The organism is Nocardia speluncae NBRC 108251, assembly GCF_001613245.1.
GTDB classification, from domain to species: Bacteria; Actinomycetota; Actinomycetes; order Mycobacteriales; family Mycobacteriaceae; genus Nocardia; species Nocardia speluncae.
Genome location: NZ_BDBZ01000006.1, coordinates 57,092 through 114,254, shown reverse-complemented (window position 1 = coordinate 114,254; position 57,163 = coordinate 57,092). Strand labels below are relative to the sequence as shown.

Sequence of the window (57,163 nt, the reverse complement as noted above, 5' to 3'; positions counted from 1 at the left end):
CGCGGTACTGGGCGATCCGAAGCTGAACTACCTGGGTTATTCCTACGGCACACGGCTCGGTACGGCGTATGCCGAGAAGTTCCCGGGCAATGTGCGGGCGATGGTCCTCGACGGCGCCATCGATCCCACGCAGGATCCGGTAGCGGAATCGCTGCGCCAGGCGGCCGGGTTCCAGCAGGCGTTCGACGCCTTTGCCGCGGATTGTGTGAAATCGGCGGACTGCCCGCTGGGCACCGACCCCGCACAGGTGATCCCGCGTTTCCGGGAGCTGGTGGATCCCCTGTGGGATACCCCTGCGGCCACCACCGATCCCCGCGGGCTCAGCTACGACGATGCGATCACCGGCGTCCAGCAGACCCTGTACAGCGCCGATTTCTGGCCGGTGCTCACCGTCGCACTCACCGAACTGAGCGAGGGGCGCGGCGATACCCTGCTGCAACTCGCCGATATGTACAACGGCCGCCGCGACGACGGCAGCTACAGCAACCTGACCGATGCCTTCAATGCGATCCGCTGCGTCGACGATCCCCGGGTCACCGATCCCGCCGTGGCCGGGCGCCAGGACACCGAATATCGTGCCGCGGCTCCCTTCCTGGACGACGGCCGCGGTACCGGCGCAGCGCCGCTGGAACTGTGCGCGGGCTGGCCGGTCCCGAACACCAGCCGACCGCACGAGATTTCCGTGGCGGGTCTGCCGCAGCTGGTGGTGGTTTCCACCACAGGCGATCCGGCGACGCCCTACCAGGCCGGCGTGGATCTGGCCGGGCAACTCGGGGCGGCGTTGATCACCCATGAGGGCGATAGTCACACTGTGGTGTTCAACGGCGGTGCGACCTGCGTCGACGATGCCGTGATCGACTATCTGGTCGACCTGAAATCGCCGCCCGAGGGGTTGCGCTGCTGAGTGATGCCCGTCCGCACCGGTGAACCGACACACAGCGCAGCGGCCATGTAACACGGATTTAACGCCAGGTGCTTACGCTCGCGGGCATGGATCGCCAGAAGGAATTCGTGCTGCGGACGCTCGAAGAGCGGGACATCCGATTCGTACGTCTCTGGTTCACCGACGTGCTGGGCTACCTGAAGTCCGTCGCCATCGCGCCCGCCGAACTCGAGGGGGCGTTCGAAGAGGGCATCGGATTCGACGGGTCGGCCATCGAGGGATTCGCCCGGATCTCCGAGGCCGATATGGTGGCCCGGCCCGACCCGTCCACCTTCCAGGTGCTGCCGTGGTCCTCCAGCAAGGGGCATCAGCACTCTGCCCGGATGTTCTGCGATATCACCATGCCCGACGGTTCGCCGTCGTGGGCCGATCCGCGCCATGTCCTGCGGCGTCAGCTGAACAAGGCCGGTGATGTCGGCTTCAACTGCTATGTGCACCCGGAGATCGAATTCTTCCTGCTGAAGAATCAGGCCGACGGACTGCCGCCCGTCCCCGCCGATACCGGCGGGTTCTTCGACCAGGCCGTGCACGATTCCGCACCGAATTTCCGGCGCCACGCCATCGACGCCCTCGAATCCATGGGGATCTCGGTGGAGTTCAGCCACCACGAAGGTGCTCCCGGCCAGCAGGAGATCGATCTGCGCTACGCCGACGCGCTGTCGATGGCCGACAATGTGATGACCTTCCGTTACCTGATCAAGGAAGTCGCCATCGATGAGGGTGTGCGCGCGACGTTCATGCCCAAACCGTTCTCCCAGCATCCCGGGTCGGCCATGCATACGCATATGAGCCTGTTCGAGGGCGAGGCGAACGCCTTCGCCGACCCCGACGATCCGGATAATCTCTCGGGGACCGCGCGGGCCTTCATCGCCGGCATTCTCGAACACGCGCACGAGATCAGCGCCGTCACCAACCAGTGGGTGAACTCCTACAAACGGCTCATCCACGGCGGCGAGGCGCCGACAGCGGCCTCGTGGGGCCGGTCCAACCGGTCGGCGCTGGTCCGGGTGCCCATGTACACCCCGAACAAGGCCTCGTCGCGGCGGGTCGAGATCCGCAGCCCCGATTCGGCCTGCAACCCCTACCTGACCTTCGCCGTTCTGCTGGCCGCCGGCCTGCGGGGGATCGAGAAGGGGTACGAACTGCCGCCCGAAGCCGAGGACGACGTCTGGTCGCTCACCGCGGCCGAGCGACGCGCGATGGGGTTCAAGGAGCTGCCCGGCACCCTGGACGAGGCGCTGAAGGCGATGGAGCGGTCGGAACTGGTGGCCGAAACGCTGGGGGAGCACGTCTTCGATTTCTTCCTGCGCAACAAGCGCCGCGAGTGGGCGGATTACCGGACCCAGGTGACGCCGTTCGAACTGCAGGAGTATCTCGGTCTGTAACGACGCGGCGGCGGGCGGGGGTCCGGCACACTTGCGGGCCGGTTCTGGGTAACTTGGGCTCATGGTCCGCCCCCCGTCCGCCCGGTCCGCCGTCCCCCGCGCCGGCCGGCTCGGATTGCTCGAGCCGACGGCCGCAGAATCGCTGACAACCCTCGGCTGGGACAATGTCGAGAGCATCGCGGTGCTGTGGTCGCTGTCGCGTGCACCGGACGCGGATCTCGCGCTCACCACCCTGATCCGGATCCGCGAATCCCTCGGAAGTGATTGGGACGCCCTGGATTCCGCGATCCGCGCCGAGACGACACTGCGTGGCAGGTTGTTCGCGCTCATCGGTTCCTCCACCGCGTTCGGTGATCACCTGGTGGCCGATCCGCGTTCCTGGACAATGTTGCGCCGCGAGGAACTGCCCGACCGGGACGAATTGGTCGCCGATCTACTTGCGGTGGTCGGCGCCGAACCGGAAACCGGGCCCAACGCCGCACCGATGTTGTTCCGCGCCACCGAATCCGGACCCGAAGTGGTGGCCGCGCTGCGCAAACGCTACCGCGATCAGCTCATGCTGCTGGCCGCCGTCGATCTGGCCGCGACCGTGGAGAACGAGCCGGTTGTCCCGTACGAGGTGGTGGGTCGCCAGCTCACCGCGCTGGCCGACGCGGCGCTCACCACCGCGCTCGCCGTGGCGGTGGCGCGGGTATGCCGCGACGAACCGTGTCCGGTGCGGCTGGCCGTGATCGCCATGGGCAAGAGCGGGGCCTGCGAACTCAACTACGTCAGCGATGTGGATATCGTGTTCGTCGCCGAACCCGCCGACGCCATCGCCACTCGCCTGGCCGCGGAGATGATGACCGTCGGTAGTTCTGCTTTCTTCGAGGTGGACGCGGGGCTGCGGCCCGAAGGTAAGGCCGGTGCCCTGGTGCGCACCCTCGAATCGCATCTGGCCTACTACCAGCGCTGGGCGCGGACCTGGGAGTTCCAGGCGCTGCTCAAGGCGCGTCCGATGACCGGTGATCCGGAATTGGGGGAGCAGTACCGCGCGGCCACGGACGCGATGGTGTGGACCGCCTCCGAACGCCCGGACTTCGTCCCCGATGTACAGGCCATGCGCCGCCGCGTGGAGAAGCTGGTGCCCGAGGACCTGCGGGATCGGGAACTGAAACTGGGCAGCGGCAGCTTGCGGGATGTGGAGTTCGCGGTGCAGCTCCTGCAGCTCGTGCACGGCCGGGTCGATCCGAAATTGCATGTGCAGGGCACTGTGGAAGCCCTGGCGGCGTTGACCGCGCGCGGTTATGTGGGTCGCGAGGACGCCGCCAACTTGACCGCCTCCTACGAGTTTCTGCGGCTGCTGGAGCACCGGCTGCAATTGCAACGGCTCAAACGCACACATACCCTGCCCGCCGCCGACGACGAGGAAGGTATGCGGTGGCTGGCCCGGGCCGCGCATATCCGGCCCGACGGCAAACGGGACGCCGCCGGAGTGTTGCAGGTGGAGCTGCGCCGCAACACCAGCCGGATCCGGCGCCTGCACACCAAACTCTTCTACCGGCCGCTACTGGAATCGGTGGCCAGTATCGAATCGGCCGCATTGCGGCTCGGCCCCGACGCTGCCGTCCGCCAGCTCGCCGCGCTCGGATATGCCGACCCGGAGCATGCCCTCGGCCACCTGCGTGCCCTCACCAGCGGTATCTCCCGGAAGGGCCGGATCCAGGCACTGCTGTTGCCGACACTGCTGGCCTGGCTCGGCGACACCCCCGACCCCGACGCGGGCCTGCTCGCCTACCGGCGGGTATCGGAAGGCCTCAACGATCAGGACTGGTATCTGCGAGTGCTGCGCGACGAAGGCGCGGTGGGGCAGCGGTTGATGATGGTCCTGGGTTCCTCGGCATACCTGCCCGACCTGCTCATCAACGCCCCCGAAACCATCCGTATGTTCGCCGACGGCCCCGAAGGGCCGCTGCTGCTGCGCCCCCAGCCGGCGGATGTGGCGGGCGGGATCCTCACCGCCGCCGATCGCTACGACGACCCGAAACGTGCTGTCGCGACCGCCCGTTCGCTGCGCCGGCACGAGCTGGCCCGGGTGGCCTCGGCGGATCTGCTCGGGTTGCTCGATGTACCGCAGGTCTGCACCGCGCTGTCGTCGGTGTGGGTGGCGGTGCTCGAGGCCTCGCTGCGGGCGGTGATCCGGGCGAGCGTCGCCGAACGCGGCGCCCCGGCACCCGCGGATTTCGCGGTGATCGGGATGGGCCGGCTCGGCGGGATGGAACTCGGTTACGGCTCGGACGCCGATGTGCTGTTCGTCTGCGATCCCCGGCCGGGCGAGGACGAGCACGTCGCGGTGAAATGGGCCAACGGTATCGCCGAGCAGGTGCAGAAACTGCTCGGCGCACCCAGCACCGACCCGCCGCTACAGGTAGACGCCGGCTTACGTCCCGAGGGGCGTAGCGGGCCGCTGGTGCGCACGCTCGCCGCCTACGCCGCCTACTACCGCCAGTGGGCGCAGCCCTGGGAAGTGCAGGCACTGCTGCGGGCCCATCAGGTGTCCGGTGACCAAGACCTCGGGCTGCGGTTCCTGCACACGATCGATCCGGTGCGGTATCCGGCCGGCGGTGTCTCCGCCGACGCCGTGCGCGAGATCCGGCGGATCAAGGCCCGGGTGGATTCCGAACGGCTGCCCCGCGGCGCCGACCCCGCCACCCACACCAAACTGGGTCGCGGTGGACTCGCCGATATCGAATGGACCGTGCAACTGCTGCAGTTGCGGCATGCGCACGAGGTGCCGGAACTGCACAACACCTCGACCCTGGAAGCGCTGGACGTCATCGCGCGACACGAATTACTCGGCGCCGAGGACACCGATCTGCTCCGGCAGTCCTGGCTCACCGCCACCGCGGCCCGCAACGCGCTGGTGCTGGTGCGCGGGAAACCCAGCGACCAGCTGCCGGCGCCGGGCCGCACCCTGTCGGCGGTGGCGCGGGTTGCCGGCTGGCCGAGCGACGACGGCGGGGAATTCCTGGACAACTACCTGCGGATCACTCGCCGGGCGCGTGCGGTGGTGGAACGAGTGTTCGGCGTCTGAGCTGTGTGCGGTGCCAGGCGCCGACCCGGCTCGGCTCATACCCCCAGTGCGCGTACTCGCTTACCGCAGAGCTGCACCATATCGTCGACATCCGAGGTGAGGATGGCGACGGGTTTCACCGCGCGTAGTGCAGTAGCGGCGACTACCGCGTCGATCGCGTAATTGTGACCGTGTAAGCCTGCCGTACGCAGCAGTTCCATGGCGTGGAACGAGATCTCGTCGGTCACCGGCTCGATCCGCAGGCGGGATAGATGCCAGTGCAGTCGATTGCTGTTCGATCGCACGTCGAACGCTTCGATGGGGGTGAGGGCGCTGACGACGACTCGCAGATCGTTGTCTTGCGCCTCGCGGACGTAGGCCGTTACACGTGGGTCGGCGCTTACCCATTTGGACAGTCCTTCGCAGTCCAGCACCAGCGTTCCGGCGCTCAGGCGGCTCGACCGGCGTGTCACGTGTCCTCCAGGCGCAGGTCCGGATCTGTCTTGAGCTCACGAAAAAAGGTGGCGGCCTCATCGCGGAAGTCTGCTGTTGCGGATCCGGCGTGTTCCTCGTTGGCCAGCAGCGCCTCTTCGAGGAGATCCCGTTCGATCTGGCGTTCGACTGCGGCATCGACATACGCGGAAAAGCCGCGTGTCCCGACCCGCTCCCGAATCGCCCGAACATTCCCGGCGCGTAGCGACACGCTGACCTTCGATGCCGGCCCGTCGCCGGGAGAGTGCTCCGCATGTGCCGCTGTCATGCCACTACTTTACTACTCGAAGTAGGAATTCGCGGGCTCGGCAACTCGAACGGCGACGCTTCGCGTGTAAAAGCTCACTCGAGCGCTTCAACAACTCATTCGAGTGGTTAAGGTGGTCGACGTGACTGACTTGGAAACCCCGCTTCGTGCCGGTCGCCGGGAATGGGCGGCACTGGGTGTGCTGGTGCTGGTCGTAACGCTGCTCGCCGTCGACGCCACCGTGCTCTACCTGGCAGTTCCGGCGTTGACCGCCGATATCGGACCGAGTGCCACGCAACTGTTGTGGATCGGGGATATCTACTCGTTCGTGCTGGCGGGCCTGCTGATCACGATGGGGAACCTGGCCGACCGGATCGGCCGGAAACGGCTGTTGCTCATCGGCTCCGCGGCTTTCGGAATCGCATCGGTGATCTCCGCGTTCGCGCCGAACCCCGAAACTCTCATCGCCGCCCGCGTGCTGCTGGGTGTGGCCGGCGCGACGCTGATGCCCTCGACATTGTCGATCGTCCGGGCGATGTTCGCCGATCCGAAACAACGCACCACCGCGATCGCGTTCTGGTCGATGGGTGCGACCGCCGGTGCGGCACTGGGCCCACTGGTCGGCGGCGTGCTGCTCGAAAACTTCTGGTGGGGCTCGGTGTTCTTGATCAACCTGCCCATCATGGCGTTGGTCCTGATCGCCGGACCGATCCTGATCCCCGAGTCCCGCGGCGGCGCCACCACTCCCATCGATCTGCTGTCCTCGCTGCTGTCGATCGTGGCGATCGTCCCGCTGGTGTATTCCGTGAAGCATTGGGTCGGCAGTGGATGGGACTGGACGATCCCGGTCTGCGCGCTGCTCGGCCTGGCCGCCGGATGGGCCTTCCTGCGCCGGCAGCGGCGGCTCACCGATCCACTGCTCGATATCACCCTGTTCCGGCTGCCTGCGTTCTCGGGCGCGGTGGCTGCCAACGGGTTGGCGATCTTCGCGTTCGTGGGCCTGCTGTTCTTCTTCTCCCAGTACCTGCAACTCGTTCGTGAGTACGGACCGTTGCAGGCCGGGCTCGCCGAACTACCGACGACCCTGGCGGCGATGGTGGTCATCGCCTTCGTCGGTTGGCTGGCGGCGCGGCTGGGCGCCGGGCGGGCGATCGGGCTGGGTCTGGCTGTCGGTGCGGTCGGTCTGGTCGGGATCGGCCTGACCACCTCCCAGACCACCTACTGGGGACTCGGCATCGCGCTGGTCGTGATCGGGCTGGGCACCAGTGTGGCGATGACACTGTCGACGGACGCAGTGGTCTCGGCAGTACCGAAAGAGCGCGCCGGTGCCGCGTCCGCCATCGCGGAAACCGCCTACGAGCTCGGAGTGGCCCTGGGGATCGCGGTCCTCGGTTCGGTTCACCTGGCAATGTACCGCTCGCATCTCGACCTGCCGGCCGGCACGAACGGTGCCGACGCGGCGGCGGCCGAGCAGTCCCTCGCAGTAACGGTCGATACCGTCACCGATGCGACGGTCGTCGAGCACGCCCGATCAGCGTTCGCCGATGCGGTGCAGACGACCTCGTTCCTCGCTGCCGGGCTCCTCGTCGTCTCGGCGGTGGTGGCCTGGCGGGTGATCCCCTCGCCGCGAGGTGCTCTGGAGAAGGCTCATGACGCGCACTGAACCGGTCCCCACGCGAGACAAGGAACGCACTCGCCGCGCGATCCTCGACGCGGCCGAACAGATGTTCGCCGAGAACGGATCCAAGGCGAGCCTCGCTGCTATCGCGAAGGCGGCGAGCGTGACCCAAGGCGGTCTCCGGCATCATTTCCCCAGTCGCGCGACGCTGTTGTCCGGGGTGGTCGAGCACAGCATCGGGCGCTGCTGGGACGAGATCCGCGCTCATATCGACCTCTCCGAGAACCGGCCGGGAAAGTTCACCCGCGGCTATATCCGCGCGATGACCGGTGACAGCAACCTCTACGGGTGCATTCTCGATCCGATCGGACTGAGTACCGCGCTCGGCAACCTGTCGGAGGTCGAATCGCTGTATGCGCGTGACGCCGAAGAACTGAACGCTGCCTTTGCCGCAGACGGGCTGTCCCATGCGCGTGTGCTGATCATCCGCTACACCGCGGACGGGCTTGCCGTCGCACGGTCGACGCCCTACTTGAGCAGTGCCGATCTCGCTGTGGCGCGAGCCGAACTACTGGCAATGACAGAGGAGCCCTGACACCTGCCCGCGCCCGGACGGACAACGCGTAGAAGTGCAGGCCGACCGGCGGGGCGTACCCGATACCTTCTCCTTCCCGCCAGCACGATCGGCTCATCGGCCGGCAGGTTCGCGGATCACACTCCTGCGGCGTCCGATTCGCCGGGCTCCGGCAGCCGGGCGGTCAACCAGGTGACAACATCGGCGAGGACCTGATCGCGTTCGGGCTCGTTGAAGATCTCGTGGTACAGGCCGTCGTATCGGCGGACCGTGAGATCCGTGGTGCCCGCATGCTGTTCGATCCGATCGGTACTCGCCGGTGCGGCGATGGCATCGGCGGTTCCGTGCATCGCCAGAGTCGGTACGCGCAACTGCGGCAGCCGGTCGAGCACCTGCCCGGCGGAGGTCAGGATTTCGGTGGCCGTACGGGCGGGGAGTTTGCCGCGGAAGACGAGCGGATCGTTGTCGTAGGCGGTGACTACGGCCGGGTCGCGGCTGATCTGCGACGAATCCAATTTCAGCACAGGCAGGTTCGGGGCGAGCCGGGTGAGCACCGGCGCCAGCAACCGCTGGACCGGGTTCCCGGCATCGATGAGCAGCGGTGGCGCCGAGACCACCACGCCCGCAACGTCCAGCGGCGCCCGGGTCGCCAGGTACAGCGTGATCAGCGCACCCATCGAATGCCCGATCACGAAAACCGGCACGCCGGGATACTCCACTCGCACCACTTCGAGCAGGGCCGCCACCTTGTCCGCGGCATCGTCGATCGAACCGAGGTTGGCCGGCGCGCCGATACGTGCGGATTCGCCGTGCCCCACATGGTCCAGCGCGGCGACCGCGAACCCGTTCGTGGCGAGCGTGCGGCCGATATGGTCGTATCGGCCGGAATGCTCCGCCACGCCGTGGACGAGCACGATCACCCCGCGCACCGGTGCTTCGGGCACCCAGCCGCGGCGGCGGAGCCGGTGACCCGCATGCTCGAATTCTCCGCGCTCCACGCGGATGTTCTGGTCGCCGGTCACTGGTCCTCCTTCGAAGCCGGTATCTGCGGGCCGGCCGCGACCCCGCCACCTCGGTGTGGTGAACCCCGGCGCGTCAGCGGCCCCTACCTGCGGCTCGGCGAGCGCGGTGAGCGGGCGTCGATAGCCTTCGGTCAGCCGAGCCTAGTTCACGCGAGACCGGTCGTTCGCCGTTTCGTGGCAGCGTTGCGGCAGGTCCGTTCGTCGTGACCTGCCGCAACGCCGACCGGACTAGATGATGTCGCGGCCCTGCGCCTTGGCCTCACGCCACTCTCTGACGAACGCTCGCACGATGACGAACAGCACGCCGGTGACGATCAGCGGCCAGATCACTACATAGAGGGTGAGCAGGGCAGTCATACGGTTTCCTTTCCGGCCGGGTCCAGGGGATCCGGTTGCGTTTCCTGCACCGGTGGGGCGTCGAAATCACCCGTGCGTTCCTTGATGAGCGCGAAGTCGAACTCCCGCTTGGCCAGCAACGTCAGCACGACGCAGGTCACGGTGCTCACGGAATAGGCCACCAGGGATCCGGACAGTACGGGGTAGGTGTGCAGGAACCCGATCGCGAACGGCGCGGAAGCGAGGGTCGTGACCGTGCCGACGATCAGGGCGACACGTGTGCCGAAGAACCCGAACGCCATCATTCCGAGCACCACACCGATACCGAGCGTGGCCCACACATCGGAGACGATGCCGAAACCACCCGAGAGGTCCACCCAGGAGAACCGGACGGGGATGAACGCGGCCAAACCCAGCACCACCGCCGCGCTGAAGGCGAGGTTGGTGACCCGGTTCCAGTAGAAGCTCGCGATCACCGGGAATACCAGCGCGCCCCACATCGCACCCACGAAGACCAGGAGGTCCAGGATGTTCAGCTGGGATCCGGCGAAGTAGAGCGCCGCCGCGATGGCGACGATCATGGTGATCCGGCCGATGAGGATCATCGTGCGGGGGTCCGCATGTTTCTTGCCCGCCACGTTGTGTCCATAGATATCGGCCATCGTGATGGAGGCGAGCGCGGTGAGATCGGCGTCGGCGGTCGAGGACAGCGAGCCGATGATCATCACGAAGAACAGGCACAACAGCACCGGGCCCAGATACGTCGCCGCCATCTGCGGAATGAGGTTGTTGACGTCGCCGTCCATCGGCTCGACACCTGCGTACAGCGCAATGACACCGAGCATGCCGATCCCGATGATGGTGGCCCCGTACCCGACGGTCGCGGTGACGAACGTCTTCTTGATCAGATCCTCCCGCACCGCGAACAACCGCTGCGCGATCGTCTGGTTGCCGATGGCGTAGGCCAGCACCGCCGCGATATAGGGGGCGCCCTGGTTGAAGAACGCATCGGAGGAGAAGAAGTCGCCCTGCTGCGGGGTCAGGTTGGCTGCCCCGGTCTCGAACAGGGCGGGACCGCCCGCGGCGAAGAAGACCACCGGAATAATGATCACGACCGCGCCGAGCATGGCGAGCACTTGCACGAAATCGGTCAGCACCGAGGCCCGGAACCCTGACCAGAGCGTGTACAGCAGAATCCCGGCCGCGATCGCCACGATGCCCTGACTGAAGGTGAACGGCGTGAGCATGCCGATGAGCGCACCACCCGCGATCAGGTTCGAGGTCAAGCTGATCACACTGCCGATCACATTCGATCCGGCGAGCATGAGCTGGCTGGATCGGCCGTGCCGGGCGTACATGACCTCCGCGATGGTGTGCGCACGTGGTGCGACCTTGCGGATACGTCGCCCGAACGGGTAGATCAGCAGGATCATCAACGCGCCCCACAACCCGTAGTGAATGGGGCCGGAGATCCCGTAGGTGTATCCGGACGTGGCCGATGCGTACATCGACGACGCCCAGATCCACGTGGCTGTCATCGAGGCCGCGGAGATCCCGAAACCGATGCGGCCGCCCCCTGTCATGTACCCGTCGGCGTTTTCCTTCTTCCTGCTGATCCGGATGGATATGTACAAGCTGCCACCGAAGAACAGGAGCATGAGCAGGATTACGACAGGTCCCGATAGGCGTTGTAGCTCGCCCACAGCGTTCTCACTTTCTCGTCATGAACTCGGCCCACCGCGAAAGGGTGCCGAGCGAACGGCCGGATCCGAACGCCGCGTCAACCGGGCGCAGCGATGCGCCCGGCGCAGTCGGTAATGCGCTGTGCAAAATCCACAGTTCTCCTTTCCTGCGGTGTGCCACCGCAGAATGAGCGCTGCCCGTGCGGTGCTCATCCTCGATCAGTGGAAGCGGTCGTGTCCCGGACGCAGAACGGCTACCTTCCTGGCGGTAGGCGCAGTGAAGCCCTGCTCACCCGCGGATGTTCGAATGCGTGGCATGCGGATATCCCGATGGGAACTGCTGAGGCAGGGCCTGCCGCGAAACGCCTGGCACAGTCACCAAGCGATGTGAAGTCCACAGATTTCTGTGCGCGGTTGCGCCGCTCGGCTGTGTGTCAGGCAGCGGCAGACTCTCCGGGGTCGGCCCCGGAGGTGAATCCATCCGACATGGAGGCGGTAGACGGTAGCGCTACCTGGCTACCGCGTACCGAGACGCCGACCGTCGACGGGATGGATGTCGCGGTGGCGATTTCGCTGACAGGGCGCCCCGAACCACAGAATTTCGACTCGAAACAACCCATACTCATGCGGGTGACCCTATCTGATGGTCTGGTCCGCTGATCAGGAGAGCGCGCTGAACAGCCGCCGGTTGAACTCGATCAGCCGGGCGTAGTTCACCCGCGACAGCCGCTCATCGTTTCCGTGTATCCGCTCCAGATCGGTGGCAGTGAGCTGGATCGGCGCGAAGTTGCAGCGGGTCGCGGCAAGGTCGTCGTAGTGGCGGGAATCGGTGGCACCTGGTACCAATCCGGTGGTTACGGCTGCCTCCGGCGCCACCTGCCTGGTGAGTTCGGCGATCAGGTCGAACTGCGGTCCCGGCGTGGGCGCAGGGGAGGGTTCGGCCGACATCCCCACCAGTTCGATCGACACCCGGGGATCGCGCACCGTCCGGCGGCAGTGCGCGAGCACCGACTCGACCGTATCGCCGGGCAGGATCCGGAAATTGATCAGCGCCTCCGCCTGCTGCGGCAGTACGTTCGCCTTCACCCCGCCCCGGATCACTGTCGGAGCCGTGGTGGAGCGTACGAGCGATTCGGTCTGCGGGGTCGCGGCCAGGATCCGGGCGACCATCGGCGCCGCCGCCCCGGCGAACCCCAGCAGGCGGCGTTTGGCCGCGGGCAGATGCGGCCGCAGGCGGGCGAGCATATCGGTGACCACGGGCGTTATCCGCAGTGGCATCGGATTGTCCTGTATCCGGCTCACCGCCCGAGCCAGTCGCCCGATAGCCGTTTGCCGTCCCGGCATGGAGGAATGCCCGCCCGAATCGGTGACCGACAGCCGGACCGTGGCATACCCCTTCTCGCCGACCATGATCGTGGCCACCGGCACCCGCACATCCTGCACGATCCCGTCGGTGATCACCCCGCCCTCGTCCAGCAGCAGATCCGCCCGCACCCCGCGTGCACGCAACCGGTCCGCCATCTGCACCGCACCCGTATCGCCGAACACTTCCTCGTCGTGGCCGAAGGCAAGGTAGACGGTGTGCCGCGGCCGCAGCCCGGCGGCCAGCGTGGCTTCAGCAGCCTCCAGGATCGCCAGCACCCGGCTCTTGTCGTCGATCGCGCCGCGACCCCAGATGAACTCCTCGTCCACCACACCCGCGAACGGCGGGTGGGTCCAGCTGCCGAGGTCGTCGGCCGGGACCACATCCTGATGTGCCAGCAGCAGGGCGGCGGTCCGGGTGTCGTCTGTCCCGCGCCAGGTATAGAGGCGGCTGTGGCCGAACGACTCGAGTTCGAGTTCGGCGTGCACCCGCGGGAAGGACTGTTCCAGGTGGGCACCGAGCCGGCGGAACTCCGTGTCGAGGGAAGCCGGTGCCGCGGCCGAGTCCGGCTCCGCACCGGATACGGCGCCCTCCTCACGGGATACGGTGACACAGCGCAGCGCCACCGCGAGCCGCTCAGCGGTGGCGTCGTCGACCGGGTCGCCGGAAAACGGAAGGGCCTCGAGGTTGGTGGACATCCCTGTATTGTCCTCGCGAAGGCGGGCACCGTCCCCTGACCGGCGGCCGGAGTGTGGGCATTATTGTGGGAGCCATGGCAGCAGGCAAGCCCGACAAAGAGGCGAAGGCCGCGGCGAAAGCAGCGCGCAAACAGCAGTCGAAGGAACGTCGTCAGCAGATCTGGCAGGCGTTCCAGATGCAGCGCAAAGAGGACAAGCTGCTGTTGCCGCTGCTGATCGGCGCCGTGCTGATCACCACGCTCGTACTGTTCGGAATCGGTTTCCTCTTCGATGTGCAGTGGTTCCTGCTGCCTCTGGGCCTGCTGCTGGGTGTGCTGTTCGCCTTCATCATCTTCGGCCGGCGCGTGCAGAAAACCGTCTACGGCAAGGCCGAGGGCCAGGCCGGAGCCGCGGCCTGGGTACTGGACAACCTGCAAGGCAAATGGCGGGTCAGCAACGGTATCGCCGCCACCACCCAGCTCGACGCCGTGCACCGGGTGATCGGGCTCCCCGGCGTGATCTTCGTGGCCGAGGGCTCACCTCAGCGGCTGCGGTCGCTGCTCGCGCAGGAAAAGAAGCGCACCGCCCGCCTCGTCGGCGACACCCCCATCTACGACGTCGTGGTCGGTAACGAGGAAGGCCAGGTCCCGCTCAAGGAACTGCAGCGTTACCTCACCAAGCTGCCCCGCAATATCGACACCAAGCGGATGGATCAGATCGAAGGCCGGCTCAGTGCCCTGAGCGCCCGCGGCGGTCCGGCGATGCCGAAGGGCCCGATGCCGACGAACGCCAAGATGCGCGGTATGCAGCGCACAATTCGCCGCAGGTAGCGCAGGAATCCGCCCGCCGGCCCATGGTTCGCCGGAGTCCCGACCCGGCACACCGCCACCGGTACGCCTCTGCTATCACTGGCCCGACAGTTCACCTCTATGGTTCGGGGCCCGTCTCGTTCTGGAGCGACAGAGCGGGGGAGCGAAGCGGAGGAGCGTCGGAGTGAAGAACGAGACCCATAGGGCCCCGAACCCTGCGACGCCGAAGGCGGCGCCATAGATACAGCTCAGCGTGTGCGTACCACCGCGGTGCCCGTGGCCCGGTCGTGCATTCCGCGTCCGTCGCCGTCGGTGAACAGCGCCGGCACCACGAAGGTCAGCAGGATCTGCCGGGCCAGCGCACGCACGAAACCGACCCGCACGGGTGCGTCGATCCGGATCACTCGCAACCGCAGGAAGTACTGCCCCGGTGTGAACCCGAAGAGCGCCACCGCGACCAGGCCGATCACCATCCACACGATCCACGTCGGCGTGCTCAACGCCCCCGATACGGCCTCGAATGCCGTCGGCTGGGCGACGCCCGGCGGCAGCTCGGTCTCGGCGATGATCCGATCCGGGTTCGGTCGCACGATCAGCGCGGCGATACCCATGGCGATCACCCAGTCGACGGCCATCGCCGTGATCCGCCGGGCCATCCCGACCAGCGATCCCGCGCCGCTGCGGGGGAGCCCGATATGTTCGCCCGCGTATTCGCTCGGTTCCGGATCGCCCGGTGTCTCGGCGGGTCCGGTGAGCCAGGATCCGGTAACACGTGCCATGAACCCCAGGATAGGCCCCGCCGTTTCCGGCATATCGGGCGGTTGCTGTGCACAATGGCCTGCGTGCCGGTCCGGCGGGACAGTCCGGACAGTATCGAGCGCGGTAATGTCCGTGGCGTGGCCGACGACACGTGCCGTGCGGCACGCGTAACACTGGCGAAACAAACCCTTGACGGCCGGGAAACACCCTGTCCATACCGTCGGATCGCGACGCCCCGCACTCGATACTGGCTGGGATCTATCCGTTAGGAGAGCTAAGTGACGTTCAGCACGGCCGACGAGGTCATCAAGTACATGGCGGATCAGGATGTCGAGTACGTCGACATCCGGTTCAGCGATCTGCCCGGTGTACAGCAGCACTTCTCCATCCCGGCGAAGGCGTTCACGCCCGACCTCGCCGAAGAGGGCCTCGCGTTCGACGGCTCCTCGGTGCGGGGATTCCAGTCCATCGACGAGTCCGACATGCTGCTGCTGCCCGATTACAGCACTGCGCAGATCGACCCGTTCCGGGCGGCGAAGACGCTCAATATGAACTTCTTCGTGCACGACCCGTTCACCCGCGAGGCCTACTCCCGCGACCCGCGCAATATCGCGCGCAAGGCCGAGGAGTACCTGCGCTCCACCGGGATCGCCGATACCGCGTTCTTCGGCGCCGAGGCCGAGTTCTACATCTTCGACTCGGTCCGCTACGACTCGCAGATGAACGGCGCTTTCTACGAGCTCGAGTCCATCTCCGGTTCCTGGAACACCGGCGCGGCGACCAACCCCGACGGCAGCCCCAACCGCGGCTACAAGGTCCGTAACAAGGGCGGCTACTTCCCCGTGGCCCCTTACGACCACTACGTCGACCTGCGCGACAAGATCTCCACCAACCTGCAGAACGCCGGGTTCGAGCTGGAGCGCGGCCACCATGAGGTCGGTACCGCCGGTCAGGCCGAGATCAACTACAAGTTCAACACCATGCTGGCCGCGGCCGACGATCTGCAGCTGTTCAAGTACATCGTCAAGAACACCGCCTGGGCCGAGGGCAAAACCGTCACCTTCATGCCGAAGCCGCTCTTCGGTGACAACGGGTCGGGTATGCACGCCCACCAGTCGCTGTGGAAGGACGGCAAGCCGCTGTTCCACGACGAGGCCGGTTACGCCGGACTGTCGGACCTGGCCCGCCACTACATCGGCGGCATCCTGCACCACGCCCCGTCGCTGCTGGCATTCACCAACCCCACGGTGAACTCCTACCACCGCCTGGTCCCCGGCTACGAGGCCCCGATCAACCTGGTGTATTCGCAGCGCAACCGTTCCGCCGCTGTCCGCATCCCGGTCACCGGCAACAACCCGAAGGCCAAGCGCATCGAGTTCCGCGCGCCGGACGCCTCGGGTAACCCGTACCTGGCCTTCGCCGCCATGCTGATGGCCGGCCTGGACGGCATCAAGAAGAAGATCGAACCGCTGGCCCCGGTCGACAAGGACCTCTACGAGCTCCCGCCGGAGGAGGCCAAGAACATCCCGCAGGCCCCCACCAGCCTGGCGTCGGTGATCGACCGTCTCGAAGCCGACCACGAGTACCTCACCGAAGGCAATGTCTTCACCGACGACCTGATCGAAACCTGGATCAGCATCAAGCGTGAGCAGGAAATCGCCCCGGTGAACCTGCGCCCGCACCCCTACGAGTTCGAGCTGTACTTCGACGTGTGATCCCGACCTGCGGTTCTACCTCTGTGTCGGGTTTCCGGCACGCACTGGATAGGCAGTAGAAGGTCTCGAGTCCACCCGCTCGGTGATCGCAGATGCGATCATTCGGCGGGTGGACTCGTTCGTATCCGGAACGACGCTGCGGTCCAGCCGCTGAGTTGGCGTTTCTGCGCGACGTGGGCGAAGACGCGTAGAGGGTGCCAGGGCGGAAGAATCTCGCGAATGCCCCGGAGAGCGATGAATTCTGTGTCCGGCTCCGGTCAACATACCCAGAGCAGATCCATCCGAACTCTGGAGGAAACATGACCGAGCCCGCCCCCGGAGGCCTGCCTCCGATCGTCGACCGGCAGACCTGGCAGACCGCCCTCGACGACCTGCGGAAGCGGGAGAAGGCCGCCACTCGTGAACTGGACGCGATCGCCGCGCAACGTCGCAGGCTGCCGATGGTCGAGCTCCCGGACTACACGCTGATCGGCCCGGACGGCCCGGTCCGGCTGGTCGACGTATTCGACGGGCGTTCTCAGCTCATCGTCTACAACCACATGTGGTCCGATGGTGCGCAGTGGCAGTGTGGCGGCTGTACCGGGTTGACATCGCATTATGTCCGGTTGGGCTGGCTCGACAACTACGATGCCCGCTTCGTCGTCGTCACCAACGGGCCCATCGACGAAGCGCTGGCCTACAGGACGAAAGTCGGCAACAGGATGGACTGGTATTCGTCTTCGGAGAGTTCGTTCGGCGCGGATGTGGACGCGGCGCCCGGCGAGGGTTTCGCGGTGAACGTATTTCTCCGCGACGGTGACAAGGTCTACCGCACCTGGCACACCAACGGCCGCGGTACCGAACAGCTCAGCTACACGTTCGCGCTGGTCGATATCCTGCCGTGGGGTCGCCAGGAGGAATGGCAGGATTCACCCGACGGGTGGCCGAAATCGCCCGCCTACTCCAAATGGCTCGACTCTCCCGACGTTGCCCGGCTGTACGGTCCGGACGGTGAAGCCACTGCGGGGCCGGCGAGTGCCGACGATTCCCGGTGACACGAGGATCGAGGTGAAGGCAATGAAGCCTTCGCGCAGTGGTCACCTGCCGATCAATGGCCTGAGCCTGTATTACGAAGTACACGGTGAGCTCGGCAGTCCGAAAGCGCCCCCGCTGCTGCTCATACCCGGCGCGTTCATGGCTACCGAATCGATGACGTCGTGGATATCCGCTTTCACGGGTGAGCGGGCAGTGATCGTCTTCGACCAGCAGGGGCACGGCCGAACACCGGATACTTCGCGGCCGATGTCGTATGAGCAATTCGCCGACGACGCGGCGGAATTACTGCGCGCCTTGAATATCGAGCGCGCGGATGTCATGGGCTACTCGCAGGGCGGCGGGGTGGCGCTGCAGCTCGCGCTTCGCCACCCGACGCTCGTGGACAAGCTGGTTTCGATGTCGGCCACCTTTCGCAGGGACGGCTGGTATCCCTCGGTGCCGGAGGTCATCGCGGGTCTCGACGCGACAGCATTCGCCGGTACAGGTGTCGAGAAGGCGTTCAGGGAGCACACACCGGATCCCACGGCATTCGACGCCTACCTCGAAAAGATGAAAGTGCTGAATATCGAAGACCAGAACATCAGTGACACGCAGATGCGTTCGATTTCTGCAAAGACGATGGTGATAATCGGTGATGCCGACGGCGTGAAACCGGAGCACGCGTTGCGGATGTTCGAACTGCGCGGGGGCGGTGATGAGCAGGCGGCGGCCTCGGGGACGTTACACAAGGTACCCGCCGCGCGCTTGGTGATCCTGCCCGCGACATCGCATATCGGTATCAGCGGCGAGTCGGCCAGGCTGGTCCCGATGGTGAAGTCCTTCCTCGACGATGCGCCACCTGTGACTCCTGAACTGTTCTAGAAGTTCGCACGCGCGGATCTCGAAGGGGATGCGGGAAGAACAGGGCGGTGTGTGGCCTTCGGCCATGAGGGATGTCATTTCCGCCGGCCTTCCGACGCGGAACCGACCACACAACAGGCCGCGGACATGCCTAACGCTTCGCGGCCGTATCCGGTCGGTCTCCTGGAATCGGGTGAGGTACCGTTCCGCCCGGTATGTACTAGCTTGGCATTGAATTGTCTGAGCGAGAGGATGATTCGAGTCCGACCCAACTTCGCGGCAGTCGCGACGGTGGATGGAGGGGCCACATGGTGTCAGGTTCGGAGTTGGCTGTCGTCGGTCGTGTGGTGGTGCCCGCGGCGCGGGGAGCCGGATCGCTGTTGCGGAAATTGCGCCCGGATGTATCGGCGACGTCGTTGGCGTTGGTCGCGGACGACCTTGCGGGTCTCGTGGCAAAGACCGAGAAGCGTCGGCTCGGGGAATTGGGGGTGGCGCGTGGTAAAGGGATAGGGCTGCGATGGAACACGCTGGTCGACACCGGCACTGTCGGCAGCGGTGAATTCGGGTCACTGGCGGGGGTCCGTGCGTATTTCGACGGATTGCAGGACCCTCGCCTGATGATTGTGGGCGGTCCGGGCTCGGGAAAAACTGTTGCTGCCTTGAATCTCATGCTCGATCTGCTGGATCAGCGGGCGGGCACGGAGCGCGATCGCCTGCCGGTTCCTGTACGCCTCAATGCTTCCAGCTGGGATCCCGATTCGAATAGTTTCGAAGAGTGGCTCGCGCAGCGGATCGCGCAGGACTACTCGCTCGGCCTGCGCGTGACGCGGGAGCTTGTCGGGACGGACCGGATACTTCCAGTCCTGGACGGACTCGATGAGATGGATAGCGATTCGCGAGAACCTGCACGCGCCCGCGCGGCGTTGGATCAGCTCAACGAAGTCCATTGGCTCGGAAGGCCGATCATTGTCACCGCTCGTATGGACGCCTACCGGAAGCTGTCGGAACTTCACGGCGAGTCCGGACTGTACGAGGCTTCGGTGATCGCGCTGCAAGCACTGACCGCGCAGCAGATCGCTGACTATCTGAAGAGCTGGCACGACGTCAACGGCGGACAGAAATGGACGTCGGTGCAGGGCAAACTCGAGGCCGACCCCGATGGGATCTTCGCGCAGACCTTGCGCACACCGTGGATGTTGGGCCTGACCATACAGTTCCTCAAGCACAAGCGAGCAGGTGACACCGCCGTGCTGACGGAGGCAACGACCCGGGAGGCGATCGAGGATGTGTTGTTCTCTGCGCTGATTCCGTCTGCGGTCGCTGCACAGCTCCGGGATGCCCACAGTCGGCAGAAGTACACCTGTGGCGAGGTGTCGGCATGGATGCGTGCACTTGCCCGCCACTTCGCACCCGGCACGAGTGTGGTTGGCAGGGGGGATTTCGCGTTGGATCAAATATGGAGTCTGGCCGGAGACCTGCGGTGTCGGTTGCTCCATGCCGTCGTCGCTGCGGTAACCGGGTTCGGGGCGGTCTTCACGTTCTTCATTGCACCCGCCGTCTGGGCTGGGATCGACGTAGCGCCGGCCACACGGGACGGTCTGGTGATCGGCACCTTGTGCGCGCTGGTATGCGGCTTCCGTGGCTACTGGCCCTCTCGACCCTCATCGCGAAAGGCATTGTGGCGGACGTACAAAACCGGTGACGTGAAGCGCTGGGTCAAAGCCTCGGTCGTAGGTGTCGGCGCGGGGTTCGCCCTTGCGATCTGTGGCTTCCTGGCGAGCAGGCACCCGGCAGCGCCCAACCCATTGCCACCGCGAGACGCCGCCGAAGGCGCAGGCTTGGTCGGTACCCTCACCGCGCTGGTGCTGATCTTCGGCATCAGCCTCACCGGCCACCGGCAACCCCGGCTCGACGAGAAACGGATCATTCGTGATGATGCGCGTGCCGCCGTCTATGTCGGTGTGATCACGTGGCTCATGTTGGTTTCGATTGTCACTGTCCTGGCATTCGTCAAAAAGTCGAGTGAAGGTGATCTGCCGTTGTCGTTGCTAGCGCTCAGCCCCTTGCTCGTAATACTGATGGCTTTGGCTGGGGCTCCGATGGGTATCGCCCTCGGCGCGTTGATCTTCTTGGCGCGAGCCAAGGCCAGTATCCGATACGGATGTGCGAGAGCGTTGTTTACGGTCGGATCTGGTTTCGCCTCGTCGCCCGCGCCCTTCCTGGACTGGGCGCGTGGATCGGGACTGCTGCGAGTTACCGGTGCTGCCTATCAGTTCCGGCATCAAAGTTACCAGGAGTGGCTGGCTGCACAGCCCTAGCCGCGGCGGGTTTTGTTTTCCTTGGAGATGCTGAGAACTGGTGCGGCCGGCCGAAATCGAAATCGGCGCGGCGTCATTGGCCAGATGGTGTGACCAGTCCCCGATAACGCGTCCACTCGGTTTCAGAATTCGAATGTCTCCGCGTGGTTGCGGCCTTCCGCGATCACGGTGCCGAGTACTGCGGAAAAGGTATGGCGGGGGATGCCCGGATCCAGTCGGCCCACGCCCGAACTCGCGGGTGTCGTCGAGCAGCGTTTCACCGATATAGAAGACCACCGATTCGACCGCAGGCATGCGGCCGACCTACCCGGTGTCGAGGATGCGTTTCAGGAAGCGGCGGGTTCGGTCTTCTCGGGGGTCGCCGATCACCTGGTCTGCCGGGCCGCGTTCGACGATGGCGCCGTCGTCGAGAAACAGGACCTGATCCGCTACCTGCTGGGCGAAACGGATTTCGTGGGTGACGATCACCATCGTCCAATCCTGAGTGGCCAAGTCCTTGATGACGGCGAGTACTTCGCCGACCAGTTCGGGGTCCAGCGCCGAGGTGGGTTCGTCGAACAGCACCACCTGCGGTTTCAGGGCCAGGGCGCGGGCGATCCCGACGCGCTGCTGCTGGCCTCCCGAAAGCTGGAAAGGGTAGGCGTCTGCGCGGTCGCCGAGACCCACCTGCTCCAGGAGGGTCCGGGCCGCGGCGACCGCTTCGTCCCGGGGGCGCTGCTGGGCGACGACGGGGCCTTCGATGATGTTCTCCAGCACCGTGCGGTGCGGGAAGAGATTGTGGGACTGGAAGACCATTCCGCTCTGGGCTCGTAGCCCGGTTGCTTCCCGGCGCCCCGCCCGGCCACGGGGCAGCCGGGCGAAGTCGACCTCGACGTCGGCGATGCCGACCACCCCGCGTTCGGGAATATCGAGCGCGTTGAGGGAGCGCAGTACGGTGGTCTTGCCCGACCCCGAGGGGCCCAGCAGGACGGTCGAGGTGCCGCGCCGGGATTCGAAGTCGATGCCGCGCAGCACGTGCCGCTCGCCGAAGGACTTCTCCAGGCCGCGGACCCGGATCCAGGCGGGCGCGGTGTTGTGTTCAGTGGTGTCGGTCATTTCGCCACATACCTGTCGAGTCGGGTCTCCAGTCGTTTCTGCGCGGCGGAGAGGGCCGCGCACATCACCCAGTAGTACAGCGCGGCGAACGTGTACAGCGCGAGGAAGTCGTTGCTCTCGGCCGCCGCGAGCTGGGCCTCACGGAACAGTTCGGTCAATAGCACCACCGAGCCCAGCGATGTGTCCTTGAGCAGTGAGAGCAAGGTATTGGACAGCGGTGGCACCGCTGTTCTGGTGGCCTGCGGGAGGATGATGCGGCGTAGCGTCTGCGCATATCCGAGACCGACCGTCGCCGCCGCCTCGAACTGTCCCTTCGGCACCGCCAGAATCGCCGAACGGATCACTTCGGCCGCATAGCCGGCCACATTGAGACTGAACGCGATCACCGCGGCGATGAACGGGTCGAACTTCAACCCGATCTGCGGCAGCCCGTAGAAGACGATGAACAGCTGCACCAGCAGGGGCGTGCCGCGAATGATGGAGATGAAGGCGCGAGCGGGTGCGGCGAGTAGCCGGTAGGACGATATCCGCGCCAGCGCGACCAAGAGTGCCAGCAGGAGCCCGATGGTGAAACTCAATGCTGTCAACGGGACCGTCACCTGCACCAGTCCGACGAACATCGGCCACGCCGCCCCGCGCAACACCTCCCAGGTGCCGCGGGGGCCGCGCCCCTCGGACAGGTCGGCGGTGCCGCCGTCGGGTACCGAGACATCGGCCCGGAAGTACTTTTGTGAGATGGCTGCGAGCGTCCCGTCGGCCGCCAGTGCGGCGATCGCCCGGTTCGCCTGGCCGAGCAATGCTGCGTCGTCCTTGCGGAAGGCGAGGACTTGCTCGCTGGTCTCCGCTCCGGCATCGCCGACGATCTCGATATCCGTGGCCCCGGTGCTGGCCAGGTAGTCGAGCACGGCGATGTTGTCGTTGATGATCGCGTCGACGCGTCCCTGGGTGAGCAGCGCTGCCGCCTGCGCGAACCCTTCGACAGCCTCGACGTTTGCGCCGGCGTCGCGGGCGACCTGAGCCCAGTTGCTGGTGCTCGACTGGGCGGTGGTGCGCCCGGCCAGATCGTCCAGGGTCCGGATCTGTTCGTCGCCGGTGCGCCGGACGATCACGCCGCGGGAGTAGGTGTAGGTATCGGACAGCCCGTACTTCGCCCGGCGCTCGTCGTTGACCGAGACCTGGTTGGCGATGACATCGATGCGACCGGAATCCAGGGCGGGAAAGATCGCGTCCCACTGTGTTTCGACGTATTCGAGTTCCCAGCCGGCCCGGTCGGCGATCGCCCGGACCACCTCGATGTCGTAGCCGGTGAGTTGCCGGTTGCCCGGATCGTGGTAGGAGAACGGCGGATAGGTGCCCTCGGTGCCGACCTTCACCACCGGCCGGCCGGGATCCTGCGCCGCCGCCGTACCTACCTGTGTGGATCCGGCGAGCACCAGGAGCAGAGACAGCACCATGCCTCTGAGCACGTGTCGCATCGGCGACCCCCTCGCATCGGCCGGAACCGGAATCCGGCACTGGAGAACGAGAGTAGTGCGAAACGGACGCCGGGGCGGGGCAGTGCATCTTGCGAAATGTCGCGGGCCGGTCCGCGCCGCCGCGGATTTCCCGCGCACGGTGCCCTTTCGGGAGACGTTGGACGGCTCCACGGGCACAGCCCGCGGCGTGCGGGGCTAGATGGCCCCGCACGCGGGCGTCTCAATCCACCGGGGCCACGCGGATCAGATTGCCGTCGGGGTCGGCGACTACGAAAGTGCGGCCGAAGACCTCGTCGTAGGGCTCGGCGACGATATCGACACCCTTGTCGACCCACTTCCGGAAGTGGTTGTCGATCCCCTCGGGACCGCCGGGCAGGGCCAGGCAGAGTTCGCTGGTGCGTGGGCCGGTGAAGGAGAAGTTCTCGTCGGCACCGCTCCACACGGCGAGCTGGATACCGCCGCCGAGGTCGAAGGCGATGAAGCGCGGGGTTTCGAATACGGGCTTCATCTCGAACAGGTCGCCGTAGAAGCGGGCGGCAGCGGCCGCGTCGCGGACGTACACGATGAACATGTTCGGTGTGGTCATGGGGTGTTCTCCTCTTGCCGTCGTTGTGGACAAGTAGAGATTCGCTGCCATACCTGACAGATTCCGGCAGGTTTGAAGGAAGAATCTTGCGGTATGACGCCCGATCGCTTCTTTTCCCTGCTGATCGCCCTGCAGTCCCGGGAAACCGTCACCACCACCGATCTGGCCGCCGAACTGGGCATATCGGTGCGGACCGCGTTCCGGGACGTGCAATGGCTGCAGGACGCCGGGTTCCCGATACTCGTCCGGCGGGGGAGATGGGGTGGAGTGACACTGCTACCCGGCGGTGCACTCGACCTCGCCCGCCTCACCCCGGCCGAGCGCGACCATCTCGCGTTGTCCGGCCTCGACGACACCCAGCGCGATCAGCTCGGTGGTGGGGTCGACAGCCGGCGAGCCAGGAGCAAGGTGGCGCCGGGGCGGGCGCGACCGGAGAATCTGCTGCCGGTGCATGCGGTGGTCGCCACGGACAACCGGCCCTGGTTCGGGCCGCCCGGCGCGGGAATCGGGCCCGCTGAACTGCTGGGTGACCTGCGGCGCGGCGTCCGGTTACGGGTCAACTACCGGCGGTCGGACGAGACCGGGCCTACGTGGCAGATCGTCGACCCCTACGGTTTGCTGGCCAAGGGCGGCCGGTGGTATCTCGTGGCCGACCATTCGGCCCGGCCGCGCCTGTATTCGCTGGAACGGATCGCCGGCTGGCGTCCGCTGCGCACGCCCCGGCAGCTGCGGCCCGGGGCGACCTTGCAGGCAGTGGCGGCGGAACTGTCCGCACGCTGGGAAACCGCGGGGGCCGTCCGGATCGAGGGCGCACTGTCCACCGGCCAGTTGGAACGTGCCCAACGGATCCTCGGTACCCGGTTGACGGTCCTGACTCCGGAAGCGGGCGGGCGGGTGGGCATCGCTGTGGCCTGCCGGGTGGTCGAGGATGTGCGGCAACTTCTGCAGTTCGCCGACGATTTCATCGTGACCGGCCCGCCGGAGGCGCGCGAACGGATCCGCGAGCTGGCGGGAGCGATGCTGCGGCAGTACCACTGAAGGCCAGCAGATCTTGTGTCAGGCATCACAGCTGGATCGCCGACGAGTTCCCTGGCCAGGTCCCGTCCTATGCGAGGAACGTTGTGTGGAACAAGGAGACCGATATGGCGGCACAGCCGAAAGGCCCCGCGTCCTACTTCCCGTCCATCGAGGCGAAGTACGGCCGCAGTATCGAGGAGTGGAAGACCACCCTGCGTGATTCCGGGTTGTCGTCGCACAAGGAGCTCGTCGAACTCCTGAAAACCGAGCACGGATTCGGCCACGGGCATGCCAACGCACTCACCCAGCACTATCTGCACCCCGGGAAATGGGCTGACTGAGGTTGCGAACAGCCGGCCGGATGAGCATGCCGAAGCGAACGAGGGCTGCTTCGGACGGACCCGCAGCTGCTCTCGGCTGTGCCGGCCCGGTCGCACGAGCGTTCAGGCGTTGCGCTAGGAAAGGGCCGGCGCTGACGGACGGGACACAGTACGTACCGTTGACGGGCCGCCCCGTCGCCGACAGTCGAGTGCCGGTGAGTGCTCCGGCAGCGAAATGCTGTGCTGTGGCCCGGTTCCGCCGTAGGCTCGCCGCACCGGCATCAGTGATGGTCACGAGCGATGGGGCGTACTACATGGCGATACGGGAGCGACTGGGATTCACGGCGGCCGAGCCGGCCCCGGTCTACGGCGAACCGTTCGAGACGGCCGATGGCGCGATCGTCATCACCGTCGCCCGCCGAGGCGTGATCAGCCCGGTCATGCGGCCCGCCGGGGTTTTCGTCGTCCGCGACGGCGCCGCGACGTGGGTTCCCGCGGTAGATGTCAACCGGATCGCGTTCATGGGCGAGCTGATCGGCCTGCTCGCCGCTGTGATCACCGGTCTGGCGATCCTGCGGCGCCCACCCTGGCCCGATCTCGGCCGCCGCACCTGCGACTGATCCGGGCCGCGCGGCAACGGATGTCAGCCGGGGTCGCCGCGCCGCGCGGCATCCAGCAGCCGCACCGCGCGTGGTCCCACACCGTGCAGCGCGAGCAGTTCGTCCATGTTCGCCGGTAGGCCGGCAAGTGACCGGTAGCCGGCGTCGATCAGCGCACCGGTCGCGGGGCGGCCGATCTTCACCCCGTCGAACACCGGACCACGGTCCTGCGCAGTGCTCATCCCGCGAAACTACACCGCCATGGGTCTCCGGTTCTCCGCTAGGGACGTGCGTGCGCGACTCGGCATCGCATTCCGTGCCCGGATTGTGAGCGGGCCCGCGCCACAGCACACGCCCGTCCCCGAGCTCGATCCGCCTGGCGAGGCGGAAGTCCCCCGGGCGGCTGATCGTTTCCGGCGCCGTGCCGGAGTCCATCCGTTCGCTCCCGCGCTATCGAGGGGCCCGCGATGCGGGATGCGCACCGGCACAGATCGCCTCGAAGCGGCGCCAGGCGAGTTCTGGGGCAACCGGTTTCGCGCGGTCGGTGACCGCGGTGAGCAGGCCGACGAGTGCCCAGGACAGTGTGGCGACGGTGAGGTCGTCGGCGGGCGGACCGGGCTGCGCATCAAGGTGTTCGCGCAGGATGGCTGCCACACTGTTGCGGTAACCACGCAGGGCCGTCACCGAGGCCCGGGAACCGATCAGCGGTTCGTATACCTGCGGATAGTGTGCGGCCAGGCCGATCATCACCCGGACCGGTGCCCAGCGGCCACGGTCGGGCGAGCGGGCGATCTCCTGGCGCAGGTGTTCACCGCAGCTCACTACGAGCAGATCGTCTTTGTCCCGGTAGTGCGCGTAGAACGTGGAGCGCCCGATATTCGCCCGCGCGATCACATCGCTCACGCTGATGCGATCGTAGGCGCGTTCCATCATCAGCTCGATGAGGGCGCGGTGCAGTGTCTCGCGGGTGCGCCGGACCCTGCGGTCAGAGGTGCTCATAGGTCTTCCTCGGTGGACAGTTCCGCCGGACCTGTCCGGAAACGGACGGATCGGGCCCATCTGATTCTGGTCGACAGCGGCCGGGATGGCGACGATCGACCCATGACATCAGATCAGCGCACCCGCAACCCGATGTTCGTCGACGCCCCCGATACCGGCGTCGTCATCGAGGGCATGCGGCGATACAACCTGTTCACCACAGTATGGTTCCTCGGCCGCCATCGCCGGTTGCTCGCCGAACTGGCCCGGGCGAGTGGTGCCGGTCTCGGCGACGACGCCGTCGATATCGGTTGTGGGCCAGGGAAACTCGTCCGCGTGCTCGGCACGCAGGTCGGGCCACGAGGGAAAGCGATCGGTATCGACCCCTCCGCCGCCGCCATCGACTACAACCGCCGCCGCGACACCCGCCCGAATCACCGCTACATCCAGGCTCCGGCTCAGGAACTGCCCCTGCCCGATGCCTCGGTCGATGTGGTGACGTGCACCTTCGTCATGCACCACATTCCTGAGGAACACCGGGAGGCGGCAATCGCCGAGATGTGGCGGGTGCTGCGACCGGGTGGTCGATTGCTGCTCGCCGATGCCCATCCGAGCCGGTGGATTCGATTTCTGTTCGGTCGTACTGCGCACCGGCGTCACGACGCCGACCCGTTCGAGGCGATCGACATCCGGCGCTACACCCCGGCCCTGAACGCAGTGGGATTCACGGACTTCGATTACCGCTCGAGTCGCCATATGACCGGTATCTCCATGGGGAGGAAGCCGGGCTAACGGCCGGGGAGCCCACAAACCTTCCCACCACTGGTAACTGCGTGCTGTTGTGGAAGATTGGACGGGCACGATGGACGTGAGGAGGAGCGTTGTCGCAATCGTCGTTGCCGCCAGATCCGCTCGGCGCTGGGACGCTTACAGCCCCAGGCGTGGCGGCGATTTCTCCAAAAGCTCGGGTCTCGTCTGCCCTGCGACTGTCCGGTGGGCTGGAGTGAGGCATCCGGAGACCATCGAGACGCTTTCTCGGGGACGCGCTTTCGTCGATGCCACCGCCGATATGCTGGAACGGGTTCGCCGGATCCGGGCCCGGAGGCCTTCTCCCAGTGGCCGCGTTATCCCGGAAGTGGATGGGACGCTCCGGTTGACCGATATGTACATCGCTCCCGGTACGATCGCGCATTCGACCGACTATCGGGAACTGGCTGCGGATATCATGGCTGCCATCCACGAGAGCACCCGCGATGCTGTACGGCAACACAAACTGGCCATCGAGGATACCGCATGGCCCGAGATACCCGAGGTGCAATGGGTGGCCCGGCGACGCTAGCGACGCTTCGGCGGTCCGGCTGGGGACATGAGCGGTTCCAAAGGTGACGTCCATGGACGCAGTGGGCTCACCGGCGGCTTCGGCGCGACGGCAGCGGATCTTCGAGGTGTTCAATCCGGACTATTCGGTTGGGGTGGCGTGCGATATCGCGGGCATAGTTGTCGGGTTGCATCTAGGCGAGGAGGTCGCCGAACAGTCGGACGCTTGGCTGGCTATTGAGATTCTCCGGTTGGCGCGCCTGGCGCGAATGAAATCCGAGGTGGTTCGGCGGCAGAGGCTGCTCGACAACGGCATGTTGCCGCACGCAGTGGAGGCTCGTGGACTACCCACCGAAGCAGACTACCGTCGTGCGGAGGCGGCTGAGTACGGTAATCAACTCTGAATCTGAGCGCCCCCGGTTCGTTGCCCATGGGCCTGCGCATTGGCCTCCCCGCTGTGGGGATATACGACAATTGGCCTGCGGGTACGAGAGGGAAGGACGCTGCGGCATGGGATACATATTTGGGCAAGTGCCGGATGATGTACGTGGTCGCGCGGATAGAAACGGTGCTCCCGTTTCGGGTCTGCAGGACCATGCCGAGCCTGACTCGGATTTCGTGAACCGGCTGTACACGGGTGCGGGCCTGTGCGTCCACCCCGTTGCTTGCCTGGTTCCCGGTAACGACGAGAAGCGTCGTCGACGCTGGCGAGGGGTCGCGACGGGGTACGAAGGTGCGGCAAATGCCGGCTACCGCGGTGCCACCGGCTTCGAGGACGCCGAGGTCGAGGGGGCCGGCCGGGTCAAGAGAGTGTCGGACGAGGCCTAGCGCGGCGTGCGGGTGAGTGGTCGCTGAGTCTGATGTCCTGCGAGTGGGTGACGGTGATATGAACGGCGTACGCCTCGTTTCCGGAGGGGTTGGATGACCAACTACTACGTATATAACGAAGAAGGCAAGCAGGAAACGCCGGACGAGCGTCCTACATCGGGATTCTACTATGAGCAGGACGACGTAGGCGAAGAAGTAACTCTTTGTGAAATCGATCCGCAGACCGGTGAGCGGGTAGTAGTCGAGACCTTTGAGGCAGGTGAGGCGGATTACCTGGTCACGAAAGGTGGTTATGCCTATGAGAAAACCGTAGAGGATACGGAACTGGACTGGAACTTTTCCGGGAGCCGGCCTAGAGACGTAGATGTATTTGCTGCCGATACCAGCAAAAGGAGGGTGGAGGATGACCCGGACTCGGCAGTCAACCATTTTGGAATCACAACTTTCGGTGACGGATACGGCGAATATGCGGCAAAAGATTCGAAAGACATCTACGCCTTTAATGAAGAAACTGGCAAATATGAAGCCGCGGATTACAGTCAGTTCCCACTGAAGATCTGGGTTCCGAAGGGGACGGAAGGGGTTGATCCTTCTCCGGTGCTGGTCGATAAGATCGGTGCTGCCAACTTCTATCTAGGCTGGCTGAGTCGCCAGATGGGCACCGGCGACATCAACAAGCCGGAATATATCATTGACCCCGAGGGTAAGAAGAAAGACCTGGACGAATATCTCGACACGGCTTTCTTCAACGATATCGCCGCCAGCGGCGAAACGGCCGATTCCGAGTTGACCACAGCGACCGAGCTCGCCGATTTGGTGGCGGAGGTGGAGTTGATCGACGAGACATTCGGGGCGAAGGTTCTCGAGATAGATCGCAACAACCATGAGAAGTATACCGAGTTGTTCAACAAGGTTTCGGCGATCAACGAAGCGATGGTTTACAGTCTGATGGGAAGTTACACCTTCGAGGCTGAATCTCTCGACAAGTCCGGCGTAGAAAACCTGGCGGGTTCCGCCGGTAGTGGGCTCACCGATGCGGAAAATGATGCGGCAGAAGATGCCGAGGACGATATAAAACTCACTGATCCCGGAATTCAGAATATCGTCGAGGAACTGGAACTATACGAAATACTTGCCCGTGGCGTGGCTGACTGTACAACCATTGTCGACCAATATGCCACGCAAATGGAGGCGCTCGCAGAGGAGCACCCGGACCAAGCGCATAAGGTCGACGACGGTGATTGGCACGACGGGAACGATCCGTTATCGGAGAAGCCTGGTGAACCCGAACCCGAACCCGAACCCGAAACCGAACCTGAGCCGGAACCAGGACCGGAACCTGAGCCGGAACCAGGACCGGAACCTGAGCCGGATCCAGGGCCCGGGACTTCCGATACAGAGTTCGATGGGTCCGAGGAGACTGGTGAGGAGACCGCCGACAATAACACCGATGCGGATACGGAGCTGGCCGCGTTGGGTGAGGAGTTCTCAAGCATAGTCGGGGACTCGGAATCAACCGAACAGGGGGCGGAAACCGGGGATCTACTCGGTGGCGGCGAGGAGGGCGAGTCCTCGAGTCTCGAGGACCGGGTGATGGAGTACATCAACGGCGATACCGGAACACAAAGCCCGGGTACCGCAGCCCAGGCGATGCAGCAACCGCAGCAGCCATCGCCCGGGATGGACCCGATGTCACTGGCCATGCTGTCGGGCATGGGTGGGCAAGGCGGCCTCTTCGGTGGCGGCGACAAAGGTGGGGAGCAGGACAAAGACAGGGACAAGGACAAGGACCGAGACGAGGAGCGGCGCAACCAGAATCGGCAGGTACCCGGCGCGCCGCAGCAGTCTCCCGGTGTAGCCGTGGCCACCGACCAGGGCACCGCCACTGCTCAGCATGTGGTTACCGCGTCACCCGATGCGGGGCCGCCGCCTGTTGTGAGCACTCCCGGTACGACCACGCCGTGGACGCCGCCGGGCGGAGTTCCCGGCACGGACGATATCCCGGTGCCGCAGGCGACCGGAGACGCGCTCGCCAGGCAGGTAGGCAATCCGGCGCTGGATGCCGGTACCGCATACGCCGGGACACCCGGAGAACAGACCGTGGAGAAGCCGTGGCAGGTGGTCGATGTGTCGGCCCTGCGGACGGGTGATGTGATCGCGTGGGAGAACCACAGCGCGGTTGTGGTCGACAACGGTAACGGGCCGCAGTATCTGGAGAACGGCCAGTTGGTGCCGCTGAACCAGAGCAATCTGGACCATCCCCAGTACGGGAAGTATCAGAATTACTTCCATCCGACCGGTCTGGATTCCGCTGGTGCCATGAATATGCAGGTGCCCGAGGCGCCTACGGGTTTGCCGGAGCCGAAGATCACCCAATCGCAGCCGCCCGATCCGCCGCCGATCCAGGGACCCGAACAGGCGTAGGAGGGCGCCGGTCGCCGCGGGTGGACGCGGTGACCGGCGTGCAGGAGGCGGGAATGCTACTCTCCGCTGAGATCGCCGGAGGGAGGCAGCCATCACCGCACTGTGGATCGTCGTATTGATCGTGGTACTCGTCTTGGCGGGCATCGTGGCATACCTGCTCGTACAGCGCAGGAGCACGCCGGCCGCGCCGTCCGGGCCTGTCGACCCCTTCGCCGACAAGGACTCCGATGCTCTGCGCGGTGACCCGCGGGCGCTGAAAGCCGGCGATATCGCCGATATTCTCGGTGAGACCTACACCGTGCGCGGCTCGTTGCGGTTGAAGGAGGGCGGCTACCAGTGGAGTGAGCATCTGCTGGACAACGCCGCGGGCATCCGCAAATGGCTGTCGGTGGAGGAGGATCCGGAGCTCGAGCTGGTGCTGTGGACGGAGACGCCGGGTATCGCGGCGCCCGGCGGGAGCGAGCTCGAGCACGATGGAAAACGGTTCCGGCTGGAAGAGTCCGGGACCGCCCGCTACATCGGGGAGGCGACCACCGGGCTGACCCCTTCCGGGACGGTCGCCTACCACGACTATCTCGCCGAAGACGGAACTCGCCTGTCGTTCGAGGATTTCGGGGATTCGGGGAAGAAGGAAGCGGCAATCGGGCAGGTCCTGTACCGCAGTGCGATTATGATCTACCCGCAGTCGCCGTCTTGAGTAGTTGTCCTACCGGACGGGCTGGGTACCAGTCGGGGGAAGGTTTTCTGTGAGTCGTAAATCCTGGGTGATCGCTGCTGTCTGCGCGGTCCTCACTGTTGCGCTGTCCGGATGCGGGTCCGATGATGACGACGGAAGCGGGGCGCGTTCCTACATCGCCTCGCATTACACCCGTGCCGAGAATCTGGACGAAGCGAACGACGGCCGGGCGTACACCGCGAACAATCCGCCGGGTGCGGTCGCCGACGAGATCACCCAGGCGGCGCTCCCGCTGGACCGGCGTTCGAGCGGGCCGATGACCTTCCTCCAGTACCGCGACGACATCATCGCGATATCCCCGAACGGTTCCGGAGCGAAGGTGCTGGTCGACGACTACCGCAACGGTTACCGCCGCCACCACTCCTATGTCAGCGTCTTCGGCTGGCCCAGCGACAACAGCGGTTTCCGCGGTGGCGGTTCCGGCGACGGAAAATAGGCTCCGCCGCGCGTCCTATCGACCCTTCCCAGGAGGAAACAATGCTCCAAGACCTGCCCGCGGCCGCCGGTGCCGCGGCCGCCTACTCCGGCCTCGGCATCGTGCTGATGGTGCTCGGGTTCGTCCTGGTGGATGTACTCACACCCGGTAACCTGCGCCACCAGATCTGGATCGAACGCAACCGCAACGCCGCCTTGCTGGTCGCCGCGAATATGCTCGGTGTCGGCATCATCGTCGCCACCGCGATCTGGACCTCCGACGGGGCGATCGGGCAGGCGCTGATCTCGAGCGCTGTCTACGGGATCATCGGCCTGGTCGCGATGGGCTTGGCGTTCCTGTTGCTGGAATTCGCCACGCCGGGTGAATTCCGGGGTGTGGTGAACGAACACGAACTGCATCCCGGGGTGTGGGTGAGCGCCGCGGTGCATATCGCGGTCGCCGCCGTGGTCGCCTCCGCGCTCACGTAAAGGTGTCGGCGAGCACGCTGACAGCCGAACAGCCGCCGGTGGAGCCCGGCGGCACTGTAGCGACCGGATCCGCGCCGCAGCAGCCGGGTGTTCCCGGGCGCTTCCCCCGGATCGCCCTGCTCCTCACCGTTTTCGTCTGCGCGGCCTGCGGTCTGGTGTACGAACTGTCCTTGGTGACACTGGGGAGTTACCTGATCGGCGATACCGCCACCCAAGCGTCGATCACGCTCAGTGTGATGGTGTGCGCGATGGGGATCGGCGCGCTGGCCGCGAAACCACTGCGGCATCTGGCAGCGTCGGCGTTCCTGGCGGTCGAGATCGCGCTGGCGCTGGTGGGCGGGCTGTCGGTGCTGGGCTTGTACGCGGCCTACGCCTGGCTCGATCTCTATACCGCGGCACTGGTGGTGGCTTCCTGCGTGATCGGTGCCCTGGTCGGTGCCGAGATCCCGTTGCTGATGGAACTACTGCAGCGTATCCGTAAACAGGAAGCGGGCAGCGCGGTCGCCGACCTGTTCGCCGCCGACTATGTGGGCGCGCTACTCGGTGGTCTGGCGTTCCCGTTCCTGCTGCTGCCGGTATTCGGGCAGATCCGGGGCAGCCTCATCGTCGGCGTGGTGAATGTGCTGGCCGGGCTGGCGCTGGTGTTCATCTGGTTCCGCGCGGATCTGTCGCACCTGGTCAAAGTGGCCTTCGGTACGGTCACGGTGCTTGCCGTGGGTGTTCTGATCGGAAGCTATATCTATGCCGACCGGTTCGAAGCCACCGCCCAGCAGGCTTTGTTCGCGGCACCGATCGTCTGGCAGCACCAGACCGAGTACCAGAAGATCGTGCTCACCGAATCGGCATCACCGTTCGGCACCCGCGACACCCGGTTGTTCCTCAACGGCGACCTGCAGTTCTCCTCGGTCGACGAGTACCGCTACCACGAGGCGATGGTGCATCCCGCGCTCGCCGGGAACAGGGAGAACGTACTGGTCATCGGCGGCGGTGACGGGCTCGCCCTGCGCGAGATCCTGAAATACCCGGACGTCCGCACCGTGACCCTGGTCGAACTGGACCCGGTCATGATCGATCTTGCCCGCACCGACCACCGGCTCACCGAACTCAACCGGAACTCCTTCGCCGACCCGCGTGTGCGGACGGTCACCGCCGACGCGTTCACCTGGTTGCGCACCGCGCACGCGGAATACGACGCGGTGATCGTCGACCTGCCCGACCCGGATCAGACCTCGATCGCCAAGCTCTACTCCACCGAGTTCTACGCCATGGCCGCCCGGGTGCTGGCCCCGGAGGCCACCATGGTGGTGCAGGCGGGGTCGCCGTTCTTCGCTCCGCACTCCTACTGGTGTATCGCGGCGACGGTCCGCACCTCCGGGCTGTCCGTGCTGCCCTACCACGTGGATGTGCCGAGCTTCGGTGATTGGGGTTTCCTGCTCGCCACCCGCGACCCGGACCCCGAACTGCGCCTAAACGCACCGGAACCCCTGCGATCGATCGACGAGACAAGCCTGCAAGCGGCGAAGGTGTTCGCACCGGATCGCCGGGATACCGGGGAACAGCCCTCCACGTTGATGCACCCGGTGATCCTGGATCTGGCACGCAAGGAATGGGTATAGGGAGCCGGGCGGACAGGTCAGCGCCGCGCGCGCTCGCGGAACCACAGGTTTGCCGCCCACTTCTCACCCTGATCGACCGGCATGCCACCGTGCAAGCTGCGCTCGTGAACGCGATTCGTACCGGCATGGCAGTTGTGGAACAGCACCATCCTGCCGGGAGCCGCCCGGACCTCGATGCCCAGTTCGGGGAAACTCGTGGATCCGCCGGCCTCCACCTCGCTCAGGTAGAGAAGGGCGGTGACCAGGCGCTGGCCTCCGCGGGCGAGGCAGCGTTCGGCTTTGCTCGAACCCGGGCGCCACGCATCGTAGTGAGGCCGGTACTGCTGGCCGGGTCCGTAGTGCAAGACCTGGAACGATTCGGCGTTGGACAAGGGAATGGCGACGATATCGCTGATCCGTGTGGCAAGCCGCGACGTGAGCTCATTGTGGTTGTGGGGTATCCAGCAATTACTGCCCGAGCGGCCGGGGCTGACATAGCCGCCGGTATCCCCGCTGACTTCAGCGCGTTTCAGGATCTCGCGGCTCCGCTCGATGAGACTTGTCATCTCGTCCGGGGTCGCGATGTCGTCGAAAAGCCATACGTCCGGGTCGGTGTGGAGCGATATGCCGTCACTGTAACTGCGACGAAGGGCCGTCAGATCCACATTTCCGGGCACGTCGGTTCGAGCCGCGTCCTGCCGAGTCGGCTTTTCCGCCGGGGCCGCGAACTTCGTGATCGGTGTGTGCGTAGTGTCGTCCACGTCATCCCCCGAGAGTGCTCGAATCCGGTGGTTCCCAGGTGAGGACAGGCGCCAGGCCTCGCAGTGCCGGACCGGTGGGAGCCATGCGCATCATCATATTGCGTAGCAGAACCGCCGGCGTCCCGGACAACTGCAGCGCTGACCCCATTCGACGCGACAAACGCTGTAGCGGTGCCACCCGCGCCCGCCGGACCCGGTCGTATTCGGCGAGGGCGGACGGGATATCCCGGTACCGGTCGAGCAGGGCCGCCACGGTGACCGCATCCTCGATGGCCAGATTCGCGCCCTGCCCCAGGTTGGGCGTCATGGCATGGGCGGCATCCCCGAGTAGCGCGATGGGGCCGCGAATGTAGCCGGCGAGCGGGGGCAGTTCGTAGATATCGTGCCGTAGCAGGGCCGCCGGATCGGTCGCGGCCAGCAGATCCGGGATCGGATCGTGCCAACCGGCAAAACGGCGGCGGAATTCGGTGAGTTCGCCGCCTGGGCTGTCGGTGCCCGCAGGCATGGTGGCCGAGCCGTAGAAGTACACCCGGCCGTCCCGCAGCGGGGCGATCCCGAAACGTTCCCCACGCCCGATGGTTTCACCACCGGACGTTACCGGCGTGCGGGGCCGGACGATCGACCGCCAGGCGGTGTAACCCGCGTACGCCGGTGGCGCGGCATCGGGCCAGTACAGGGACCGGACGGTGCTGTTGATGCCGTCGGCTCCGAACACGAGATCGGCCTCGGAGGTACCGAGGCTGTGCCGGATCCGGACACCGTCGCCGGTGATATCCACCGCGTCCACCACCGCACCGAGCCGAAGGGGTGTGTCCCCGAGTTCGCCGCGCAGGATATCGAACAGGTCGGTCCGGTGGATCATCACCAGATCGCCGTAGCGGTCGCGGATTCCGGAGACGTCGGTACGCGCCAGCCACCGGCCCGACGGGTCACGCATCCCCGCTTCGGTGGCCGACAGCGCCTGTTCCCGAACCGCCGCTCCGATGCCGACCGTATCGAGGCCGCGTAAACCGTTGGGCCAGAGACTCAATCCGGACCCGGCCGGTCCGACTTCGGTGGCTCGTTCGAGGACCTCGACTCGCCAACCCCGCTGCCGTAGAGCGACGGCCGCGGTGAGACCCGCGATACCCGCCCCGACGACGACGGCCCGCCGTTGCTGTCCGCTCGATTCGCCGGTCATCCCCACCTCCCGTAGCGGGCACCGTTGCCCGTCCACACTCGATTATGTCGCGGTCGCGGCGGGGCGGGATCCGCTGATCACTGTGTGATTCGACTCGTTCCGGCAAGGTGTCGGCGGCGCGGAGGTCACTTGTGGACCCGTTCCGGGCAGGTCTCACCGAATTCCTGACCGGTGGACCGGAGCACCCGGTGGGCGCACTGCCGCTGCTCGATCCGGCGGAACGGTCCGCGTCGCAGCCCGGACACGGGCCGACCGGCACGAGGTTCACACCGCATCGCCATGGTTGCTTGCGAATCCACCGCGCTACCCATCAGAGTGCCGTGATGGGCGGTGGCGGTGGGCCGGAACGCCGCGCGGGCGGGCAACCGTGCCCTATGGGAGCCCCTCGAGGGGGTACCTGACCTGCGCAACATATCCAGAATCCCGGGCGCAGTGGGTCAGCCGGCGGGCGGGCCAGGGGGCGTGGTGATGCTGTTGGTGGAAGACGCCGAGGCGGATCCCTTCGCGGTTCCGCTGGTGGATGGTTCGGTGGCCTCGGCCGTGGTTCCGAGAGACGGGGCAGCGGTGGCCTCGGCCGTGGTTGCGAGGGACGAGGGGGCGGTGGATTCCGCGGTGGAGCCGTTCGTAGGTGAAGGGGCGGTGCCGTCCGTGATCCCGGAGGTGGACGGGGCCGCGATGGTGCTGCCGGTGGCGTCGGCGCTGCCCTCTCCGGCTACTTCCTCGCCTACTTCCTCGGTCGTGGTCACCGTGGTCACCGTGGTCACCGTGGTTTCCGGCGGCGTCGTCTCCGTCGTGGTCGGATCCGGAGTTGTCGTTTCGGACTCGGTGGGTTCTGCGGTCGTGGTGGTGACCGGTGGCGGTGTGGTCGTGGTGGTGACCGGTGGTGGCGGCTCGCTGGGTTCCGGTTCGGGTTCGGTCCACACCGGCGGTGGGGCCGGTTCCGGCACCGGTCCGCCGGGCGCCACCGACGTGACCGGCACCGATTCCGTGACCGAAACCGGCGGCCCGGGGGCGGGGGCCGGTTCGGGAGGGACAGAATCAGGTGTGGAGGGACCCGGCTCGCGGATTGTCGAACTCACTGCTGAGGGCGCTGTCCCGGGGTGTTCGGTGACGAGCGTGCTGTTGTCCCGGGTGAGGGCCAGCGCCGATGTCCCGGCGACGGCGAGCGCCAGCACAGACATGACGATAATCGCCCGCCACGGCGGGCGCGGAGTCGGAGCAGCGACGATCGGTTCCATAGCCGAATCCGGAGTGGGGTCCGAAAACGCGATCGGAGCGGGGTCCGGAGTAGTGATCGGAGCGGGGCTCGCCGTCGCCGGAGCCGGGTCCGCAGTGGCAAGCGGCGCGCCGGGGGCAGGAACAGGCGGGCCTTGACTTACCGAATCCGGGGCAGCCGGTGCGTCGGCGAGAACCGGTGACAGTTCCGTCGGCGGTTCCCACAGCGCAGTTCGTGCGGCGGCCGCCAGTTCCCCGGCCGTTTCGTAGCGTTCGCCGGGATCCTTGGCCATACCCTTGGCAATCACGGCATCGAACGGCCGCGGCAAACCGGCCGTCGACGGCAGCGGCGGCTCGTCGTTGAGGTGCGCGGCGATCTGCCGTTGCATACTCTCGCCGCGGTAGGGCTTGGCCCCCACCAGACATTCGTAGAGAACGCAGGCCAGCGAGTACACGTCCGAACGGGTATCCGATGCGTCGTCCGCGAGCCGTTCCGGGGCCATATAGGCGAAGGTGCCGATCACGGCCCCCGTGGTGGTGACGGTGGTGTCCTCGTCGCTGCGCGCGATCCCGAAGTCGATCAGATACGCGAAACCTTTCGGGGTGACCAGGATATTGGACGGTTTCACATCCCGGTGCACGAGGCCTTCGGCGTGCGCCGCATCCAGCGCCGCGGCGATCTGGGCGATCACCTCCACGGCTTGGCCGGCTTCCAGCCGATCCCGTTCCCGGAGCAGTTCCGCCAGATTGGGGGCGTGCACCAGCCGCATATCCAGGAACAGGCGGCCGTCGATCTCGCCGAAATCGTGGATCGGCACGATATGCGGTTCCGCCAGCCGCGCCACGACCTGGGCTTCCCGCTGGAAGCGTTTGCGGTACACCGCGTTGTGGGCGAACTCCGGTGCGAGGACTTTCACCGCCACCAGCCGGTCGGTTCCGGTGTCGTAGGCGCGGTGTACTTCCCCCATGGCTCCGGCCCCGAGTAGATCTAGCAGTCGGTAGCGACCGAACGGTGTTCCTTCCACGAGCAACGGATACCACATCCGGTGACCGTTCACAGCACCCGACAAGCTTGGGGTTTACCCGTGAACAACACTGAAACCACTGGTCATAGCCGATATTCCGGTCAGTCCGGGGGTTCGTCGCCGGTACTGGATTCGATGGGCGGATCGGCGAATACCCGGACGGCCGAATCGGCGAGCCGATCGGCGGCCGCGGCGCCGATCCGCAGCGCGAAACGACCGGCGCCGGGGTCGAGCGCGACGAGACCGAATGCGCGGTCGACCTCGTCCTCGGTGAGCCCCAGTTCGTGCAGCGCATCGGCCAGGACCGAACCCGCGGGCAGGTCGACGGTGACTAACGGCATGTTTCCAGGCTACGCGCGGGCGGCGGCCTTCTGGAGTTCGGCGAGCAACGCCCGCGGATCGGCGATCCCGTATCCGTGATCGTGATCGAACCCCGCGCCACCCCGGTCGGCCGCGGTGTTCAGTAGCAGTTCCCGGAGCCGCGCGGGCGGGATCCGAGTGGCGGGCCACTCGGTCCGGAATGCCGCTATCACACCGGCCAGCACCGGACAGGCCGCGGAGGTGCCGGTATCGGGCGCATCCGCACCGAAGGCTGTCGAACCGAGGAAATGGGTGTAGGAGCAGATATCGGGTTTGCGATCGGCGAGGCGACCCGGCCCCTGCGACGAGTACCCCACTCGTTGCCCGCCCGTGTCGACACCGGCCACCGACAGCACGTTCGGATGGGAATTCGCCCCGGTGATCGGCCGGTCGGGGTAGGCGCAGCGGCCGTCCGGGCAGTCCCGGCCGCAATTGCCGGCGGCGAAGAGGATATCGGCGCCCGCCGCCTCGAGTGATCCGACGATGACGTTGAAGGGGTGGTCCGGGTTGTCGGAATAGTTGCCCGGATCGCCCACCGGGAAATCCCATTCCGGTGCGAACGCGCCCCAACTGTTGCTGATCACCAGCGCGCGGCTGTCCTCGGGTTGTCCGCTGAGTACGATGCGCAGATGCGCAAACGCGGCCAGGGCATCGGAAAGCAGGCCGTCCATCTCGCTGCCACCGGTCCGCGAACTCTGCAACAACGCAATATCGAGGAGGGTCGCGCGGGGCGCCGCGATGAGCGCGTCGAACGCGCACATGGTGCCGTGACCGACCTCGAACTCCCCGGCCGTCCCCTCGGCCCCCGCGGGATTCCAGCTCCGTGCCGCGTCGATGGTGATCGACCTACCGGCCGCACGGATCTTTGCCGCATTGATCCCGGTGTCCAGAACGGCCACCGCGACACCTGCACCGGTCAGTCCGGCGGCGTCTAGTTCCGCGCGGCCCAGCAGCTCGGCGACTTTCTTCCAATCGCCCACCGCGCCGTCGTCACCGCAGGTGAGTACCGGTTCGATCACCGGGTCGGCGAAGATCCCGATCACTCCCGTGGCGCCTGCCAGTGCGTCTCTGGCGGCCTGATCCCCGTCGGGAATCTCCCCGCGCACCAGGAAGGATTCGGTGCCCTGTTGCGATGTATCGCTCACCTGCCGTGCTCCCGCAGACAGCGGCACCGGGGCGAAACCGGAGTCGAGGGTGAATCCGGGTAGTCCTCCCGTGAGTCCGGTGGCGGAGATATCGGTCGCCGAACCGGTTGCGGCGGAAAGCTGTTCGGGAGAAGGGCGGAGCTCGATCACGACTCGCATACGCGCCATCCTGCCCCGGATCGGCGGCCCCGGCAATCACTGCGCGAATCCGCCTTTCGATGCAGCGGGTTCGGTGGGCCGGCCCGCCGGGCGGAGCCGATGGGTACGTGCAGGTCTTGGTACACGAAGGTACTGTTGCCCATGGTTCATCGATCATGTTCCATCGCCCGGAACCGGCAGTGGTCGAAACGCCGCACCCGTTTCGATGGTGACGCCGGTGGACCTTCAGCGAAAGAAAGCCACCACGTCGAGTCGGAGACGTACCGGGCGCTGGAGGTCGACCAGGCAGAAATGCCGGAAAGTGTTGCTGAGTCGCAAGTTTCGGATCTCGGAGATCGGCCGATGACGAGAGGTACGAATGATGAGTATTCGCAGGATGCTTGTGGGGATCATCTCGGCCACGATGAGTATCGCCCCGGGGGTGGCGGCGGCCGATGAGCCGTGGATCCCGCGGAATGTGGTGCCGGCGGGAGAGTATCTGGTGATCATGCCGCCGCAGGGACCGATCCCGACAACGTATTCGGGTACCCCGATGGAGAACTGCCGGGTCAATGTGTTCGACGATCGGGCATCGGTCGAACTACTGTGCGGAGCACAGCGTTTTGCTGGCCGGCAGGCACCACACGGACCGAACGAGACCTATGTGACATTCGGGGCATCGCCACTCGGATGGGGGCTCGCACCGCAGGCCACTCCCGGGATGTGGACCGGGTTCGTCACTTTCACGAACACTTCCATCGCGGCGTATCCCGCAGGTTTCTGGCTTCGGCCGCTGCCGCTCTAGCGCCCGTCAGCGAACAGCGGCCGGTATCCGGTGGGCGGCCAACCGGCTGAGCACCGCCTGGTTGGCCTCCCAGCCGTCGGGGAACTTCACCGGTACACCCAGATAGACGGGTTCGGCGGACGGATGCGCGTCCAAAAGCTCGTCGATCCCGCGCCGGCCGACGACGATACAGGCGTGCCTATGCCGTGATGCCAGCACACATAACCGCCCGGCCTCCAGGTGGAACGCACCGGCGTCGCGGCGGCCCGAGAGCGGATGCAGGATGACTGTGACATCGTATTCCCGGCCCTGCAATCGGTTCGCCGTATCGACGGTGACCTCCGCGGCGATCGTCGGAGCCAGCGCATCCCGCACCGCCTGGGCCTGATCGCGATGTGCGGTGCCGACGGCGATCCGGGTCGCGTCGACCTCCCGGGTGCCCTGCTCGGAATGGGCGATACCGCCGCGTTCCAGCAACCGGCAGGTGAGGTCGGCGATGACGGCCACCGCTTCACCGTCGGTGCGCAGGGTATGCCGGGCAGGTAGCTCGTAATAGGCCCAGCCGTGGGTCGCGGCCTCGTCCAGCACATCGTCCACCGGGCCCCGCAGCCCGCGCGTGCTGAATTCCATCCGCCGCTGTTCCGGCCGGGTCCCGGCCTGAAACGGGGCAAAAGGATAGAACGCGGCCGAGACCACCGCCGCCGCCGAAGGCGGCAGCCGCCACGACACCGGCAGCGTATGCACAGGGATACCGTCGTTGTGGTTCAGCATCACCGCGACCGCGCTCATGGTCGGATCCCAGGACAGGCCCGCCCACCGGTCGGAATCGACCGTGGCGAAGGGGTCGAGCTGGCCGGGATCCCCTACGAACAGCCCGCGTTCGAACCGGTTCGCGATCCGCAGCAACATATCCGACCGCATCTGATACGCCTCGTCGACGATCGCATACGACCAGCGGCCTTCGTCCAGCGTGGCCCATTTCGCGGCCGTGCCGATCACGATCGCGCAGCGCTCCAGATCCGCGGGCCGGTTGGCGACATCCACGTTCTCGCGGTCGATCCGGGCGCTGGGCCGGTAATCGCCGGCGGACAGCCGCCCGATCCGCAGCCCGGGGTCTGCGGTGGCGAGCCGGTCGATGAGGTCGTCGACCTGTTCGTTGGTCTGCGCGACGATCATCCGCTGCTCGTCGTCGGCGGCCGCCAGCTGCCGGGCCGCGCGCACCACCAGCGTGGACTTACCGGCACCGGGCGGCGAATCCACGACCAGCGCCCGGTGTGCGGTGTTGTCGAGATCGGTGAGGATCGCGCCGATCACTGCGTCGGCAGTGCTCACGACTCCACCTCGCCAGCGCTCGGCTCCGTCGTGCGCACCTGCGCGCTGCGCTGTCGGTTCACTCGCTGCCGCTCGCTCACGACCACTCCTCCGTATGTTCGGCCGACGGGTCGGGCGGGGGCCCGCCATGTGTCCACGGTGTGTCCTCGCGTGGCGGGAGTTTGGCGGGTGGCCCGCCGAAACCGCTGGGGGAGAAGCGGGCGAAACCGATCGGGTCGCCTACTTCGGGCACACTGCCCGCGGCCGGATTCTTGCCCTGACCCATTCCGCTCAGCAGCTCCAGCTGGAGCACATCGTCTTCGACAGCGACCACTTCTGCCTTCTGCGCCGGCCGATCGATCCGGAACAGGATGTCACCGACGCGGCCGCGGAACGGATCGGTGGTATGCACCCAGACGTAGGGTCGCGGCACCTCCCTGGACTTCGGCTTCGCCCGCCGCTCCGGCTCGCACTCGGTGACCGTGCCCTGGAACGCCTCGCCGACCAGCCGGTATTCGATCAGGACCCGCGGATCGTCGAACGCCCGCTGCGCCTGGAAGGTATCCAGGGCCTGTTCCTGTTTGAGCAGCCGCCGGGTCGCCGACACCGCGGAATCGCGGCGGGCCTGCGGGTAGCCCTCCGGGATATCGGAGACGAACCAGGAGAACGCGGACCGGTCGTCGGTCCAGCGCCGGTCCACGCTCGCGCCCTCGGGCAGTTCGCGCAACAGCTCCACCGCTCGCCACATCAGCCGCCAGGTGGGTTCCAGCTGGCCCCGTAACGCCTGTTCGAGGCGTTCGGCGGCAATGACTTTCGCCCATTCGTGTTTTGCGCTGTCGTAGGCGGCGATGAGTGGTGCCAGCTCTTCGTTGTCGAACCCGGGATCGGTGGCGGGCCCGGCGGGCGGCGAGGCGAGTGGGTCCTCGGCGAGGGCGGCGGCCTGTGCGCCGGTGAGCCCGGCGGGCGGGTCGATCCAGCCGAGCAGGGCGGCCAGATTCGCGTCCTCCAGCGCGGACTGGCCCGACGCCCAATGCGCGGTGAGTATCGAGGTCATCGCCAGGCACGCACTGGATCCCGGGAAGTCCGAGCGGTCACCGAACCAGGTGAGCCAACGGCCGAGCAGCGGCAGCGTTTCGGCTACGGCGTTCTCGCCCTCGGTGCGATGGAATCGCACGGAACGTCCCAGCAGCCGGAGGAACTGGATACCGCCGAGATTGGGCAACAGCAGTTGTGGGGCGTCGAGGTAGCGCAGATAGGTTTCGCCGGTCGATTTGACCGTCAGTTCCTCGGCGTTCTCGCAGAACGCAGAAATATAGGGCAGCACACGATCGGCCAGCTGTCCGATGAAACGCAGGCGCAGGATCCGGTCGCGTGGCTGCGCGACGAGCAGCACCGTGGAATCCTCCGGTGCCGAACCGAGCATCACCGCCAGCGGTGCGGCGGCCTCACCGGCCAGCCGCAGCGGAACGAGCACGAGTGGACGGTCGGCGAGGTGGTAATGCCGTCGGGCGGCAATGGGTTCGGCGCGACCCGTGCGCGCCGCGGTCGCCTTGGCCAGCGCACTCAGGACACTCATACCGCGCTCCAGGGGACGAGTGGGTGCGCGGCCCGGTGAAGCGAAGCTGCCGCCTCCCGCCTCGACCGGCTCATCGCGCGACCTCGAGTCGCAATGCCTGGGCCTGGCGCAGCATCTCGGCGATATCAGCGTGTTCCGGACCCGGCTCCAGGGTGCCCTCGGCCAGTGCCAGCACCGTGTCGAGGTTGTCGATCCCGCCGAGATCGTCACAGACCCCGCGCCCCAGCGTATCCACCGACCCCTGGGTGCGGGCCTCGGAGCGGCAGGCGAACGCCAGCTCGCAGCTGGACATACATTCCGGCGCGTACCGGGACGGAATCGCCGAGACGGTATCCGACAGCCCATCGCCCGGTGTGAACGAAGCGCCCGCAGGCACCAGATCCAGCAGGGAATCAATGGAGGTGAGCCGCGACAATTGCCGACCGATCACCGCGAGCTGTTTGCGCAGATCGAGTTTCGCCGCAACCGGCCGGTTCGTGAAATCCCGCGCGGCCACCAGAATGGACTCGTGCGCCACAGCGTCCGGCGAATACCCCAGTTCGCGCAGGAGTTCTCGCATCGCCAGTACATATACCGCCGATTGCTGTGCCGCCGAGGCGACCTGGGCGGGATCGGCCTGGCCGTCGACGATGGCGAACGATTTGATCTCCACGACGTAGAACTTCCCGCCGATCTGCAATGCCACCACATCGGGTTCCAGATAGGCGGTGGCGCCCGCGATCTCCAGGCGCAGCATCGGATGGTCGAACAGCGTGCCCTGCCCTGAATCGAGTGCCTGCCCCAGTAGCTGTTTCGTCCGCTGGTAGCGGATGGAGTTGGTGGCGTTGTCGCCTACGGTCGCCAGATCGTGGTAGCCGACTTCGGGAATGCTCAGCCCGAGTTCTTCCCGGAGCAAGCGGAGCAGTTCGGCGCAACCGTGCGCCTTCACCATCGCCTCGAACGAATTGCCGCGGGTGATCGCGAACGGCGACTGACCGAATTGCGGCGGAAACCCCAATTCTTGGGCGATCACGGTTTTGTCCACTGCCGCGGCGTCCAGCAGCGCCCGGCGTGCGCAACCCGGATTCGCGGTGAGCGCCGAGATGGTGCGGGCATTGTGCCGGCTGGTGGGGGCTGCACCGCGCAGCTCGTCCAGGCGGTTGGTGAGTGTTTTCTGCGCAAGCGTCATTTCAGGCCTCGTTCCTTCGCCGTTCGGCCACGGCGAGCCGTGTGCCGAACAATTGGGCCGCGGGGTCCGCCAGTTGCCGCTGCGCCCGCTCCGCGGCGTCGGCCCGCTGCTGTATGTCGTCGTCTCTGTGCACCTCGAGTTCGCGTTCTGCTGCTGCCAGCACCAGATGCGGGTCGATCGCGGACCCGTCGGTGGCGCCCGGGATGGAAACTGCCAGCTGCCACAGCACCCGTTGTCCCGCGGCGGTATCGCCGTGGTCGGCCAGGTGCCGGGCCAGCCTGGTCGCGGCGGTGAGCAGATCCACCCGCGGACTCAGCGGCCCGACCATACGTTGTGCCGGTGGCCAGGTACTCACCGCCAGCAGTCCGCGGGCGGGGGCCAGTAGATCTGTGGTGAGGGCCGCGCAAACGTAGTACGGGCGGGCGTAGGGGGCCGCCCGGAACGATCGCTCCTCGTCCCGGCGCAGGCTGGTGAGCCGGGCTGCGACGAGATCCCCCGAGAAGAACGCTTCGTGCACCGTCAGTATGAATTTCGGGGCGGCCGGTACCGACAGCAGAGTGAGCGCGCGGTGCACATGTTCGCGCACCGGGACCGCGCCGGATTGCTGCCGGGGTGGCTCGGCGGGGGCGGGAGTTCCGAGAACTGCCGTGTCCCATTCCGCTTCGGCGGTGCGTAATTCGGCGCGCAGCCGACGCGCCGCTGTCCGGTCACCGGACCCGGCGGCGCGGCGCACCTGAGTGCGCAGCTCGGCTATGCGCTGTTCCAGCGCCTCGGCGGTGGGCATGGAGGAGAATCTAGGGTGCGATTCCAGTGAAGTCCAGTAAATGCCAGTATCTGCCGCGGTATGTCGGTCGAATTACCGGATTCCGGAAGCTGCCCACTCCATACTTTTGGGTATGTTACGGTCGCGACCATGGTTGCGGCCGAGCCGGACAGCACTCCCGGAATCACCCAGAACTTCGTCGACACCCTGGCCGAAAGAGCCCAGGCCGCAGAGCAATTGCGCCGCCTGCCGGATCAGACCCTCGCCGATGTGGTCGCCTCCGGCTTCCTCGGATATCTCGTACCGAAAAGATTCGGCGGGCGCGAGGAGAAATTCCCCGCCATCCTCGACCCGATCCGCCGGATGGCGCACGGCTGCGTCTCCAGTGCCTGGACCCTTGGTTTCTACACCCTGCACAACTGGCTGCTGGCCCTGTTCCCCGAACAAGCCCAGGCCGAGGCGTACGGCGCCGGCCCGTTCCTGTGCCCAGCCCCACTCGCGCCGACCGGTCGCGGTCTCCCGGCCGGCGGCGGGATCACCCTGTCCGGCCGCTGGTCCTGGGCCACCGGTGTGATGGGCGGTAACTGGATCATGGTCGGCGCACTGTGCGGCCCCGACGACGGCCTCTATCCGGCGTTGGCTCTGCTGCCCGCTACCGACATCACGATCGACGACGTATGGCATACCGAAGGCATGCGCGCCACCGGCTCCAACGATGTCGTGATCCGGGGTGCGCACGTCGGCGGCCACCGGCTGGTCCGCTCCTCCGATATCAACAGCGGATCCGCCCCCGGCGCCACGCTGCACGACGCCACGACCTACCGCTGGCCCCTCGTCCCCGCCCTGGCCCTCGCCGCGTCGATGCCCGCCCTCGGCGCCGCCGAACGAGCCACCGGTATCTACGCCGACCGTCTCGAAGGCCGCATCCTCTACGAAGGAGGCGCCCGCCAGCAGGACAAACCCATGGCCCAGGCGCAGCTCGGCCACGCGCAGGTCCGGTTACGCGCATTACGCGGCCTGCTCGACGATACGGTCGCCGAAATCGAATCCCTCCTCGACGCCGGCTCGCCTGTCCAGGTCCCGGTCCGCGCCCAGGCCCGCCTCGCCGCCGCCTATATCGTCCGCGAATCCCGCACGATCGTCGCCGACCTCCTGCACGCCTCCGGCGCGAGCGTCCACTTCACCGACCATCCCATGCAACGCTTGAAACGCGATGTGGATGTGCTGAGCGGCCACGTGATCTTCGACTACGACACCACCCGCGAACTCGCCGGCGCCACCGCCATCGGCCTGAAAGCTCCCCGCACTGCACTGCTCTGACAGGACCATGGCTGTTTCGCGAAGGTGGACTCACGCAGAAGAGCTGCCACAGGTCACCGAGCCGAGGACCGGATGGGTGGGCGGTCCCTCGTCGTAATGGTTCGCGATCACTCCCGCGCGCGTCGAACTGTGGGCCGGGTGGCGGCCACGTCGAGGAGGTCGGCAGTGTCTCTCCGCACCGTCGGGTGTGCACGCGGCAGCGTCGTTCGTGGGGCGCCCGTAGTCGCTCGATGCGGGAGAATCTGCAACCGATGATCAGGTCCTCGGTCGAATGCCTGGAGCGGGGACGGAGTGTCAGCGCACGATCGGGTTGACGGCGGCCTACGTGGACGGACCGGTTCTGTGGATTGTGCGCGTCTGAAAGTCGACTCCTGCGAACTTCTCGTATTCCGCAAGGCTTCGGGCAATGCCGAGTCCGTACTTCTCGATCTCGTCGAGGACATCAGGATCCTTGGAGGATTCCATGCCCAGCAGGTGACGAATGCGGGCCTTCGAGCGACGGTTCGAATTCTGCCAGTCCAGATGATCATCCCAATGCAGCCTTCGTTCCGGTCGCCGTTTGTAATCGTGGTATATCGGGACTGCGTTCGGGGTGAAGATGTCCCAGCCGTGTGTGAACAGTCGGGCTGCCAGGCTGATCTCTTCGCCGAAGAAGTAGAGGTGCGGATCGTAAGGCACATCTTCGATCACCGCGGCGGCTGCGAAGAAGAAGTTCGCGCTGAAGAACGGGTTGCGTTCCGGAAATTCAGGTGCTGCCGACAGGGAAATGCCGGTCGAACCCAATTTCAACACTCCAGCGTTGTCGAAATTCCGGGCACACATGACAGGGAAACGCTGCGCATCAAGGGTCTCGTTGTCTGGAAATCCTTTCGGAAACCTGTGTGCGTACGTAGACAGCACGGGCTTTACGGATGCACATCTCGGGAGCATGTCCCGCAATATCAGATCCCAGTCGGGAATGAAACGCATATGTGAGTCGATCTGGAGTAGATAATCCTCGCCGCGCCATAACGATTGAATATTCGACCGGGCCCAGCACGCTCCCCGGCTTTCGCGTGCGTCGACCGCGATAACCCTGCATTGGTCCTTGCGTTCTCGAACCGGGTAGAGCTCATCATCGGTGCCGGGCAGTGCTTGCCAGCACAGTCCCACAGTGATTCGATCCGGCTCGCGTGCCGTGGAAAAAAGACTCCGCAGCGTATTGATACAGTCAGGATCACGATATGCTGCGATCGAAACAAAGATGCTCTTACTACTCAAGCTCGCCTCCCGCTCAGGAACGCTACTGGGCTCGGGGACATGACCGCAACCCGATCGACGGTTCGATCGTGACCGTGAAAAAGTTCGGTCGCTGCTGTGCGATAACCGTTTCGACTCTCGCTTGTTTCAGTGAAACGCCACTGATTGGCACGAAATTTCCGGTCATGGCAGTGGAGCACACGCCTGGCGAGTCTGCTCGTCGACTCATCCCGGGGGCCACTGACTACGGCGCTGAACAGTTGAGGCGCGGAGCGCGTGACTCAGATGATCCCTTGTGCCCGCAATTCTTTCAGTTCGTCTCCTGTTTTCCCTAGTAGTTCGGCATAGACATAGTCGTTGTGCTGGCCCGGCCGCGCCGACCCCGCATTGCGAATCGTGCCCGGCGTTGCCGACAAGACGGGAATCACACCCGGTCCCTTCACATTCCGGGCGATCCGCTCGTCGTAATGGTCGGCGATCATGCCCCGGGAATTCAGCTGTGGATCGGTGACCACTTCGGCAACCGTATTGATCGGGCCGCTGATCACACCCGCTTCGTTCAGCAGGTCGATGATCTCCTGGGGCTGCCGCTGCACCGCCCACTCGCCGATGACCTTGTCGAGTTCGTCCTGGTGACGACCCCGTGCCGTGTGGCCGGCGAAACGTTCGTCGGCCGCGAGTTCCGGACGCTCCATCGCCGCGCAGAGACGGCGGAACACCGTGTCCTGGTTGGCGGCGATCACTACCCAGCTGCCGTCGGCGGTGCGGTAGATATTCGACGGCGCGATCCCTTCCAGCCGGGTGCCGGAGGGGCCGCGGACCACGCCGCCCACGTCGTAGTCGGGGATGGTGGATTCCTGGACTGCCAGGCAGGCCTCGGTGAGGGCGGCGTCCACGATCTGCCCTTCGCCGGTGACCGTCCGGCGGTACAGCGCCGCCAGGGCGCCCTGGGCGGCGAACATCCCGGCGAGACTGTCGCCGAGGGACAGCGCCAGGCGTGGGGGTGGGCCGCCGGGGAAACCGTTCATATGGCGCAGTCCGCTGGTGGCCTCGGCGACCGAGGCGTACCCGGCCTTCTGTGCGTCCGGACCGGTCTGCCCGTAGCCGGACACTCGCACCAGGATGATGCCGCGATTGCGTTCCCGCAGCACGTCGTAGCCCAGACCCCACCGTTCCAGCGTGCCCGGCCGCAAGTTCTCCACGATTATGTCGGATTTTTCCGCCAGCTCCAGGAACAGATCGCGTCCGGAGTCCTCGCGCAGGTTCAGCGTGACGGCTTTTTTGTTCCGGGCGTGCACGGTCCAGAAGAAATGGTGGCCGTCGAGTTCGGCCTGGCCCCAGGTGCGCAGCGGGTCGGGGGCGTCCGGTGGTTCGAGTTTGATCACCTCGGCGCCCATATCGCCGAGCAGCCGCCCCGCGAAGGGACCGGAGATCAGAGTGCCGATCTCGAGTACGCGGATACCGTCCAGTGCGCCGGTTGTCGCGGAGTCCATCAGGGCATTATCTCCGTCGCGGTGCGGCGCGCTCCGGCCGGGCAAGGGCACAGGGTGAACCGTCGACGCCGGCGTCCTGGAATGTGCTGGGGTAATCGGAGCTGCCCTCGGCGGCCGCGGTTGCTCATGCTGTCCGGTCATTCCGCCGGGCCGAGAGCGCGGGCCCGCAGCCAGCCGTCGACCAGGCCGATCGCTTTCACCAGGGGGGCACGCTGGTCCGGGCCCAGGTAGTAGTGGTTCGCGCCGGGAATCTCGTGTAGTTCCTTGTCCGCGCAGCCGAGCGCTTCGTAGATGCGGTGGGCGTGCGAGGGCGTGCAGACATTGTCGGCCGCGTTGTAGAGCACCAGTGTCGGCACGGCGATATCCGGGCCGCAGGCCACCGCGTCACCACGGGCGTCGTCGATACTCCACTGCGACAACCAGCTGCGCAGGGTGCTGAACCGGGCGAGACCGAACGCGCCCATATTCACTTCCTGCGGTTCGCCGAGATAGGACTCGCCCGGGGTGCGGTCGTTGGGGTCCAGTGCCGGATCGAGCACCGTGAGGTCGGCCATGGTGCCGTGGACGACGAAACAGTGTTCGTCCTGCGGGCGGTCGGAAGCGTGGATTGCGGCCAGTTTCTCCTTCACCCAGGCCGTGATCCGGCGGTTGCGGTCGTATTGGGCCTGGCGGAAGCGGGCCACGAATTCGGGGCTGTACGGCGGCTGGTTGGGATTGCCGGGGTTGTAGAGGTCCAGTTCCGGATCGCGCCGGGTGGGGTCGGATTCGTCGAGAATCGACGGGTCGATACATTCGGTGAGCGTGTGATGGCGGCTGATATGGGCGGCCATCAGCAGAATCCCGTCGGCGGGTGGCAGATCCAGTTCGGTGAGGTCGGGGCCGTCGCCGGAGGGGCTCGCTGTCACCGTCGGATGCTGCGCCTGCTGCTGGTAGTACACCGACAGCGATCCGCCACCACTCCAGCCCGCCAGCACCACCTTCCGGTAGCCGAGCCGCTTCTTCGCGTCACGAATACATTCGCCGAGATCCTGCACCACCTTCTCCATGAGCAGCGCGGGGTCGGCGCCCCGGTAGCGGCTGTTGCAGACGATGATGTGGTGGCCGGCCTTGGCCAGCGCCGTGACGATCGGCAGATAGGTGCCGCTGGAGACCGGGTGCATGAGCACCAGCACCGTCTCCGAGTCCAGATCGGCAGGTTTCACCAGAATCGAATCGAGGGTGACCATTTCGGTGAGACCGCCGTAGGCGTCCCGGGTGCCCGAGGTGTTCGCGTAGGCGATCACGTACGGAGTGCGTTCGACATGATGCGACATGAATTGCCTGCCTTCGTCTTTCGAAACGAGAGTGCCCGCCGCAGCGCGCGGGTCGAGACATGCGCGGGGGTCTGCGGCCGGTGGGTGAGCGGCCCGGTGCCGGTGTCAGTGCGCGCCGAGGTTGTTCGCCAGCACCTCGGGGGAGGGGATCAGCCGACGCCGGGTGTCCACGGCGATGGTGGTCCAGCCGATATGGCTGATCTCGTCCCGCTTACGTCGCGCCCGCTCCCGCATCTTCTCCGGCGCCCCGTGATGCACCCCCTGCGGTGCGTGCGAGATCAGCCCCGGCGGCATCGGCACGCCGTACATATCGCCGCCGTGGAAGAACGCGATCTCGTCGTAGTCGGCATTGCGGTGATACCAGGGAATCGTTTCCGTGCCCGGCGCCGATTCGGCCCGTTTCGGCAGGAAGTTCATCACGTACACGCCGGTGGCCTGCATGAACAGATGCACGGTGGCGGGCAGGTGCACCGTATCGGAGAGGACCACGTTGTAGTCGGCGATATTGAACGTGAACGGGAAATTATCGCCCTGCCAGCCCACCACATCGAGCGGATGATGCGGATAGAACAGTGCTGTCGGGCCACCCTCGTGCACCAGCCGCACCTCGTACTCGTCGCGACCGTCGTCGTCCATGGCCGCGGGCTCCGGAACGGTCATCCGGTTCGGGTCGAACGGGAAATGCCGGCCCAGTGGTCCCGCCGGCGGTACCCGGAACTCCTCGGTCGACTCGATCATGAGCAAGGTGGTTTCGCTGTCCGGGATCTGCCGGAACGTGCAGGCCTTCGGTACATACACCCAGTCGCCTTCGCGGTAGCGCAGCGGACCGAATTCGGTCTCCAGCAGCCCGGAACCCTTGTGCACGAACGAGAGCAGATCGCCGTCGATATAGCGGGCGAAGAACGGCATCTCCCGGTCGCGCCGGCTCAGCGAGATCCGGCAGTCGGCGTTGGAGAACAGCAGCAGTGGGGAACCTGCCGCATCGGTCGAATCGGTGGGTTTCAGTGCGTCGGCGAGTACATCCACCGGAGCGAGCGGGCCGACGGCGCGGTAGCTCACCGGATCGTTGCGCCGATACAGCTGCGCGGTGCGCCCGGTGAAACCGCCGCGCCCCAGCTCATCGTCCTTGAGTCCGCCGAGATCGGCGTGCATCCGGTCGGGAGTGGTGCCTTTCCGCAGGTGCACAAAGGATTCCATAGCAGCATCCAGTCCTCGTCGGGCGCTGGAGCGGAGGCGGGTGCGGGCCGGGTGGAGCCGCCGCGATTCCTTGTCCCCGTCAGCGCGAAGTGGCTGGGCTCACAGTCGCAGAAAAATTGATTGCAGTCAATATAATCGCGGCCATGGATATGGCACCGGAACCGCGTGGGACGCGCAAGGGGCGGGGCCGCCCCCCGGCCGGAGAAACACCTGCCTCGGTGGACGAGATCCTGGCGGCCGCGCTGCGGGTCTTCGCCCGGGACGGGTTCACCGGCGCCTCCGTCGCGGCGGTAAACCGGGAACTCGGCGTGAGCCACAACTTGATCCACCAGCGCTTCGGTTCGAAGGAGGCGCTGTGGTACGCGGTCGCGGACTGGATCTTCGCCAACGCGGTCACCCTGCCGAAGATCCGGCCCGAACGCACCGGTCTGTCTCCGCTGGAGGAGTTCCACGCGGGAATCGTGCGGTTCCTCGAACTTCAGGCCGAATACCCCGACGTGGTGCGCCTGATCAGTACGGAAGCGGCGATCGAAAGCCCTCGCCTCACCTACCTCTACGACCGGCACATCCAGCCGATATCGGTCCTGCTCGCCGAACCCCTGAAACCGCTGCTCCAACGCAAAATCCTGCACCGCGACGACCTGCGCTCGCTGCATTTCCTCATCGCCCACGGCGCGACCGCCCCGTACGCTGCGCTTGCGCTGGCGACCCGGATGTCCCCGTCGGACCCGCTCGGGAAATCCGCGGTGCGCCGGCATGCGCGACTGGTCGCCGACACCATCGTCGCGGGAATCGAAGCCCGGATCTCGCGCGCGGACGACTCGCCGTGATTTCGGCCGCGTTTCAGGACGAGGCCGGCCGCGCCGGGCCAGGGCCGCGCTGAATCGCAGGGCCGGCATTGCGGCCCGCCACCCGATCGGTGAGCAGTTCGGTGAATTCCTGCGCGTAGGCCAGCTGCTTCCGCAACCGCTCGGCGCTCTCCCGCGCCTTGTCCCGGAAAGCCAGCAGATCGTCGGCCGCATCGGCGCGCCGATCGCCGGTGGCCGCGGGATCGCCGAGGATATCGAGGCTTTCCAGCAGCTGTTTCATTTCCGCTAGCGTGAAGCCGAGCGGTTTCATCCGCCGGATCACCAGCAGCCGTTCGACATCGGCCTCGGTGTAGAGCCGGAAACCCCCGCCCGACCGCGCCGACGGCTGCACCAGCCCGACATCGTCGTAATGGCGAATGGTCTTGAGCGAGAGCTCGGTTCGTTCCGCGACCTGTCCGATCTGCAGGTAGTCCGCGTCGCTCATCTCAGTGGGCGCCGTTCAGGTGGCCGGACAGTTGCCGGTGCCGGGCCACCGAGGCCGCGTTCAAACCGAGAATTTCCACCCGTTTGCCCCGCGCCGCGTATTTCGTGGTGATGGCGTCGAGTGCCGCCACGGTGGAGGCGTCCCAGATATGCGTATCGGACATATCGATCACGATATTGGGTGGGTCGCCGGCGTAGTCGAACTGATGGACGAGGTCGTTGCTGGAGGCGAAGAACAGTTCGCCGCGGACCTTGTAGACGCGGGTATCGCCTGCGGTTTCGGGCGTGGTGTTCGGCACCACTTCGGTGAAATGCGCGACCCGGTGCGCGAACGCGACCATCGCGGTGAGCACACCGGCGAGCACCCCGTAAGCGAGGTTGTGGGTGGCGACGGTGACGCCGACGGTCACCAGCATGACGGTGGTTTCCGCGATCGGCATCCGCCGCAGCGTGGCGGGTGCCAGCGAATGCCAGTCCATGGTGCCGGCCGAGACCATGATCATGACCGCGACCAGCGCTGCCATCGGGATCTGCGCGACGAGCCCGCCCAGGCCGACGACCAGGATCAGCAGGAACACACCGGCCAGGAAGGTGGAAATACGGGTGCGCGCGCCCGAAACCTTCACATTGATCATCGTCTGGCCGATCATGGCGCAGCCGCCCATACCGCCGAAGAATCCGGTGACGATATTCGCGACGCCCTGCCCCCAGCCCTCGCGGGTCTTGTCGGAGTGGGTGTCGGTGATGTCGTCGACGAGTTTGGCCGTCATCAGCGACTCCAGCAGCCCTACCAGCGCCATCGCCAGCGCGTAGGGGGCGATGATCCGCAAGGTATCCAGCGTCGGCGGCACATCGGGCAGCAGCGGGAACGGCAGGCTCGACGGCAGCTCGCCCTCGTCGCCGACATTCGGCACATTCAGGGCGAACACCAGCGTGACAGCGGTGAGCGCGACGATGGCCACCAGTGGTGCCGGAACGGCCCGGGTGAGTTTCGGCAGCCCCACGATGATCACCAGCCCGACAACGAGCATCGGATACACCAGCCAAGGCACCCCGAGCAGATGCGGCACCTGCGCCAGGAAGATCAGAATCGCGAGCGCGTTGACGAAGCCGATCATGACGCTGCGCGGGATGAATCGCATCAGCTCGGCGACCCCGGCAACGCTGAGCCCGACCTGCAACAGGCCGGCGAGGATCACTGTCGCGATCAGATAATCCAGCCCGTGATCCCGCACGACCGGCGCGACCACCAGCGCGACAGCCCCGGTGGCCGCGGAGATCATGGCGGGCCGGCCGCCGGTGAACGCGACGGTGACGGCCATGGTGAACGATGCGAACAGTCCTACTCGGGGGTCCACACCGGCGATGATCGAGAAGGAAATCGCCTCCGGGATCAATGCCAGCGCCACGACCAGCCCCGCGAGCACCTCCGTACGCAGCCGTTTCGGGCTGCGCAGCGCCGCCGCCACCGAGTTACGCGGGGCGGCGGGCGCATGCGAGATCGACACGATGGCGTCTCCGTTCGAAAGGATCACGCGCATGGGCGCGCGGCCGGCGCAGCGAGCCGTCGGCGGGGGAATCAGGGAACAGAGCGCGCGATCGGCATCGGATCCGGCCACGTTGCCGGGGTGATCAGCATTCGCTCAGCGACCGGAACTCTACCCTCCCGTAAGGGTAGGGTTGCAAGCTCGGCCGGGCGATTGTGGCGCAGCCGACAAACTGCGAGTCGAGTGCCCGTCCACGTAGCGCAGCGGCGGAGGTGGGAACGCGACTTTTCCCGCGCTGCCGCCGGCGACTCGATGCCGCTGTCGGGCCGGGGTCCATGTGTCAGGCCCGGTCGAGTTGTGCGTTCACCATGGCTTCGATCTCTGCGCGGCCGCCGGCCCCCAGTGCACCGCCGAGTGCTTCCGCCAACCGTTCGAAAGGGTCCTCGAGGTCGAGGCCGGCGATCTGTGCCGCCAGTTCCGGCACGGTCCACGATCCTGCCGGCTGTTCGATCCGGTCGCCGCGGGACCAGCCGTGGTTCACGGCCACGGAAGTGCCGCGCACCGAGAGGACCTGGCCGGTCAACGGGCAGGCGGGATCGACGAGGTAGGCGACGATCGGTGCCACCGTGGCCGGGTCGCGCGGGTCGGGCCCGGCCGGTGGCGTGGCGTCCATTCCGGGTACGCCCTCGGTGAGGCGGGTGCGCACCATCGACGGGCTGACGCAGTTGACCCGGACGCCGAGCCGTTTCAACTCGAGTGCGTGAACCGTCGTCATGGCGGCGACCCCGGCATTGGCGGCAGCGTAATTGGTCTGGGTGGGTAGCGGATTCAGCAGGCCGGAGCCGGATACGGTGTTCACGATCGAGCGGTCTTCGTGTTCGCCCGCGTCTGTGCGCTCTCGCCAGTACGCCGCCGCCCACCGCGTAACGGCGAAGGTCCCTTTGAGTTTCACTGCCACGACCTGATCGAACTCGGCCTCGGAGAGCTGTTCGACGCCCTTGTTCACCTCGATGGCGGCATTGTTGACCACGGCGTGCAGCCCGCCGAACGCGGAGACCGCTCGCTCGACCATCTCCCGGGCCGCGGCCCAGTCGGTGACATCGCCGGTATCGGCCACGGCCTTTCCGCCGCGGCTCCGGATCTCGTCGACCACTGCCGCGGCGACGGAAATATCACCGCCTGATCCGTCGATCTGCGGGCCCGGATCGTTCACGACGATATTGGCACCTTCTGCTGCCAAGAACAGGGCTTCCGCGCGGCCTATTCCACGTCCGGCGCCGGTGATCAGCACGGTCCGGCCGGTCAGTTGACCCATATCGATACTCCTTCAGATAAATTGCACTAGTGCAATAGTGCACTAGTGCAATTTGATCTGCAAGGAGTTAGTCTGCTGTCGTGAGCCAACCGACGGGGTTACGGGAGCGCAAGCGGCAGGCAACCCGCGCCGCGATCGTGCGCGCGGCGACAGAGTTGTTCCTGGCCCGCGGGTTTGCGGCGACGTCCGTGACCGAAATCGCGACCGCGGCCGAAGTCTCGCGCCGGACGTTCTTCCTCTACTTCCCTTCCAAAGAGGATGTGCTGTTCCATCACATCGAGGGACATCTCCAGATTGCCCAGCGCGCCCTGGACGAACTCGGCCCCGAGGCGACGGCGTGG

The 57,163-nt window shown here is 66.1% G+C and carries 55 protein-coding genes (2 of these 55 cut by a window edge); 26 read left to right on the top strand and 29 right to left on the bottom strand.

Annotated features, from left to right (window positions below; all coding sequences use genetic code 11):
* From NS6_RS08800 to NS6_RS08790, 3 genes are all read left to right on the top strand, one after another.
* Positions 1-904: the 3' portion of an alpha/beta hydrolase gene (locus tag NS6_RS08800; RefSeq protein WP_068039296.1), read on the top strand. It extends 641 nt beyond the left edge of the window; the window shows 904 of its 1,545 coding nt (coding positions 642-1,545); its start codon lies beyond the left edge, outside the window; it ends in the stop codon at positions 902-904.
* A gap of 86 nt (positions 905-990) precedes the next feature.
* Complete coding sequence (locus NS6_RS08795; protein ID WP_068039293.1) at positions 991-2,328, top strand: glutamine synthetase family protein; 1,338 nt, start codon at positions 991-993, stop codon at positions 2,326-2,328.
* Between the two features lie 61 nt (positions 2,329-2,389).
* Positions 2,390-5,401, top strand: a complete 3,012-nt coding sequence (locus NS6_RS08790; protein WP_068039290.1) for a bifunctional [glutamine synthetase] adenylyltransferase/[glutamine synthetase]-adenylyl-L-tyrosine phosphorylase — start codon at positions 2,390-2,392, stop codon at positions 5,399-5,401.
* Between the two features lie 35 nt (positions 5,402-5,436).
* Here NS6_RS08790 and NS6_RS08785 read toward each other — a convergent pair whose 3' ends face one another.
* Together NS6_RS08785 and NS6_RS08780 are read right to left on the bottom strand one after the other, a co-directional pair.
* On the bottom strand, positions 5,437-5,853 hold the full coding sequence (locus NS6_RS08785) for a PIN domain-containing protein (protein ID WP_068039287.1): 417 nt from the start codon (positions 5,851-5,853) through the stop codon (positions 5,437-5,439).
* Positions 5,850-6,140 (bottom strand): hypothetical protein, encoded by a 291-nt coding sequence (locus tag NS6_RS08780; RefSeq protein WP_068039284.1) that lies wholly within the window; start codon positions 6,138-6,140, stop codon positions 5,850-5,852. Before NS6_RS08780 ends, NS6_RS08785 begins: the two co-directional genes overlap by 4 nt.
* A gap of 121 nt (positions 6,141-6,261) precedes the next feature.
* Between NS6_RS08780 and NS6_RS08775 the strand changes: the two genes are divergently transcribed.
* Together NS6_RS08775 and NS6_RS08770 are read left to right on the top strand one after the other, a co-directional pair.
* A complete protein-coding gene (locus NS6_RS08775; protein WP_245669204.1) occupies positions 6,262-7,782 on the top strand; it encodes an MFS transporter in 1,521 nt (506 codons plus the stop codon).
* Entirely contained in the window at positions 7,769-8,332 is a 564-nt protein-coding gene (locus tag NS6_RS08770) for a TetR/AcrR family transcriptional regulator (protein ID WP_068039278.1), read from the top strand. Before NS6_RS08775 ends, NS6_RS08770 begins: the two co-directional genes overlap by 14 nt.
* A 116-nt stretch (positions 8,333-8,448) precedes the next feature.
* On the opposite strand, the gene NS6_RS08765 is transcribed toward NS6_RS08770, so the two are convergent.
* The 5 genes from NS6_RS08765 to NS6_RS08755 all read right to left on the bottom strand — a co-directional run bounded on the left by NS6_RS08765 (position 8,449) and on the right by NS6_RS08755 (position 13,412).
* Positions 8,449-9,333 carry an alpha/beta hydrolase gene (locus NS6_RS08765; protein WP_245669203.1) on the bottom strand — a complete coding sequence of 295 codons (885 nt, stop codon included), beginning with the start codon at positions 9,331-9,333 and terminating at the stop codon, positions 8,449-8,451.
* Between the two features lie 228 nt (positions 9,334-9,561).
* Positions 9,562-9,690: a putative transporter small subunit gene (locus tag NS6_RS35395; RefSeq protein ID WP_210747331.1), complete on the bottom strand. Its 129-nt coding sequence runs from the start codon at positions 9,688-9,690 to the stop codon at positions 9,562-9,564.
* Entirely contained in the window at positions 9,687-11,327 is a 1,641-nt protein-coding gene (locus NS6_RS08760; protein WP_068039275.1) for a sodium:solute symporter family protein, read from the bottom strand. The genes NS6_RS35395 and NS6_RS08760 overlap by 4 nt, the downstream gene beginning before the upstream one ends.
* Positions 11,328-11,785: 458 nt before the next feature.
* Positions 11,786-11,977, bottom strand: a complete 192-nt coding sequence (locus tag NS6_RS34585; RefSeq protein ID WP_157112667.1) for a hypothetical protein — start codon at positions 11,975-11,977, stop codon at positions 11,786-11,788.
* Between the two features lie 34 nt (positions 11,978-12,011).
* Positions 12,012-13,412 (bottom strand): M20/M25/M40 family metallo-hydrolase, encoded by a 1,401-nt coding sequence (locus NS6_RS08755; RefSeq protein WP_068039274.1) that lies wholly within the window; start codon positions 13,410-13,412, stop codon positions 12,012-12,014.
* A 74-nt stretch (positions 13,413-13,486) separates the two neighbouring features.
* Between NS6_RS08755 and NS6_RS08750 the strand changes: the two genes are divergently transcribed.
* Positions 13,487-14,221: a DUF4191 domain-containing protein gene (locus NS6_RS08750; protein ID WP_068039271.1), complete on the top strand. Its 735-nt coding sequence runs from the start codon at positions 13,487-13,489 to the stop codon at positions 14,219-14,221.
* A gap of 227 nt (positions 14,222-14,448) precedes the next feature.
* Here the strand turns inward: NS6_RS08750 and NS6_RS08745 are convergent, their stop codons facing one another.
* A complete protein-coding gene (locus NS6_RS08745; protein WP_068039631.1) occupies positions 14,449-14,979 on the bottom strand; it encodes an RDD family protein in 531 nt (176 codons plus the stop codon).
* Positions 14,980-15,237: 258 nt separating this feature from the next.
* Between NS6_RS08745 and glnA the strand changes: the two genes are divergently transcribed.
* From glnA to NS6_RS08725, 4 genes are all read left to right on the top strand, one after another.
* Positions 15,238-16,674 carry a type I glutamate--ammonia ligase gene (gene glnA, locus NS6_RS08740; protein WP_068039268.1) on the top strand — a complete coding sequence of 479 codons (1,437 nt, stop codon included), beginning with the start codon at positions 15,238-15,240 and terminating at the stop codon, positions 16,672-16,674.
* 299 nt (positions 16,675-16,973) lie between these two features.
* Positions 16,974-17,708, top strand: coding sequence for a DUF899 domain-containing protein (locus NS6_RS08735; protein ID WP_068039265.1), 735 nt, complete (start codon positions 16,974-16,976; stop codon positions 17,706-17,708).
* 22 nt (positions 17,709-17,730) lie between these two features.
* Positions 17,731-18,570: an alpha/beta fold hydrolase gene (locus NS6_RS08730; RefSeq protein WP_068039628.1), complete on the top strand. Its 840-nt coding sequence runs from the start codon at positions 17,731-17,733 to the stop codon at positions 18,568-18,570.
* A 323-nt stretch (positions 18,571-18,893) separates the two neighbouring features.
* Positions 18,894-20,867 carry an NACHT domain-containing protein gene (locus tag NS6_RS08725; protein ID WP_068039263.1) on the top strand — a complete coding sequence of 658 codons (1,974 nt, stop codon included), beginning with the start codon at positions 18,894-18,896 and terminating at the stop codon, positions 20,865-20,867.
* Positions 20,868-21,170: 303 nt separating this feature from the next.
* Here the strand turns inward: NS6_RS08725 and NS6_RS08720 are convergent, their stop codons facing one another.
* The 3 genes from NS6_RS08720 to NS6_RS08710 form a co-directional block, all read right to left on the bottom strand.
* A complete protein-coding gene (locus NS6_RS08720) occupies positions 21,171-21,962 on the bottom strand; it encodes an amino acid ABC transporter ATP-binding protein (protein ID WP_068039259.1) in 792 nt (263 codons plus the stop codon).
* A complete protein-coding gene (locus NS6_RS33750) occupies positions 21,959-23,437 on the bottom strand; it encodes an ABC transporter substrate-binding protein/permease (protein ID WP_084470856.1) in 1,479 nt (492 codons plus the stop codon). Before NS6_RS33750 ends, NS6_RS08720 begins: the two co-directional genes overlap by 4 nt.
* Positions 23,438-23,657: 220 nt before the next feature.
* Entirely contained in the window at positions 23,658-24,023 is a 366-nt protein-coding gene (locus tag NS6_RS08710) for a VOC family protein (RefSeq protein ID WP_068039255.1), read from the bottom strand.
* A 93-nt stretch (positions 24,024-24,116) separates the two neighbouring features.
* Here NS6_RS08710 and NS6_RS08705 point away from each other — a divergent pair, with 93 nt between their 5' ends.
* The 3 genes from NS6_RS08705 to NS6_RS08695 all read left to right on the top strand — a co-directional run bounded on the left by NS6_RS08705 (position 24,117) and on the right by NS6_RS08695 (position 25,980).
* Entirely contained in the window at positions 24,117-25,061 is a 945-nt protein-coding gene (locus NS6_RS08705) for a helix-turn-helix transcriptional regulator (RefSeq protein WP_068039251.1), read from the top strand.
* Between the two features lie 104 nt (positions 25,062-25,165).
* On the top strand, positions 25,166-25,381 hold the full coding sequence (locus NS6_RS08700) for a DUF4287 domain-containing protein (protein ID WP_068039249.1): 216 nt from the start codon (positions 25,166-25,168) through the stop codon (positions 25,379-25,381).
* A gap of 266 nt (positions 25,382-25,647) precedes the next feature.
* Positions 25,648-25,980, top strand: coding sequence for a hypothetical protein (locus NS6_RS08695; RefSeq protein WP_371859319.1), 333 nt, complete (start codon positions 25,648-25,650; stop codon positions 25,978-25,980).
* Positions 25,981-26,003: 23 nt separating this feature from the next.
* Here the strand turns inward: NS6_RS08695 and NS6_RS08690 are convergent, their stop codons facing one another.
* Both NS6_RS08690 and NS6_RS08685 read right to left on the bottom strand, forming a co-directional pair.
* On the bottom strand, positions 26,004-26,201 hold the full coding sequence (locus tag NS6_RS08690) for a hypothetical protein (RefSeq protein WP_068039246.1): 198 nt from the start codon (positions 26,199-26,201) through the stop codon (positions 26,004-26,006).
* A 208-nt stretch (positions 26,202-26,409) separates the two neighbouring features.
* Entirely contained in the window at positions 26,410-26,958 is a 549-nt protein-coding gene (locus tag NS6_RS08685) for a TetR/AcrR family transcriptional regulator (RefSeq protein WP_068039243.1), read from the bottom strand.
* A 102-nt stretch (positions 26,959-27,060) separates the two neighbouring features.
* On the opposite strand from NS6_RS08685, the gene NS6_RS08680 reads away from it, so the two are divergent.
* The 9 genes from NS6_RS08680 (at position 27,061) to NS6_RS08645 (ending at position 34,761) form a co-directional block, all read left to right on the top strand.
* A complete protein-coding gene (locus tag NS6_RS08680) occupies positions 27,061-27,729 on the top strand; it encodes a class I SAM-dependent methyltransferase (protein ID WP_068039618.1) in 669 nt (222 codons plus the stop codon).
* Positions 27,730-27,940: 211 nt separating this feature from the next.
* Positions 27,941-28,276: a hypothetical protein gene (locus NS6_RS08675; RefSeq protein WP_068039240.1), complete on the top strand. Its 336-nt coding sequence runs from the start codon at positions 27,941-27,943 to the stop codon at positions 28,274-28,276.
* 52 nt (positions 28,277-28,328) lie between these two features.
* Positions 28,329-28,658: a hypothetical protein gene (locus NS6_RS08670; protein WP_068039615.1), complete on the top strand. Its 330-nt coding sequence runs from the start codon at positions 28,329-28,331 to the stop codon at positions 28,656-28,658.
* A gap of 214 nt (positions 28,659-28,872) precedes the next feature.
* Positions 28,873-29,082 (top strand): hypothetical protein, encoded by a 210-nt coding sequence (locus tag NS6_RS34580; protein WP_157112666.1) that lies wholly within the window; start codon positions 28,873-28,875, stop codon positions 29,080-29,082.
* A 93-nt stretch (positions 29,083-29,175) separates the two neighbouring features.
* A complete protein-coding gene (locus NS6_RS34575) occupies positions 29,176-31,506 on the top strand; it encodes a hypothetical protein (RefSeq protein WP_157112665.1) in 2,331 nt (776 codons plus the stop codon).
* 121 nt (positions 31,507-31,627) lie between these two features.
* A complete protein-coding gene (locus tag NS6_RS08660) occupies positions 31,628-32,203 on the top strand; it encodes a DUF4178 domain-containing protein (protein ID WP_245669224.1) in 576 nt (191 codons plus the stop codon).
* Positions 32,204-32,252: 49 nt separating this feature from the next.
* A complete protein-coding gene (locus tag NS6_RS08655) occupies positions 32,253-32,678 on the top strand; it encodes a DUF4247 domain-containing protein (protein WP_068039231.1) in 426 nt (141 codons plus the stop codon).
* 41 nt (positions 32,679-32,719) lie between these two features.
* A complete protein-coding gene (locus tag NS6_RS08650) occupies positions 32,720-33,145 on the top strand; it encodes a DUF350 domain-containing protein (RefSeq protein WP_068039229.1) in 426 nt (141 codons plus the stop codon).
* 38 nt (positions 33,146-33,183) lie between these two features.
* The gene (locus tag NS6_RS08645) at positions 33,184-34,761 is read left to right on the top strand and encodes a polyamine aminopropyltransferase (RefSeq protein ID WP_068039612.1); all 1,578 of its coding nucleotides are present in this window, start codon (positions 33,184-33,186) and stop codon (positions 34,759-34,761) included.
* 17 nt (positions 34,762-34,778) lie between these two features.
* Here the strand turns inward: NS6_RS08645 and NS6_RS08640 are convergent, their stop codons facing one another.
* From NS6_RS08640 to NS6_RS08615, 5 genes are all read right to left on the bottom strand, one after another.
* Positions 34,779-35,501, bottom strand: a complete 723-nt coding sequence (locus tag NS6_RS08640; protein WP_084470854.1) for a prolyl hydroxylase family protein — start codon at positions 35,499-35,501, stop codon at positions 34,779-34,781.
* A 1-nt stretch (position 35,502) separates the two neighbouring features.
* Positions 35,503-36,681 carry an FAD-dependent oxidoreductase gene (locus NS6_RS08635; RefSeq protein WP_068039227.1) on the bottom strand — a complete coding sequence of 393 codons (1,179 nt, stop codon included), beginning with the start codon at positions 36,679-36,681 and terminating at the stop codon, positions 35,503-35,505.
* Positions 36,682-37,118: 437 nt separating this feature from the next.
* Complete coding sequence (locus NS6_RS36190; protein ID WP_068039222.1) at positions 37,119-38,939, bottom strand: serine/threonine-protein kinase; 1,821 nt, start codon at positions 38,937-38,939, stop codon at positions 37,119-37,121.
* Between the two features lie 83 nt (positions 38,940-39,022).
* A complete protein-coding gene (locus NS6_RS08620; RefSeq protein WP_068039219.1) occupies positions 39,023-39,262 on the bottom strand; it encodes a hypothetical protein in 240 nt (79 codons plus the stop codon).
* Between the two features lie 9 nt (positions 39,263-39,271).
* A complete protein-coding gene (locus tag NS6_RS08615) occupies positions 39,272-40,585 on the bottom strand; it encodes a S8 family peptidase (RefSeq protein WP_068039217.1) in 1,314 nt (437 codons plus the stop codon).
* A 361-nt stretch (positions 40,586-40,946) separates the two neighbouring features.
* On the opposite strand from NS6_RS08615, the gene NS6_RS34565 reads away from it, so the two are divergent.
* A complete protein-coding gene (locus tag NS6_RS34565; protein WP_157112664.1) occupies positions 40,947-41,369 on the top strand; it encodes a hypothetical protein in 423 nt (140 codons plus the stop codon).
* Between the two features lie 6 nt (positions 41,370-41,375).
* Here the strand turns inward: NS6_RS34565 and NS6_RS08600 are convergent, their stop codons facing one another.
* The 4 genes from NS6_RS08600 to NS6_RS08585 all read right to left on the bottom strand — a co-directional run bounded on the left by NS6_RS08600 (position 41,376) and on the right by NS6_RS08585 (position 46,187).
* Positions 41,376-42,680 carry an AAA domain-containing protein gene (locus NS6_RS08600; RefSeq protein WP_068039207.1) on the bottom strand — a complete coding sequence of 435 codons (1,305 nt, stop codon included), beginning with the start codon at positions 42,678-42,680 and terminating at the stop codon, positions 41,376-41,378.
* Between the two features lie 76 nt (positions 42,681-42,756).
* Positions 42,757-44,235 (bottom strand): hypothetical protein, encoded by a 1,479-nt coding sequence (locus NS6_RS08595; RefSeq protein WP_068039205.1) that lies wholly within the window; start codon positions 44,233-44,235, stop codon positions 42,757-42,759.
* A gap of 70 nt (positions 44,236-44,305) precedes the next feature.
* Complete coding sequence (locus tag NS6_RS08590) at positions 44,306-45,403, bottom strand: hypothetical protein (protein ID WP_068039202.1); 1,098 nt, start codon at positions 45,401-45,403, stop codon at positions 44,306-44,308.
* A gap of 1 nt (position 45,404) precedes the next feature.
* Positions 45,405-46,187: a hypothetical protein gene (locus tag NS6_RS08585; RefSeq protein WP_068039199.1), complete on the bottom strand. Its 783-nt coding sequence runs from the start codon at positions 46,185-46,187 to the stop codon at positions 45,405-45,407.
* Positions 46,188-46,316: 129 nt separating this feature from the next.
* Here NS6_RS08585 and NS6_RS08580 point away from each other — a divergent pair, with 129 nt between their 5' ends.
* Positions 46,317-47,486: an acyl-CoA dehydrogenase family protein gene (locus NS6_RS08580; RefSeq protein WP_068039196.1), complete on the top strand. Its 1,170-nt coding sequence runs from the start codon at positions 46,317-46,319 to the stop codon at positions 47,484-47,486.
* A gap of 321 nt (positions 47,487-47,807) precedes the next feature.
* On the opposite strand, the gene NS6_RS08575 is transcribed toward NS6_RS08580, so the two are convergent.
* From NS6_RS08575 to NS6_RS08560, 4 genes are all read right to left on the bottom strand, one after another.
* Positions 47,808-48,746, bottom strand: a complete 939-nt coding sequence (locus NS6_RS08575) for a GlcNAc-transferase family protein (RefSeq protein WP_068039193.1) — start codon at positions 48,744-48,746, stop codon at positions 47,808-47,810.
* A 260-nt stretch (positions 48,747-49,006) separates the two neighbouring features.
* A complete protein-coding gene (locus NS6_RS08570) occupies positions 49,007-50,218 on the bottom strand; it encodes a CaiB/BaiF CoA transferase family protein (protein ID WP_068039190.1) in 1,212 nt (403 codons plus the stop codon).
* A gap of 137 nt (positions 50,219-50,355) precedes the next feature.
* Positions 50,356-51,531, bottom strand: coding sequence for an alpha/beta hydrolase (locus tag NS6_RS08565; RefSeq protein ID WP_068039188.1), 1,176 nt, complete (start codon positions 51,529-51,531; stop codon positions 50,356-50,358).
* A 105-nt stretch (positions 51,532-51,636) separates the two neighbouring features.
* Positions 51,637-52,728: a homogentisate 1,2-dioxygenase gene (locus NS6_RS08560; protein ID WP_068039185.1), complete on the bottom strand. Its 1,092-nt coding sequence runs from the start codon at positions 52,726-52,728 to the stop codon at positions 51,637-51,639.
* 143 nt (positions 52,729-52,871) lie between these two features.
* On the opposite strand from NS6_RS08560, the gene NS6_RS08555 reads away from it, so the two are divergent.
* Positions 52,872-53,558: a TetR/AcrR family transcriptional regulator gene (locus NS6_RS08555; RefSeq protein WP_245669202.1), complete on the top strand. Its 687-nt coding sequence runs from the start codon at positions 52,872-52,874 to the stop codon at positions 53,556-53,558.
* A gap of 13 nt (positions 53,559-53,571) precedes the next feature.
* Here NS6_RS08555 and NS6_RS08550 read toward each other — a convergent pair whose 3' ends face one another.
* From NS6_RS08550 to NS6_RS08540, 3 genes are all read right to left on the bottom strand, one after another.
* Positions 53,572-54,021, bottom strand: a complete 450-nt coding sequence (locus NS6_RS08550) for a MerR family transcriptional regulator (protein WP_068039182.1) — start codon at positions 54,019-54,021, stop codon at positions 53,572-53,574.
* Position 54,022: 1 nt separating this feature from the next.
* Positions 54,023-55,528 carry a SulP family inorganic anion transporter gene (locus NS6_RS08545; protein WP_371859318.1) on the bottom strand — a complete coding sequence of 502 codons (1,506 nt, stop codon included), beginning with the start codon at positions 55,526-55,528 and terminating at the stop codon, positions 54,023-54,025.
* A 319-nt stretch (positions 55,529-55,847) separates the two neighbouring features.
* The gene (locus NS6_RS08540; protein ID WP_068039180.1) at positions 55,848-56,822 is read right to left on the bottom strand and encodes an SDR family NAD(P)-dependent oxidoreductase; all 975 of its coding nucleotides are present in this window, start codon (positions 56,820-56,822) and stop codon (positions 55,848-55,850) included.
* Between the two features lie 80 nt (positions 56,823-56,902).
* Between NS6_RS08540 and NS6_RS08535 the strand changes: the two genes are divergently transcribed.
* On the top strand, positions 56,903-57,163 hold the 5' end (the start) of the coding sequence (locus tag NS6_RS08535) for a TetR family transcriptional regulator (RefSeq protein ID WP_068039177.1). The gene runs 324 nt beyond the window's last position; 261 of the gene's 585 nt are visible here — the first part of the coding sequence; its start codon is at positions 56,903-56,905; its stop codon lies beyond the right edge, outside the window.

Excerpts from the sequence above, each read along its gene's own strand:
- NS6_RS08730 (WP_068039628.1), top strand. The coding sequence starts at position 17,731 with ATGAAGCCTTCGCGCAGTGGTCACCTGCCGATCAATGGCCTGAGCCTG.
- NS6_RS08560 (WP_068039185.1), bottom strand. The coding sequence starts at position 52,728 with ATGGAATCCTTTGTGCACCTGCGGAAAGGCACCACTCCCGACCGGATG.
- NS6_RS08745 (WP_068039631.1), bottom strand. The coding sequence starts at position 14,979 with ATGGCACGTGTTACCGGATCCTGGCTCACCGGACCCGCCGAGACACCG.
- NS6_RS08685 (WP_068039243.1), bottom strand. The coding sequence starts at position 26,958 with ATGAGCACCTCTGACCGCAGGGTCCGGCGCACCCGCGAGACACTGCAC.
- NS6_RS08750 (WP_068039271.1), top strand. The coding sequence starts at position 13,487 with ATGGCAGCAGGCAAGCCCGACAAAGAGGCGAAGGCCGCGGCGAAAGCA.
- NS6_RS08615 (WP_068039217.1), bottom strand. The coding sequence starts at position 40,585 with ATGCGAGTCGTGATCGAGCTCCGCCCTTCTCCCGAACAGCTTTCCGCC.
- NS6_RS08690 (WP_068039246.1), bottom strand. The coding sequence starts at position 26,201 with ATGAGCACTGCGCAGGACCGTGGTCCGGTGTTCGACGGGGTGAAGATC.
- NS6_RS08635 (WP_068039227.1), bottom strand. The coding sequence starts at position 36,681 with ATGACCGGCGAATCGAGCGGACAGCAACGGCGGGCCGTCGTCGTCGGG.
- NS6_RS34575 (WP_157112665.1), top strand. The coding sequence starts at position 29,176 with ATGACCAACTACTACGTATATAACGAAGAAGGCAAGCAGGAAACGCCG.
- NS6_RS36190 (WP_068039222.1), bottom strand. The coding sequence starts at position 38,939 with ATGTGGTATCCGTTGCTCGTGGAAGGAACACCGTTCGGTCGCTACCGA.
- NS6_RS08705 (WP_068039251.1), top strand. The coding sequence starts at position 24,117 with ATGACGCCCGATCGCTTCTTTTCCCTGCTGATCGCCCTGCAGTCCCGG.
- NS6_RS08770 (WP_068039278.1), top strand. The coding sequence starts at position 7,769 with ATGACGCGCACTGAACCGGTCCCCACGCGAGACAAGGAACGCACTCGC.
- NS6_RS35395 (WP_210747331.1), bottom strand. The coding sequence starts at position 9,690 with ATGACTGCCCTGCTCACCCTCTATGTAGTGATCTGGCCGCTGATCGTC.
- NS6_RS33750 (WP_084470856.1), bottom strand. The coding sequence starts at position 23,437 with ATGCGACACGTGCTCAGAGGCATGGTGCTGTCTCTGCTCCTGGTGCTC.
- NS6_RS08760 (WP_068039275.1), bottom strand. The coding sequence starts at position 11,327 with ATGCTCCTGTTCTTCGGTGGCAGCTTGTACATATCCATCCGGATCAGC.
- NS6_RS08585 (WP_068039199.1), bottom strand. The coding sequence starts at position 46,187 with ATGCCCACCGCCGAGGCGCTGGAACAGCGCATAGCCGAGCTGCGCACT.
- NS6_RS08550 (WP_068039182.1), bottom strand. The coding sequence starts at position 54,021 with ATGAGCGACGCGGACTACCTGCAGATCGGACAGGTCGCGGAACGAACC.
- NS6_RS08540 (WP_068039180.1), bottom strand. The coding sequence starts at position 56,822 with ATGGGTCAACTGACCGGCCGGACCGTGCTGATCACCGGCGCCGGACGT.
- NS6_RS08580 (WP_068039196.1), top strand. The coding sequence starts at position 46,317 with ATGGTTGCGGCCGAGCCGGACAGCACTCCCGGAATCACCCAGAACTTC.
- NS6_RS08795 (WP_068039293.1), top strand. The coding sequence starts at position 991 with ATGGATCGCCAGAAGGAATTCGTGCTGCGGACGCTCGAAGAGCGGGAC.
- NS6_RS08780 (WP_068039284.1), bottom strand. The coding sequence starts at position 6,140 with ATGACAGCGGCACATGCGGAGCACTCTCCCGGCGACGGGCCGGCATCG.
- NS6_RS08695 (WP_371859319.1), top strand. The coding sequence starts at position 25,648 with ATGGTCACGAGCGATGGGGCGTACTACATGGCGATACGGGAGCGACTG.
- NS6_RS08555 (WP_245669202.1), top strand. The coding sequence starts at position 52,872 with ATGGATATGGCACCGGAACCGCGTGGGACGCGCAAGGGGCGGGGCCGC.
- NS6_RS08700 (WP_068039249.1), top strand. The coding sequence starts at position 25,166 with ATGGCGGCACAGCCGAAAGGCCCCGCGTCCTACTTCCCGTCCATCGAG.
- NS6_RS08755 (WP_068039274.1), bottom strand. The coding sequence starts at position 13,412 with ATGTCCACCAACCTCGAGGCCCTTCCGTTTTCCGGCGACCCGGTCGAC.
- NS6_RS34565 (WP_157112664.1), top strand. The coding sequence starts at position 40,947 with ATGAGTATTCGCAGGATGCTTGTGGGGATCATCTCGGCCACGATGAGT.
- NS6_RS08680 (WP_068039618.1), top strand. The coding sequence starts at position 27,061 with ATGACATCAGATCAGCGCACCCGCAACCCGATGTTCGTCGACGCCCCC.
- NS6_RS08670 (WP_068039615.1), top strand. The coding sequence starts at position 28,329 with ATGGACGCAGTGGGCTCACCGGCGGCTTCGGCGCGACGGCAGCGGATC.
- NS6_RS08790 (WP_068039290.1), top strand. The coding sequence starts at position 2,390 with ATGGTCCGCCCCCCGTCCGCCCGGTCCGCCGTCCCCCGCGCCGGCCGG.
- NS6_RS08565 (WP_068039188.1), bottom strand. The coding sequence starts at position 51,531 with ATGTCGCATCATGTCGAACGCACTCCGTACGTGATCGCCTACGCGAAC.
- NS6_RS08735 (WP_068039265.1), top strand. The coding sequence starts at position 16,974 with ATGACCGAGCCCGCCCCCGGAGGCCTGCCTCCGATCGTCGACCGGCAG.
- NS6_RS08570 (WP_068039190.1), bottom strand. The coding sequence starts at position 50,218 with ATGGACTCCGCGACAACCGGCGCACTGGACGGTATCCGCGTACTCGAG.
- NS6_RS08595 (WP_068039205.1), bottom strand. The coding sequence starts at position 44,235 with ATGAGTGTCCTGAGTGCGCTGGCCAAGGCGACCGCGGCGCGCACGGGT.
- NS6_RS08720 (WP_068039259.1), bottom strand. The coding sequence starts at position 21,962 with ATGACCGACACCACTGAACACAACACCGCGCCCGCCTGGATCCGGGTC.
- NS6_RS08650 (WP_068039229.1), top strand. The coding sequence starts at position 32,720 with ATGCTCCAAGACCTGCCCGCGGCCGCCGGTGCCGCGGCCGCCTACTCC.
- NS6_RS08620 (WP_068039219.1), bottom strand. The coding sequence starts at position 39,262 with ATGCCGTTAGTCACCGTCGACCTGCCCGCGGGTTCGGTCCTGGCCGAT.
- NS6_RS34585 (WP_157112667.1), bottom strand. The coding sequence starts at position 11,977 with ATGAGTATGGGTTGTTTCGAGTCGAAATTCTGTGGTTCGGGGCGCCCT.
- NS6_RS08590 (WP_068039202.1), bottom strand. The coding sequence starts at position 45,403 with ATGACGCTTGCGCAGAAAACACTCACCAACCGCCTGGACGAGCTGCGC.
- NS6_RS08710 (WP_068039255.1), bottom strand. The coding sequence starts at position 24,023 with ATGACCACACCGAACATGTTCATCGTGTACGTCCGCGACGCGGCCGCT.